Genomic DNA, 57,671 nt, shown 5'->3' with positions numbered 1-57,671 from the left:
ACTTTACAGAGTTTTTTAAATCGTGCTGTATTTGGAATGAGAGCTCAACAAGCAACAGCCGCCACAAGATTTCATCACCAGTGGCTTCCGGATGTACTTATGCCTGGCCAGTATGGACTCAGTCCTGATACCAAAGCCTTACTCGAAGCCAAAGGACATCGCATTTTTGAAATTCCCGGAGTCGGCCGTGCCCATAATATCTTTATAGAACAAAATGGAGACTTAAGCGCCGGAGTAGATCCTCGTGGCGATGGCTATGCTTCCGGTTACTAAATAATTCTTGAGTCCAACCGATAACATCTTTACTCTTTGTAAACGTACAAATCCCCTTAAATTCGCGTTCAATACTTATGGAACAAGCTTACGAATCGATATCCTGGCAAGAAGATCACTTAGTAATTTTAGATCAGACTCAACTCCCGCTGCGAGAAATTTATTCTGATGTAAACACAATCGGACAGGTTTGGGATGCCATCAAAAAGCTTAAAGTCCGCGGAGCACCGGCCATTGGTATTGCAGGAGCTTATGGTTTATATCTTGGAGTACAGGATCTGGAATCCAAGAACTTCACGAGTTTTAATGTAGAACTGAACCGCTGGATTGAATACCTGAAGTCATCACGCCCTACCGCCGTAAATCTTAGCTGGGCTTTGGAACGCATCAATCAGACGGTTTATGCCAATAAGGATAAAGACCTTGAAGAAATTAAGGACATCATTCTTGCGACCGCTAAAACCATACACGATGAAGACAAGCGGGTTTGTAAACAGATTGGTGAAAATGGAGCAAAACTTGTAAAGAAAGGCTGGAATATCTTAACCCACTGCAATACAGGTGGACTGGCAACCGGTGCATATGGAACCGCATTGTCTGTGATTCTACATGCTGATGCTGATGACAAAGACATTCATGTTTGGGTTGATGAAACACGTCCCCTTTTGCAGGGAGCAAGGCTAACAACCTGGGAGCTCAAACAAGCTGAGGTTCCTTTTCATATGATCACCGACTCCGCTGCAGGCTCGCTCATGAAGCAGGGCAAAGTTGACATGATTGTTGTTGGAGCTGACCGTGTAACCGCAAATGGCGATACAGCCAATAAAATCGGGACCTACCCACTTGCTGTTTTGGCGAAAGAGAATGAAATCCCTTTTTACGTTGCTCTCCCCCTCTCTACCTTCGATTTAGAGACAGAAACCGGTAACGAGATTGAGATTGAAGAACGGGATGAAGAGGAAGTAACGCACGTTGCTAAAACCCCCATCACACCTAAAAAGACTCCGGCTTATAATCCAGCTTTTGATGTAACTCCTCACCGATATATCACCGGGTTTATTACTGAAAAAGGAATTGTAGAACCGGATTTTGAAAAGAATATCAAGAAGTTGTTTGCCGATTAGCAGAATCACGGTTTATTGTATTCTCTTCTGGTTCTGTAGCATCTTCTGACTCAAGATCATCAAACAGATCGTCATCTTCCCGATGGATGTTATATGTCACGGCTATGCTGCTACCCAGTATAATTCCCACAGCCAGCCATAGGTAAGGATTGGAAGTTTGGAGCACTCCAATTCCATAACCTGACAGACCTCCGATAAGTATTCCACACAACCACGTGATGGTATTCTTCATTTTTTTTGTCCTTCCTTAAAAAACCGCCTAAATAGCGATAACCTAAACTGACTAACCTTAGAGCAACTCAGAAATCACGTTCGATTTAACCTGATGATGAGAACCATTCCAGATAACTTCTCCTTCTTTTATAACAAACATTTGTGGAGACTCATGACGAATCGCCAATTTTTCAGAAATGTGATTTGAGAGAGAACGTTGCCCGACCACATCAATTATGTGGTACTCTGCCTTTTTTCTGTAGTCATCCGAAATGCCTTCAAGGTTTTTAAGAGCCAGGTAACTGATTGCACACGTTGGGCTATGCTTGTAGATTACCTGTGGCTTTTCGTTAGATGCAGCCAAAACATCAGTCACCTCTTCCGGGGTAGAAATGTTATGCCAGCCAAAGTTTTCTTCAACTTCCATCTTGGTGCTAAACATATTACCTAAAGTCTTAAAGATGCTCATTTAACCTTTTATTAATTACCCTTTAAATATATCATGATTTTAGTTTCTTTATATAACTATTGAGTTAGAAGTTTTATGCTCAACGATTTTTAAAAAAACAACGAATCATTTTCCTTTCGTTTCCATTTACATAAGTAGATATTGAAAGAGACTTAACTAAACCAACAAATTAAAGAGATTATGGATACACAAGTTAAAGCACATTGGCTGGGACACTCAGCTTTTAAACTGGAAAGTCAAAGTGGAAAGATTATTTATATCGATCCCTTTCTCAAAGACAACCCGACTACGCCAGATGAATTTAAAGAAGTCAAAGAAGCTGATTATGTATTATTAACTCACGGCCATGAAGATCATGTTGGGGATACCGTTGAAATCGCTAAGAACACAGGCTGTAAGGTCGTTGCTAACCTAGAATTGGTTGGACTTCTGCAGGAAGAAGGATTATCTGAAGACCAAGCTGTTGGATTTAACAAAGGCGGAACCGTTCATTTTGATGACTTTTCTGTGACCCTTGTTTCAGCCAACCACAGCTCTTCGTTCAAAGGCAAATACGCTGGTGATCCCGGAGGTCTTATACTCTCATTTGAAGATGACATATGCGTTTACCATATGGGTGATACCAATATTTTTGCTGACCTTGAAATTTATGGCGAACTCTATCGCCCTCATGTAGTATTAGCCCCAATTGGAGACCACTTCACCATGGGACATGAAGAAGCTGCTTATGCCGTGGAAATGATCGGTGCAAAAATAGCAGTGCCAATACACTATGGAACATGGCCACCATTGGTTGGAGATCCTGAAGAATTTAAAGCTATTCTGGAAGATCTTACCGATACAGAAGTATTAATACCGGAATTAGGATCTAATTTCCTGGGATAACTTTTTTGATTTCCCTCCCTAGCCACAAATCTGAAATATGATTTGTGGCTTTTTTTTGTTTTGAACTTAATGATCATTGGACTAGTGCCGATAAGGAAAACCTAAGTGGTCTATCGAAAGGTTTTTGTTTAAATTTAGTCTAGGAATCAATGGTATTATATATGATGGAAGGGCAAAACGACCTCTTCAAAATTGAGAATATTGAAGAGGCAGAAATAAGACAGCGTTTACTGTATCAAATTGTATCTCAGACAGATACTAATTTGGATATCCAGCTCGATAATGCTCTTAAACTTTCTACCCAACTTTTGGGAATGGAAATAGGGATTATCAGTAAAGTTGTTGATCAGACGTATATAATACAGCATCATTATGCTAAACATAATGGGTTGGAAAATGGCCAAAAATTTAAACTAGGCCATACTTTCTGTGCCATCACGTTAGAAAGCAACCGGGCAATCGCCATTGATTACATGAAAGAAAGCCCGTGGAGTCGCCATCCTTGTTACGAATTCTTTGAGCTAGAATCTTACATCGGTATTCCCATTATTGTTGACGATGACATTTATGGCACGCTTAACTTTTCGAGTTCTAAGCCCAAAAAAGATGGTTTTATTGCGGCAGACAGAAATTTAATCAAACTGCTTTCGCAATGGATTAGTGGTATCATAAAACGTAAACAAGTAGAAAAGCAACTTCAGGACCAAAAAGAGCTTTACAGGCTGATCTCAAAGAATTCCGCCGATATGATCTGTTTACATGATCCAGACGGCACTTATAAATTTGTCTCCCCCTCTGTCGAAAACCTTCTGGGATATACACCTAAAGAGCTTGTAGGTAAAAACCCTTATGAATTCTTTCACCCAAAAGACCAAGAAAGAATCAAATCAGAATCTCACCAAAAGGCACTCGAAAAAGATCCATCCAGAAATTTCCATTATCGAATTCGAAAAAAAGATGGCTCTTATGTCTGGTTTGATACCGCAACTGAAATTATTACAGATGAAGAGGGTGAAGTAGTCAGCCTCCAAACTACTTCCAGAGACATATCAAAACAAAAGAATCTTGAGATATTATTTGCTCAAGCACAGAAAATGGCAAATGTAGGAGGATGGGAAATTAATCTGGAATCCGGGAAATTATTTTGGACCGATGAAGTTTACCGTATCCATGAGAAAGAAATTGGATCAGAAGTTTTCTTAGATGAAGGTCTTAGTTACTTTCCAAAAGAAGCACAAGAAACCCTTCAGGAATCCCTTAAAGTAACCCTTGAAACCGGAGAGCCCTACGATTTAGTGTTACCCTTCACAAGTGCTAAAGGAACAAAAAAATGGGTGCGTGCTATTGGAAAAGCATTATTTGCGGAAGGTAAAGCTTACAAACTCCATGGGACTTTTCAGGATATAACGAAACAAAAAGAATATCAGCAAAAAATTAATCTTCAGAATAAAGAGCTCCAAAACCTGACTGAAACTCAGGACAAACTCTACTCAATTATCGGGCATGATTTGAAAGGAGCCTTTTTTGGAATTACCGGCATGCTCGAGCTGCTTATGTATGAGGCAGAAGATTATTCCGAACTGGATGATGATTTTACTCACAAGCTAGAAATGGTTCAACAATCATCTCGTCAAGCGCATCAGCTTTTTGAGAATCTACTAGGTTGGACACGCCTGAAAAGAGATACGCTTGAACCAAATTACTCGAAATTTGAACTAACCTCTGAGATCAATAAAGTCCTCTCATTGTTCAAATCTACTGCAGAAAGTAAACAAATAACTATAAACACAGATTACAGGACGTCTGCAGAAATAAATGCTGATTCCTCAATGGTTTCTACCATTTTCCGGAATTTAATTTCAAATGCTTTGAAGTTTTCTGAACCTGAAAGTGAGATCGATATTACCATTTCTGAAACAGAAACTGATACGGTCATCTCTATTAAAGATTATGGAATTGGAATGCCTGAAAAGGTAAGAGCTCGTTTATTTGACCCCTCATCCCGGCCAAAAAGAAAGGGTACCAATCAGGAAAAAGGAACAGGACTTGGAATGCTTTTATGTAAGGAGATGATCGATCTCCATCAAGGCACTATCAAAGTAAACACCAAAGAAGGTGAAGGAACCGAGTTTATTGTCAAATTGCCTAAAAAGATGATTGAATAAACAGACTATCTATATATTTTAAGTGACTTAAATCTCTAAAATATAACTCAATGAAAGTCCTCTTCATCGGCGGTACCGGCAACATAAGCAGATCAGTTAGTAAATTAGCTTTATCTAAAGGCATTGATTTATACTTATTGAACCGGGGTAAGACAGATGCAGATATTCCCGGTGCTAAAACCATCGCAGCAGATATTTATAATCTGGAAGAGACCAAGAAAGCTTTACAAGAACATACATGGGATGTAGTTGTAAACTGGATTGCTTTCATCCCCGAACATATTCAAAACGATCTGCAGCTATTCAGAGGAAAGACGAAGCAATATATCTTTATCAGTTCAGCTTCTATCTATCAAAAGCCTCCAAGCATGCCGGTTATTGATGAATCAACACCCCTTTCAAATCCTTTTTGGGAATATTCCAGAGATAAAATTGCTTGCGAAGAACTTTTGATGGAAGCCTACCGGGAAGATCAATTCCCAGTTACTGTCGTACGACCTTCACATACTTATGATACTAGAATTCCGGTAGCTATTGGGGGGTGGACTGAGTACACCATCATTGACCGTATGAAGAAAGGCAAGAAAGTGATTATCCACGGCGACGGCACTTCTCTCTGGACGATTACGCATGCCCGGGATTTCGCAAAAGGATTTACAGGATTGTTGGGTAATCAGCGTTCATTGGGTCAAGCCATCAATATTACTTCCGATGAAGTCCTCACCTGGAATCAAATTTACGAAGCGGTTGCCAACGCTGCCGGAGTAGAGCTAAATGCTGTCCATATTTCTTCCGATTTCATTTCAAGAATAGCTCCCGGAGAAGCTGACGGCCTACTTGGCGACAAAGCTCATTGTGCCATCTTCGATAATTCCAAAATCAAACAGTTGGTCCCTAACTATACAGCTACTATTCCTTTCAGCGAAGGTATTAAAGAGACACTGGCTTGGTTTGAAGAAAAAGAAGAACGGATGATTGTGAATCCCGACACCAACACCATGATGGACAAAATAATCGCTGCTCACGAAAGGTAATCGAAAAAATTTCTTAAGAAATACTTCCTTCCTTTTTCTTGATGTATGTAACCTTTTCAACTGGGTTTAGTGTAGTTAATAGCATCCAACCCTGCCAATTACTTCACTTCTATCGAAACAAAGAATTAGTCATGTCGTAGTGTGCCGTGTTGGAAATAACAAAATAGGTTTTAACACACTCCCATGAAAAAATTTAGCTACCCCCTTTCTGCCTTACTACTTATTGCACTGTTAATTGGCACTTCTGCCTGCAGCAATGGAGATAATCAAGATCAAAATAATGAAGACGAAAAACTGGTTATTCCAGTTGAAGTCAGCAATGTAAGCCGTGGTAATATTTCAGCTTACTATGCCAATACCGCTACCCTCGAAGCTGAACAAGAGGCCACTGTTGTTGCCAGAGTTCGTGGTATTGTCCGTGAAATTTATGTAGAAGAAGGAGATCAGGTTAAGGCAGGTCAGGTCATCGCAAAAATTGAAGATGACCAATATCGAATTGAGGCCGCCCGCGCAAAAGCTACTCTCGACCGTCTTCAAAACGACTTTCAGAGAAATAAAGAACTGTATGAGAAAAACCTGATCGCTGCAGAAGCATACCAAAACTCTCAATATGAGTTTGAGTCTCAAAAAGCAGCCTATGAACTGGCTCAGCTCAACTTAGAGCATACTTCTATTAAGTCTCCTATCAGCGGCGTGATTTCAGAACGATATGTGAAGGTTGGAAATATGATTGGTACTGATCAGCAGGTATATCGGGTAACTGACTTTAGTCCGCTACAGGCTATTCTTCATATTCCAGAACATGAAATGGCTAAGATCAGAAAAGATCAAAGAACTGAACTCAGAGTTGATGCCCTTCCAAATCAAACATTTTTGGGCCACGTAGAGCGAATCAGTCCTGTCGTTGATTCAGAAACCGGGACGTTTAAAGTCACCATCTTTGTAGATGAAACCAAAGACATGTTGAGACCCGGAATGTTTGGCCGCGTTAAAATTGTATATGACACCCGCGAAAATACCCGAATGATTCCCAAGTCTGCGGTAATGTCTCAAGATTTAGCCCAAAGCGTATATGTGATAAAAGACTCGCTGGCCTTCAAAAAACAAATTCGCACCGGATATGTGAATGGAATGAATATCGAGGTTATCGATGGACTTGAGGACGGTGAAATGGTGGTCACCATTGGGCAGGGAAGCCTGCAAGACAGCTCAAAAGTAAATGTAATTACCAATCTGTAAGCGGGTACTCCCATGAAAATAATAGACCTTTCTATACGCCGGAAAGTTACCATCGCTATGTTTACAGTTGGCATATTGCTGTTCGGCATGGTCTCTCTTTCCAGATTAAACGTAAATCTATTACCTGAACTCAGCTATCCAACGCTCACCATTCGCACTGAATTTGAAGGAGCAGCACCGGTTGAGGTCGAAAACCTGATAACCAAGCCTGTTGAAGAAGCAGTTGGTGTAGTAAAAGGAGTTCAGCAAGTTCGTTCAATTTCAAGAGCCAGTCAGTCTGACGTTGTGCTTGAGTTTGCCTGGGGTACCGATATGAATATCGCCAACCTTGACGTAATGGCTAAGCTTGATGCCGTCCAACTTCCTTTAGATGCAGACAAACCGGTTACGTTGCGTTTCGACCCTACGCTTGATCCAATCATGCGATATGCACTTTACTACAGTGAAGAAGAGCCTGAATCAACTAGTAATGAAGCGGATGTTGATTATGCGTCATATCAGGATTTAGAAAGTCCGGATGCTATTTCACGGTTAAAAGGTCTGCGTGTATTAGCTGATGAACAGCTTAAAAAGAACTTAGAATCAGCCCTGGGAGTAGCTTCGGTAAAAATCAGTGGTGGTCTTGAAGAAGAAATTCAGGTCAATATTGACCAGCAGCGACTTTCCTACTTGAACATCCCTATCGAATCCGTTACTCAAATATTAGGCGCCGAAAATGTAAACCTTTCCGGTGGACGTTTGGAGGAAGGAGCACAGCAGTACCTGGTACGCACACTCAATGAATTTAAGACGGTAGATCAAATCAGGAATGTAGTAGTGTCTGCTACTCCTGAAAATACGATCTATCTCAAAGATGTAGCTGAAGTTGTACAGGCTTATAAAGAACGTGAAGCTATTACCCGCCTCAATGGTTCTGAAGCGGTTGAAATTGCAATCTACAAGGAAGGTGATGCCAATACTGTAGCAACTGCTGACGCTATAAATGCCCGGGTTTCTCAAATAAAAGGTGCCCTTCCCAATGAAATGAAGCTGGAGAAAGTATATGACCAATCAGTTTTTATAGCTTCTGCTGTAGATGAGGTGAAAAATGCGGGAATCATTGGCGGTATCTTAGCTGTGATTGTGCTTTATCTCTTCCTTCGAAATTTCTGGACTACCGTTATCATTTCGGTCTCTATTCCGGTTTCAATTATTGCCACTTTCAACCTCATGTACGGCAATGACATTTCCTTAAACATTATGTCTTTGGGAGGGATTGCCCTAGGTATTGGTATGCTGGTGGATAACTCCATTGTTGTACTCGAAAATATCGCCCGACATCGGGAGATGGGGAAAGGAATTGTAGAATCGGCCCGTGAAGGAGCCGGTGAAGTTGGTATGGCTGTTATCGCTTCTACCCTTACGACTATTGCTGTGTTCTTTCCATTGGTTTTCGTTCAGGGAATTGCCGGACAATTATTCCGTGACCAGGCCCTCACGGTAACTTTTTCATTACTTGCTTCTCTGATTGTAGCCATCACTTTAATTCCGATGTTGTCTTCTATTGGTGGTAAAAAATCAGAGGCTCAGCCTTTGGATCTTAAAGAACCTAAAACTAAAGCGGGGCGTGGTTTGCGCGCCGTTCGCATGTTTTTATTCTACACCATCCCAACTTTAATTACACGTGGGTTAAGATTCCTTTTTAGATGGATTGGTAAAATCACCAAAGCACTATTCTCCCCGTTTGTATGGGTTTTTGATAAGTCCTATCAGGCTATTGAGAAAATGTATTCAGGCATGCTTCGATGGTCATTAAATAATAGATTTATCGTGCTTACTACTGCTTTATTGATGTTCGCAGGTTCCATTGCATTGGTTCCACAGATTGGTATAGAATTAATCCCTCAACTATCTCAAGGCGAATTTGCGGTGGAATTCAAACTTCCTCCAGGTACTCCTATCGAAGAAACAGATAAGGCTTTGCGCTCTGTTCAGAATAATTCCAAAAGCTTGCAAAATGTACAAACTACTTTTGCAGTTGCCGGAACCGGTAACCAAATGGATGCCAACCCTGAACAAGGTGGTGAAAATTGGGGTGAATTAAGTGTTACGCTTGCTTCAGGTTCATCCTCACTCGAAGAGGAAAGAGCCATGGATCAGATGAGATCATCCCTGCAACAGGTACCGGGATTACAATACAAGTTTTCCAGACCTTCCCTCTTTTCCTTCAAAACACCTGTTGAAATTGAAATCAGTGGCTTTGATCTGGACAAATTGAAATTAGCTGGTGATGCTGTCGCCCGAAAACTTTCCGAAAACAACCGTTTTGCAGATGTGAAAAGCACTATGGAAAACGGGAGCCCGGAAATTCAAATTCTGTTTGATCGCGACCGTGCAGCTGCATTAGGACTTCAGGTCCATGAAGTGGCCGACCGAATTGTCAGCAATGTCCGTGGAGATGTAGCTACCCGATATTCATGGAGAGATCGCAAAATTGATGTGCTTGTACGAGCCCGTGAAACCGACCGCGCCTCTATTGATGAGATTCAGCGATTGATTGTTAATCCCAACAGCGAACGACCTATTCCGTTGAGCGCTATTGCAGATGTCCAAATCGCTAACGGTCCCGGTGAAATTCGCAGAGTTGCACAACAGCGTGTAGCCATTGTATCCGCAAACCTAAATTATGGTGATTTAGGGGAAGCCGCTGAAGACGTGAATGTCGCTTTATCTGAAGTCACTCTGCCAACAGGTATTTTTGCTGAAATTGGCGGACAGAATGAGGAAATGTCTGAATCATTTCAGTCCCTCATTTTTGCACTTTCATTAGCCGTATTTCTTGTTTACTTGGTGATGGCCTCACAGTTTGAGTCGCTGCTTCACCCTTTTATTATCCTATTTACTATACCGCTTGCATTGGTTGGTGCAATCCTCGCGCTATATATAACCAGTACTACCATCAGTGTAGTCGTATTTATTGGGCTGATTTTACTGGCTGGTATTGTAGTAAACAACGCTATCGTCTTAATTGACCTGATTAACCAAATGCGCATGAAAGGCACCGAGAAACTTGAAGCCATTAAGGAAGGCGGAAAATCACGTTTGCGACCAATCTTGATGACAACCATGACGACCACGCTTGGCCTCCTCCCTCTTGCCATTGGCTTTGGTGATGGAGCCGAATTACGTGCCCCAATGGGTATTACAGTTATTGGCGGTCTGTTATTCTCAACCCTCCTCACATTAGTTGTTATTCCGGTGATGTACGATCTCCTTGATCGTAAGAACTATACTGTGACAACCGAAACTGAAACGGCTTAAGCTATGTCCATGCACATTACCGATATCTCCATTCGTCGCCCGGTAACAACCATTATGGTCTTTGTAAGCCTTTTGGTTGTTGGGTTGATTGCCACACGACTGGTTCCCTTAGAGTTTATGCCAAACATCACCTTTCCGGGTGCTTTTGTGCAGCTCCCTTATCCAAATTCTACCCCTACTGAAGTTAATGAAAACATAGCCCGACCCATAGAGGAAGTATTGGCGACGATCAGTGGAGTGGAAAGAATTAACTCCAACTCCGGTGAAGATAACGCTGGTGTTGTGGTCATCTTCAAACAGGGAAATGATATTGACCTGAAGGCTATCGAGATAAAGGAAAAGATTGAGAGTATTCGAAATCAACTTCCTGATGACTTCGAATATTATACCATCAATAAATTTCAGGATGGGGATGCTCCTACCCTACAGCTTCGGATATCCAGTGAGCGGGATTTGTCGGATGCCTTTGACCTCCTCAATAGAAACTTAAAAAAACGTATTGAACGCATTCCCGGGGTGGGACAAGTAACGTTGTATGGTGTTGAGAAGAAAGAAATTCGTATTGAATTAGATCCTGACCGACTTACCCAATACAACATTGATCTAAACAGATTGAGCACTACCCTTCGTCAGGCAAACTTCTCTATTTCAGCGGGTAAGATTACTGACTCAGGGCTTAGATACATGGTTCGGCCGGTAGGTAATCTTAACGGTTCTGATGATATCGGAAACATTATTATTGCTGAAAATAATATCCGGGTTAAAGACATTGCACAAGTTAAATACACCTCTCCGGAACGAAATTATGCCCGGCATTTGGATCGCAAATATGCCATTGGCCTTGATATCACCAAAGAATCAACCGCGAACACCGTTCAGGTTGTTGATGAAGTTTTAGCAGAGATTGACGAAATCAACAAGTTACCCGAAATGCGGGGTATCGAAATTTATGAGATGTTTAATCAGGCTGATGGGATCTTAAGTTCCCTTAAAGAGTTGTTTAACTCCGGCATGATTGGTGCTCTTTTCTCTATTCTTGTCCTATACATTTTCTTGCGCCAGTTGGGCACTACTCTGATTGTTGCTACTGCCGTTCCGTTTTCACTCATTGTAACACTGGGTTTTTTCTACTTCCTCGATATCTCCTTGAATATCCTTTCAATGATGGGACTTATGTTAGCCATCGGTATGCTTGTAGATAATGCTGTTGTTGTGACAGAGAATATCCACCGTTTTCAAAGGAATGGAAAAAGTGCTAAAGACTCAGCCATATTAGGTACTAAAGAGGTATCGATTGCGGTTACAGCCGGTACGCTTACATCAATCATTGTATTTCTTCCCAATGTGGTGAATGAAAGCTTTATTTCTCAGCATATGTACTATATCGGAATGGCAATTATCATAGCACTGATTGCTTCCTTGGTAATTTCGTTGACTGTAATACCCCTTTTAGCTACCAAAATTAACCCGCCCAAGAAATCGAAGAAAAAAACGATTATTGATAAATTATCCGTGAAATATTCTGCTCTTCTTGGCTGGCTGCTGGAGCGCAGAAAGATATCTGTGGCTTTTATAGTGCTACTATTTTTAAGCGGAATAATTCCTATGTCTTTCATGAGCGTGGATATGTTTCCACGGGTTGAGGAGCGCCAACTAAACCTTCAGTACAACCTGAATGCCAATTATACTCTTGAGCGCGTTAAAGAATCCGTAGATCGTATTGAAGACTATCTGTACGAGAATCAGGATAAGTTTGAAATCGAATCTGTCTACACTTATTACCAGCCGGAATATGCCCAATCCACCATTAACCTGATTGATGAAGACGATGCTAAAAAAGCAGTTACTCTGATTAAGGAAGAGATCGAAAAAGATCTCCCCAAGATAGCTATTGGTCAGCCGGGCTTTGAGTTCGTAAGCCGAAACAGCGCTGAGCAGGTTCGGGTGTTTGTTCAGGGTGAATCCATGGATGTACTGGAAGAATTAGCCGAACAAGTTGAATGGAGACTCGGACAAATTGATGGATTTGCTGATGTCCGTTCTGAAGCTGAAAGTGGCAGTGAAGAAATTCGCCTTACCGTAAATCATGACCGGGCCCGAAATTTTGGGCTTACTTCATCCGCCGTGGCCAGTATGGTTTCAGGTGCTATGCGTGGACAAACGATTCAGCGTATTCGGGGTGAAGAAAGTGAAATTGATGTGGTACTTGCTTTCCAGGATGTGAACCGACAGTCTCTGGATGATCTCAAAAACTTACCAATCTCCATTGGGGATGAACAAACAGTTAAACTCGCTTCTCTAGCTGACTTTGAGCAAAGTTCGGGTGCCGGACGCATTTTCCGCGAGAACCGCCGGACCTCATTAGGCATTGGTATTAACCTAGCCGATATTACCTCCGAAGAAGCCCGTGAGCAAATTTCCAAGGTGATGGATCAAATCGTTTATCCCGCAGGCTATGGATGGAGCTACGGACGTAGTTTTGGAAATGATATGGATGCTATGAACACCATGTTATTTAACATTGGTATCGCATTCTTCCTCATATACCTGATTATGGCTTCTCTATTTGAATCCCTAATCTACCCAACAAGTGTAATCACTTGTATTTTCTATGGAGTGATTGGAATCTTTTGGTTCTTCTTTATCACCGGAACCAATTTCGACCTGATGGCTTTCATTGGAATCCTCATCTTGATGGGAATCGTAGTGAATAACGGAATTGTGCTTATCGATCACATCAACCATTTAAGAAGCGAAGGACTTTCCCGTAGAGATGCTGTTATCCAAGGCGGTCGCGATCGTATGCGCCCTATCTTGATGACCGCTGCAACAACCGTATTGGGCTTAGTTCCACTTTGTTTTGGAACTACTCAGATTGGTGGCGAAGGTCCTCCCTACTTCCCTATGGCTCGTGCTATTGTGGGTGGACTAACCTTCTCCACCGTAGTAACACTGCTGGTACTTCCTTCTATCTATGTGATTCTGGATGACATCAAGATTTGGAGCAACCGGATTTTACACGCTGCGAAGTAATCGCTCTTACATCAATGCAATATTTAGGTTATGTTTTAGGTGAATTGAAACCTATACTTATCCATGTCAGAAGACATTACAAAGCATTCTGAGAACTTTACTATCCGTGCCAGCGAAGTAGGAGCAGGTGGACAAATTACACTGCAGGCTGTTTGCGGACTTTTTCAGGAAGTAGCAGGAAATCACGCCCTTAAACTAGACTTTGATATCACCCAACTTCAGGAAAAAGACCTTACCTGGGTCTTGCACCGAATGGATATCAAAATGGAGCGCTATCCAAACTGGCGGGAAAAGATTACCATAGAAACCTGGCCGGCTGCCGGTGATGCTTTACGAGCTTATCGTGATTACCGTATACTGGATGAAGAGGAAAACCAAATCGGGGCATGTCTCAGCTACTGGATGATGATCAACATGAAAACCCGACGCCCCACCCGAATGCCGCAGGAAGTTTTGGATCTGAGGCTTACAGATCTCGAGCATGTAATGCCCATCAAGTCAGACAAAATTGAGTCTTTTGATGAACCGGACATGGAGAAGAAGTTTGTGGTTCGTAAGTCCGATTTAGATATGAATAATCATGTCAATAATGCCCGGTTTGTAGAATGGGTGATGGAAAGTTATGACGAAGAAAAAGCCTACCTCATAAAGAATATGGACATCATATTTATGCGAGAAAGTAAAGTCGGGGATATCATCACATCCCAACGCATGGAACACGAGCCTCGTAAATTTACCCATCAACTAAAAAACCAGGATGGTAACATCCTGGCTTTAGCTAAATGTAGCTAATGGTAAACTTTGTTAGCAACACACAAAATTTCTATTTATCATTTTATCTATACACAACGATTTAAATAAATAAAACCATTGGCCCCGGATTCCTATTCAGAGAAAATTGACTTTGTAGAAGACTTCAGCATGAAAATTGAAGAGCTGGGTCATCCAAGAATATATGGACAAATTCTTGGCTGGTTGCTCATCTGTGATCCTCCCCACCAATCATTCCCGGATCTGATGGATAATCTGGATATCAGTAAAGCCTCGGTAAGCAATACTACGCGGATGCTGCTGGAGCGAGGGCTCATCGAAAAAATACGGGTTAAAGGAGAACGCCAAATCTACTTTAAACTCAAAGAAGGTTCACTGGTCGACTTTATGGAGAAGCAGCTTCAGCTTTCTCTCGATCTGGAAAAAATAACTGCAAAGGGTTTAAAGCTGGTTCAGGAAGAGAAAGAAACTGATACGCAACGACTGAAACGCGCTAATCACTTTCACCAATTTATCAGCCGACAGACCAAAGATTTGATTCAGAAATACAAGTCTGAAAATAAACTCTGATATTCGTTCGCACAAAAAGTGACTGTACGTTCATTAAAAAAATGTTAACTGAACTTTTGGCGAGCTTCTCTCCCTTCCCTTCTGTGATACACTAAACTGCTTTCATTCCCTTTAAATAGCATTTCCAGGGATTAATGAACTTTTATAACCCGCCTTGAGCACCTCAAATCTAAATTAAAATTCACTATGTTTATTTAGTTTACTAATTAGTAAACTTACTGAACAATAAATAACAAGTGTCAGTCACCTTATGACTAAGAGTTAGTGAAATGGGAACCAAAGAGCGTAAACAGCGCGAACGCAAACGCAGGAAAGATCAGATTTTGACAGCTGCTATTGAGCTGATCAACCGTCAGGGGTTTGAAAAAACCACGATGGAAGAAATCGCTGAACTGGCTGAGCTAAGCAAAGGAACCCTCTATCTATACTTCAAAGATAAATCGACGCTGCATCAGGCCATTAAGAAAAGAGGATTAAGCAGACTTCACACCCAATTTCTGGAAATTATCCAGGAGGACAAGAAAGGCGCAGATCTTGTTAAAAAGATGATGCTGACTTTTCTGGAATTTCTTACGGAGCATCGCACCTTTACCCGTGCCATGATGATATATGAGCAAACCAGAATGAACGACCTGGATGAAGAACATGAAGTGGTTGAGGAGTGCCGGCTCCTGCAGAATGAGTTACTTATGATCATTGTACGGTCTATACAAATTGGAATACAGGATGGAAGTATTAAAACCGATACCCCGCCCAAAGTTATTGCGCTGATGCTTGGAGCCCAAATGAATGGAATGCTTCAATTTTACCTGTCTGACCCAAATCAAAAAGTTCAACAAATCCTGGATGAATACAGTTTAACCATTCCCAAACTGATGGAACAGTATCTGGATATACAGTTCAGTATACCTTCAAGTAATTAATGTTTTTAATAAACAAGAATACCCAATCAAATTTTGAACTCACTCATGAAACGAACTTTACCCCACTCCTTTAACACACTGGGAGTGTTCATAATGATCATAACTTTTGGATTCACATCCGCTTCTTTTTCCCAACCTGTAGAAAATATAGCTGACTCACTAAGCCAAACGCTGAATTTAGAACAAGCCATTCAAATTTCTCTGGCCAATAATACCCAGATGAAACGGTCACTGCTTTCTGTTCGGGATGCTGACCAGCAAATACGTACAGCATGGAGTAATGTAATGCCGGATATCGCTGCTTCAGCAAATTACACCCGAAATCTCGAAGTGCCTGTAAACTTTATTCCCGCTGTCATTTTTGATCCCAATGCGGATCCCAATGAACTGGTTCCCGTTGCATTCGGAACGGATAACAATTGGCAAGGAGGCTTTACGGTTTCCCAAACTATTTTTAGCGGACAGGCTTTTGTAGGCATTAGCAGTTCGGAATTATATAAGGCAGCTCAATCTGAAAGTATGCGTGCTACTGCCCAGGGCATTGTTACGCAAACCAGGATTGCATATTACCAGGCTTTGGTGGCTAAAGAACAGCTTCGATTGTCTGAATCCCAAATTGAGCGGATTGAAAAAAATCTGTCAGATGCCCGAAAATTGTATGAACAAGGATTTACAGATGAATATGCCGTCCTGCAGCTGGAAGTTCAGCTTAGTAACCTGAAGCCTCAGCTTACAAGAGCTCAATTCGGTGTTCAGAATGCGCTTCAAGAGCTACTGGATGTGATGGGGCTTCCGGTACAGCTTTCTATCAGTATTAAAGGTGATTTGAGTACCTATGACATTTACACCAATACAGTCGAAACAAGTGATAATGAAGAACTGAAGCATATTGACAGCTTAACCCCACTGGTTTTAGAAAGTGATTCTGTGGCTTTAAGACAGGCCATGGATCTTCGCGGAGATCTCAGAATACTTGATATTCAGAAAAAACTGCAAGGCAAACAGCTGGATGCTCAGCGGAGTACATATCTACCCAATATTGTAGCAAATTATGGGTTGAACTGGACTGCTTCTCAGCCCGGAACTCCTCAATTTTTTGGAACAGATGATTCCCGGGCCCGTTCACAAACGTTATCACTCGGAATTCAGCTTCCTATTTTTCAGGGCTTTCAAAGAGATGCTGCCATTCAGCAGGCTAAAATTCAGATTAAAGATACACAGCTTCAACTTTATCAAGCTAAACAAAAAGCCAACAAAGAAATTTTTACTGCCAAGCAGGGCGTCCGCGAGGCTTTACAAACAAGTGATGCGCTAAAAAAAGCATTACAGCAAGCTGAACGTGGATATGAACGAGCTTTAGTACGCTATCAAAACGGACTGGGCTCACAGCAGGAAGTGACGGATGCCAACTTACAACTGCGTCAGGCTGAAATTAATTACGCCCAAATGGTTTCCGGCTATTTGTCGGCCAAAGCCCAATACGATCAGGCCGTTGGACAAGTGCCTTTTGTGGGGCAAGACATTCAAGACATCAAAGAAAATATTGAACTCAAATAACATGAAACTCACTCAAATGAAATCTCAAATATCGATACTCGCCTTAGTTCTACTGATTACCGGCTGTGGAAACGGCGGAGACACTGAAACCGGCGAAAGTGAAGTCCCGAAGAATACAACTCCGGTTTATGTTCAGGAAATTCAACCTTCCGTATTCCACCATTATATAAGCATTCAGGGAGATGTGGAGTCGGATAAAACCATCATGATTACTCCCAAAACCACAGCTACCGTTGAAGAAATTCGGGTACGTGCAGGTCAGGATGTTAAAAAAGGCGATATCCTTGCAAAGCTGGATGGCGAAATTACACGAAGTCAACTTCAGGAAGTGAAAACACAGTTGGAACTGGCAAAAACAGTGTATGAGCGTCAACAAAATTTGCGCGACCAAAATGTAGGTTCCGAAATTGAACTCCTTCAATCCAAAACCCAGTATGAATCAGCCAAAAACCAGCTGGCAACGTTAAATGAGCAATATGAAAATTATACCATCCGGGCTACGATTTCAGGAACCGTAAATCAGGTTGACTTGAAAGTTGGGGAAACGGTGGGACCAGGAACTCCGGTCTTTCAGTTAACTAATTCTGAGGCTTTAAAAGTTACAGCTTCTGTTTCTGAAGCATATATCACCCGGGTTGACCAGACAGATAGTGTGCAAGTTTCTTTCCCAAGCCTAGATATCTCCCCTATCAACAAAAGGTTGGATGTGGTGAGTAAAGTAATTAATCCTTCAAACCGAACATTTGGAGTGGAAATATATCTGCCAGACAATATGGAACAAATTCGTCCCAACATGATGGCGAAAATCAGGATTAATGACGTGACGCTGACCGATCAAATCGTGATTCCCTTAAACACCGTCCAGAAAGCAAATAATAAAAATCATGTGTTTGTAGCGGAAGAAACCAACGAAGGCTGGATTGCTACACGAAGAGAGGTAACCACCGCCCAGAGCTATAAAAACGACATGGTTATTAGCGAAGGATTGCAGGCTGGGGAGCTTCTGATCACCTCCGGCTATGCCAACCTGTCTAACGGGCAGCCGATCTCCATTCAGGAAGAAAATTAATTATAGAGCGAGCATAAGCAATGAATTTCAAAGAGTTTAAAATTTCGAGTCTTTCGATCAATAACCGTACTACCGTGTATTTGCTTACGGTATTGATTACGATTATTGGTATTTATTCGTACATCACGCTTCCTAAAGAGAGCTTTCCCGAAGTAGAAATCCCTATTTTTAACGTTGTAACGGTGTATGCAGGTGCTTCACCCGCTGATATCGAAAACGTAATCACACGCCCCATTGAGCAGGAATTAAAGGGTATTGATGGCATTGATGTGATAAGCAGTGTGTCTAAGCAGGCCACTTCAATCATAACCGTGGAATTTCAAACCAGCAAAGACAAACTGGTTGCACAGCAGGAAGTTAACGATGCCGTTGATAAAGCCCGGGCTGAACTTCCGGCACAACTTACGCAGGAACCGCAGGTAAGTGATTTCAACCTTGATGATCAGCCAATCCTGAACATCAACCTTTCCGGTAACTTTGATTTGGTGGAACTGAAGGAGTTTGCGGATGAAATTCAGGACCGAATTGAAAGCCTGACCGATGTAAACGAAGCAGAAATTGTGGGCGCACTGGAACGTGAAATCCAGATTAATGTAGACTTACAAAAAATGCAGGCTGCTGGAATTACCTTCAATAGCATCAGTACTGCGGTTACTAACAAAAACATGACCGTTTCTGCGGGTCAGCTTGACCTCGGCACTATGGAGCGTTCGGTTCGGGTTGATGGTGAAATTGAAGAAGCCAGCGACCTGGAAAACCTCATCATCAAAAATAACCTTGGGGATGAAGTTTACCTGAAAGACATCGCCCAGATTCAAGATGATTTTGCTGACCGTGAAAGTTATGCAAGTCTATATGGTGAGCCGGTTATTACCATCAACGTAAAGAAAAAAAGTGGTGGAAATCTGATTGAAACTTCTGAAGCCAGTATGGCTATTCTTAAGGATTTGCAGGAAAATCAATTTCCGGATGAACTGAATATCACTGTAACAGGCGATCGTTCTCAAGACACCAAAGACAGCGTTTCCAACTTATTCAACACCGTAATCCTTGGCTTCTTTTTTGTGGTCTTGGTGCTGATGTTCATCATGGGGGTTCAAAATGCGGTTTTTGTAGGACTCGCTATTCCACTTTCTACCCTTATCGCTTTTTCAGTAATGCCGGTAATCGATTTTTCAATCAACACCGTCGTACTTTTTGCCCTCATTCTTGGTCTGGGTATTGTGGTAGATAACGCCATTGTAATCGTAGAAAACATCTATCGACATGTAACCAAAGGCGAGCTAAGTAAAATGGATGCTGCCAAAAAAGCAGCGGGAGAAATTGCTCTTCCTGTAATTACTGGAACACTAACGACCATTGCCCCCTTCTTCCCTTTGTTATTCTGGGGTGGAATTATCGGTCAGTTTATGTTCTATCTGCCGGTCACGCTGATCTTAACATTGGTGGCCTCATTACTCGTGGCGCTCATCATGAATCCCGTTTTTGCGGTTTCTTTTATTAGTGAAGATGAAGAACACATAAACGGAGACGACAGCCATAACAACACGTTCTTGTGGATCGCATCAGCAGTAGTTGGTGCACTTGCTGTGATATTCTATCTGACTGGCGGAATGTTTGTGGCCAATATCCTCATCTTCCTTTACCTACTATGGTTATTAGAGCGTTTTATACTGAAGCCTTTGATAAGAAAATTCAACGAATCTGCATTACCAAAACTACAGCAAGCTTACCACGATGCTATCAAATGGATTTTGGTTGGATTTCGGCCTTGGTACACGTTGGTCTCTGCCGTAATATTTCTTGTATTCAGTTTCTTCTTATTGGGAATTGTGTCTCCGAAAGTAGTCTTTTTCCCCAGCGGAGAACCTAATTTTGTATACGTTTACAACGAGATGCCTGCCGGTACCGATTTAGATGAAACCAACCGGATCAATCAAAAGATCGAAGAACGGGTATATGAAGTTATTGGTCGAGATAATCCCATCGTTAAGTCCGTAATTTCAAATGTAGCTATTGGAGCGAATCCTCCCAGTAGCAGTGACCCAACTCCTTCCGCCACCAAAAGTAAAGTAAGCGTAGAATTTGTTGATTATCAAAACCGCAATGGCGTTTCCACTCAGGAGTTATTGAATGAAATCAGGGAAAACGTACAAGGTATTCCCGGAACTACGATTACGGTGGATAAAGAACAATCAGGTCCACCTACGGGTAAACCCATCAATATTGAAATTACAGGAGATGAATTTGAACAGCTCATTAGCCTCACTGAAAACTTCAAAAACTACATTCAGGATCAGGACATTGCCGGTATCGAAGAATTGAGGTCTGATCTTCAGGTCAACAATCCCGAACTCATCATTGATATCGATAATGAAAAAGCGAACAGCTATGGGATCAGTAATGTGCAGATTGGGACGGCTATCCGAACTGCGTTGTTAGGATCTCCCATTTCAACATTTCGAGAAGATGAGGATGAATATGATGTTCGGTTGCGGTTACAGCAAAAAGACCGCAGCAACATAACCGATCTCATGAACATGACCGTTGCTACCCCAACCGGTAATATTCCGATATCTGCAGTGGCAATTCCTCGCTTTGAATCCAGCTATGGGGCCATTAACCGAATCGACCTTGAGCGAGTGGTTACCCTCTCCTCAAACGTATTGTCAGGATATAACGCTAATGAGATTAATACGCAGATCAGAGAATCGCTACAGGATTTCGAAATTCCCCAAGGCTATGAAATTTCACTCACCGGTGAACAAGAAGAACAGGCTGAAACCGGACAGTTCTTGATGGTTGCCCTGCTTGCAGCTGTTGGATTAATATTCCTGATTCTGGTCGCCCAGTTCAATTCTATTGGAAAATCCCTGATCATTATGTCTCAGGTAATTTTCAGTTTGATTGGAGTGTTTATTGGTTTTGCTACTTTCGGAATGGATATCTCGGTAGTACTTACAGGGATGGGTATCATCGCTGTAGCGGGAATCGTAGTTAAGAATGGAATTATCCTAATTGACTACATCGACATTTTAAGAAATGAAGGGTCCAGTCTGAAAGACGCTGTGATTGAAGGAGGAGCTACTCGTTTAAATCCTGTACTCCTAACAGCAGCTTCTACCATCCTCGGGCTTATCCCATTGGCTATCGGCCTAAACATCGACTTTTATGGCCTCTTTGCCAGCTTTGAACCCAACTTATACTTCGGTGGTGATAATGCTTCGTTCTGGGGTCCACTTGCCTGGACTATTATCTACGGTCTTGGTTTTGCAACTTTTCTCACTCTCTTTCTTGTTCCTTCTATGTATTATATCGGTGTAAATACCAAGATTTGGTTCAAAAGAAAATTCAACAAAGTAGAAGCTTCATAAATGAGTATTAATCTCACAAATATTCCGTATTCCGTTTTGGATCTTGCTGTAGTTACAAAGGGAAGTTCTACAGCTCAGGCCATTCAGCAAAGCCGTGATTTAGCACAACATGCTGAAGAACAGGGTTACCATCGCTTTTGGATGGCTGAACACCACAATATGAAACATATTGCCAGTTCAGCAACCACTGTTTTACTGGGCCATGTAGCAGAAGCAACAACCTCTATAAGGGTAGGTTCAGGTGGCATTATGCTTCCCAATCACTCCCCGCTGGTTATAGCTGAACAGTTTGGAACACTGGCAACTATGTACCCCAACCGTATTGATCTGGGATTAGGTCGTGCGCCGGGAACCGACCAGGCTACGGCTCATGCTATTCGCCCCGATCGCATACAGCAAGTACATAATTTCCCTGAAAATGTGAAACAGCTTCGAAAATACCTATCAGCAGAAAATGACAGTAACGTCAGGGCATTCCCCGGAGAAGGCACCGAAGTTCCCTTGTGGATTCTAGGTTCCAGTACCGATAGTGCTCATTTAGCAGCTGAATTAGGATTACCTTACGCTTTTGCAAGTCATTTTGCTCCCCAACAGCTACATGAGGCTATCCGCATATATCGCGAAAACTTCAAGCCCTCAAAACAACTTGACGAACCTTATATTATGGCTGGTATTAATATGATAGCTGCCAACAGCAACGAAAAAGCGGAGTATCTTTCTACGTCTATGAAGCAGATGTTTTTAGGCATCATAACCGGTGAACGAGAACCACTTCCTCCCCCGGTCGATGATCTCTCAACTATTATGGGAATTCAATACAAAATGGCTCTCAACCAGATGCTGGCTTATTCTTTCATTGGTGATCCAATTAAAATTGAAAATGAGCTTCAAGCTTTTATCAAACAAACGGAAGTTAACGAAGTGCTTATTGCTTCCTATATATTTGATTATGAGGAGCGACTAAAATCACATCAGCTTTTTGCTGAAATGATGAAAGGGTTAATCAGTAAAGAAGCATCACCCTTACATTCATAAACTATTTTTGTACCCCGAAAACCCAAGCCTTGCTAAGTGAAATTAGCAGGGCTTTTTTGTTCCCAAAATTAAAGCCTTCAATTATCCCACTCGGGGGCAAAATCAGGATCTACCAAACGCGTTGACTTGTCAATGTCGTCGATGGCATAAAAGTCATCATCTTCCAAAGCAAAATCGTACACGTCAATATTCTCTTTCAGGTGCTGCTCTGTAGAAGCTTTTGGTATTGCAACCACTTGCTCCTGCTCAATCAACCAACGAAGAGCAATTTGAGCCGGTGACTTACCATACTTCTCTCCTAGCTCTTGAAGTAATGGATGATCCATTACTTTTGAATCTGCAAGCGGTGAGTGAGAAGTAAACAAAAGATCTTTTTCGGCAGCATAATCCAGCAGATCAAACTGACTCAGGAATGGGTGGTACTCAACCTGATTACAAAAAATCGGGGCCGCTAATTCTTCATTCACTTCTTTCAGTAATTTCATAGGAAAGTTAGCGACACCAATATTCAATGCTTTTCCCTGATCTCGAAGCGACAGAAAGGCCTCCATTGTCTTCTCAATATCAATGTCAGGATTGGGCCAGTGAACCAACAGAAGATCCACATAGGGAGTATCAAGTTCCCGGAGGGAGTCTTCGGCTATTTTAAGAACATCCTCTTTCTCCAGATGAGTATGCCAGATTTTAGTGGTAAGGAAAATCTCTTCCCGATCAACATGTGATCTTTTTATAGCCCCCCCCACTTCTCTTTCATTCTTATAACTTTGAGCGGTATCAATGTGTCGATAGCCGAGGTTAAGCGCCAACTTAATGGTATTTTCGCCTTCTCTGCCAATTAATCGGTGTGTTCCGAGTCCTATTTCGGGCACTTCCACCCCTTGAATTGTTTTAAACTGCATGATAGGTAAAGAGTAATCTCCTTATTTATTATTGATTCTTGTTAGAAATAACTGATATCACACGAAATCTGTTCACTATTTTACTAATGTCATTTTTCGGGTCATAACATTTTTTCCGACTTCTAGTTGATAAATATACATTCCACTTGGTCGGTCAGTAGCATTCCACTCAAATTGATGCTCCCCTGCCGACATAGTTCCTTCAGCAATAACCGCTACCGGCTGTCCCACAATATTAAAAACAGAAAGCCGAACCTCTTCGGATTCAGGCAGGTAAAATGAAATTGTAGTTGCCGGATTAAATGGGTTTGGGAAGTTTTGATGAAGTTCTACTTCTCTTGGCCGGGTATCTGTACCTTCATCATTCTCAGCTTCAGAACCTTTGGGCCTGATATGTATAACAAATTTGTCTTTGGTAGTATAGGGTTCAAGTGAGGGATCGTCAACATCAGAATCTGAATCATTTTCAGTCTCTGTATTGCTGACCGGGAGTGTGTGCTCAAAATTGATTGAGAAATCTTTCCTCAAGCTATACTCTTTCTCGTTACTGATATCTTCTATAAATACTTCCCAGTCAGCGGGAATTTCATCCCAAGCCGAAACTGATAGCGTATATTTTCCACCCGAAGTTGTACTAAAAGTAACGGGCAGTTCTAAAGACTGTTCCATTCCTGAGGAAAGAGTTAGCTCACTGAAATAATCATCACCTTGACTAAAAGCAATATTCAAAAAATCTGATTGGTCTAAAAATACTGCAGAGTATGAGTTTAAATCCTTCGTACTTTTTATAGTGCCTCCATCAGTAAAATGAATTTTTAAAGACTCCTCCTTCTCCTCTGTAGATAAAGTTATTTCAAGCAGTCCTCGAGTTTCTTCAGCGGATTCGTCTGTAACTTCTTCGGAAGGCTGCAGCAGTCGGTCTTGATCTAAGGTGATCTCCGTAGCCTGTTGATGGCTTTGTAATAAAATCCAAAACGGAGCACCCGGGGCTACTTCATCCTTCTCATTTAGTGGTTTGAAGTTAACCTCACCCTTAGAGTTTTGGTGGATGCTATATACATTTTGATCCAAAGAAAGATCAGGAAATTCAGTTGCCATAAGCTCTAAAAGCCGATCTACTTTGAAGGCTTCGCTTAGGTTATTGTACACTAAGTTTAGTCCTTCAAGACCATCAAATACTTCATTTCCATTTTCGTCCGTTCCGGAAACTGTGAAAGAAAGACTCGTTGACTCAGGCATTACCTTCTGAGCTGATTCTGTCTGCTGCCACTCCGATAACTTTTCAAGTTCTTCAGCCTCAAAATATCCGAACAGAATTTCACTTTCGGCTTCTTGCGCTAAGCTTTCTTCGGCTTTGATAAATTTTTGCTGTTCCTCGCTCCAGCTAAATAATTCCTTTTCAGGAAAAGCTTCGCTAAATCCTTCAGGGTTAACCATTACTTTCCAGCCCTGAGAATTCCCCTTTAATAAAGAAATTTGTTGCGCTGTGGCGTCTTGCTGAAATCCTTGTTCTGATATCACATCCTCAGCCTTACTTTCTGGTATTGAATCTTCTTGCTTTAGGCTAGTTGGTTTGGCGTTTTGAACCCTGCTATACTGAGAAGTAAAAATTTCATTTCCTTCAAAATCTCTAAGAGTAATATTCCCTCCAATTCTTCGGAGCAGTGGATCTTTTAAACCTGATACAATTACAGATTGCGAGGTATCACCCTCTGCAGGTTTTGAGGAATCCCTAAATCTGATTGTTTCAAGAGGGTATAAAACTGCTCTCTCATCAAAAACATATTTCTGATTTCCTGATTCCAACGACCATCCACTTAGTGAAACAACCCCATCCTCTGTATTCTTCATATCAACATATCCTTCCCCATCAGAAGAATTCAAAACCTCTGCAATAAGTACCTCAGGGATCTCATCATCTAACACGATGAGACTATGCGAAAGGAAGTCACCAAAATTGCCCTTGGAAAGATTATCTAAGGTAAAAATCCCGGTCTCTCTACCCTCATAAACATCATCGTCTTTTAAGGGCACATTAACTTCATAAACGCCATCTCCAATCAAACCGGTAAAGTTCAATCTTCTGGTTTTATAATTACTGAAGTCTGAGGAACTGGTAATACTTCGAAGTGAGTCAAAAACCACATCCACTGAAAGTCTGGAGCCATCATGTTCGAATATGGCAACACTAAATGTGGCAACAGAATCAGATTCCTCAACAGTAGAAACACTTTGATCAAATAGCACTACGGGAGGAGTCAATAGGTTAAAAGAAGTACCAAAATTAGCGAACGGAGATGTCTCATTGCTTCTCCAGTTGGAAGGCTCTGATACAAATTTAAGCAGTAGTTTCCGGGTTCCACTAGCCCCATTACGGATAAAATATTGGTGATTTGCAGCGTCACCCAACGTTAAATAAGAATGCTCATTTTCTTTTAAGCTTACTGGTATATCAGATCCACCATTTGCTTCACTCTCATTATTCCAGATATGTCCTTTACCCCAGCCCAAAGCAAAAATAAAGCGATGAATACTTTCCTCTTTTTGATAGGCAAATAATCGAAAGGTTCCCCCTTCTAATTGCAGCTCACCCGATACCGTAAACCGTGGGTCATCTGTACTATTAACATGCAGATTTGTACCTGCCTGAATATTTTCATTAAACCGAACTTGCAGCTCCTGCCCAGATAAGACCCTGGCAGAGTCATCCCACGTACCATTTGAGAAGTAAACGGTTGTACCTCTATCAATATCGATCAGTGGAATAAAATCGACTGCTTGTGTATCTGCATTTGCTGATACAATAACCACATCTCCCGGCAACAGAACAGTTTGCGCCGTTGCCTTGAAACCTAAAGAGGCAACGATGAGAAAGAGGGCGATATGTATAGATTGCTGAAGTTTTTTAGATAGTAACTTTTTGGCCATAGGCACCTTGTTACCTCAGATTGATGTTCTTACAATTAACATATTTTCAGGCATAAAGGCATATAAATTTTCGCCTTTTTTTAAATTCTAATCATCCAAATTAGGAGACCCTAAGCGCCCCTCTGAAGAGGCAACAGCCACAGATACTGCCGCATCCCCCGTTATATTAACCGTTGTACGACACATATCTAAAATACGATCAACTCCTAAAATAAGAGCAATACCTGCTGTTGGCACCTGTATAGCTTCCAGAACAATAACTAACATCACAATACCGGCTCCAGGCACTCCTGCAGCTCCAATAGATGCAGCTGTTGCTGTTAATACAATCATAAGCTGCTGGGCGATTGTTAAGTCCATTCCCAATGCCTGAGCTATGAATACTGCTGCCACTGCCTGATATAAACTGGTTCCGTCCATATTTACTGTAGCACCAATCGGTAGCACAAAACTTGCAACTTCGTCTTCTACTCCAAGGTTCTTCTCTACCCTTTCCATAGTAACAGGTAATGTTGCAGAACTAGAGCTGGTACTAAAGCCAAGCAACATAGCCGGTTGTATAGCTCTGAAAAACGTAGATAATTTCATATCGCTGGTGAATTTGAAGAGACTGGCATACACCACAAATACATGGACAATTAGCGCCAAAATAACGGTCAGACAATACCACCCAAGGGCGTATAAAAGCTCGAAAGCCTGAGATAAATCATCCCCCGCTAAATCGATAATCAGTGAAGCCATCAGAGCAAACACCCCATAAGGTGCTGTAAGCATGATGAGTTCTACAATTCGGATGATTACATCATTGAATGCATCAAAAACATCGACTAATGTTTTCGCCTTACTTCCTCCAATCTGGATAATACCAATTCCCAATAAAATGGCTACAAATACAACCTGTAGCATGCTGGAGTTATTAGAAGCAGCTTCAAAAAAGTTCTCGGGCACGATATCTACAAGTACATCAAGCGGGCCTCTGTTTTGGACCAACTCAGCAGTGGCGCTTCTGTCATCTACTGATGCGCTATAACTTTCCTGAAGTTTTTGAGTGGTTTCGGCAGGAAGGGTCTTTCCGGGCTGAAGTACATTAACAGCTACAAGCCCAATGGTTATTGCAAAAACGGTAGTAACAGCATAAATAGAAACCGTTTTCAGCCCCATTCTTGAAAGCTTAGTCGTATCGTTAAGGCTGGTAACCCCCACGACCAATGACACTAGTACGAGCGGCATTGCAATTAACTTCAGCATGGCTATAAAAATAGTCCCAAATGGTTTGATATAATCCGTGGTGAACTCATTCAAACCTGTAACGCTGGCTAAAAGGCCCCAAATCAGACCTAAAATCAAACCAATAATAATTTGCCAGTGTAGTTTCTTATACCATTTCATACGCCAATAATTAAAATTAAAATCAATGTGATTAAGGAAGCTATTCCTGCAGAAATCCAGTTCACAAAATTGTTGCTAACATACAGATTCTCTTCACCAATTAAATAAAGTCCGGGTATTGTGTATTCCGAATTTTGGAACCGGGCACCAATGTAAGAATCAATCATGCTACCAAGGAAACCTGCTATGGCAATTATTGTAATTGCCACTAAACTTATACTCGAGTCAAAAAGAAAAAGCACTAATGAAATAAAAACAGCACCGGTAAATGCGGCAAGTGTCCCATAAATACTTATTCCACCATCTGTTCCTGGTTGTACTTTTTTCCAATCCAGAAACAACCATGTCTTTCCCTTTACCCTGTTACCACCTACTTCGGTAGCCCAGGTATCCGCCGCCGCAGCCGCTATAGCCGTAACCGCTGCGAACAGGAAAGCGTGGACACCTGACAGAAACCAAATCAATATCCAAAGAGCAAACCAAAATCCGTTTGACCATACCTGTTTGGCATTCCTTCTGAATTTTTTTTCTAAAAAGCCTTCTTTTGAGATAAGGTCTTTCGATAGAAATGAGCCGGAAATAAAAAACCCCAGAACAACCGCTGCCCCAGGCATTCCTCCAAGACCATAGGCAAAACTTCCAAATATGCTTGCAGAGATAGCTCCATCAATAGTGAGCCAGTTTAAGATGAAGGCCGTTCCGGACAATAGTATAGCGAGGAAAATCCCTACTAAAATTTGGTTATGATCCTGAGTATCCCCAAAGAGAATAAATACAAAGACCAGTGCAAGCGAAAAAAAGATATTTACCCAGCGGTCAAACACCTCTTAACTTGAAGCGGCTTCAGGTTCTTCGTCACGGTCATGTTTCATGATGGCGAAGATGACTAAAATGTACCCCGCCATAACCACGATGGGAGATATGAACAAAGAAATAAAGCCTTTGACTTCATTCTCAAGGTACATAGCTGTAAAACCTACAACGATCAGCAGGATTGCGATCCCGATCATTTTATAATTATATGCAGAAAAAAACATCGGTTCATGATCTGACGTTTTACGTCCTCGTTTTGCCATGTCGTTTTATTACCTTTGTAAATAGAATTTTTGATTGAACGGTTCGCTAAGTTATTTAATTATCTGCTAAACCCAAAAGTACAAAATACCATATGCCACGAATTATTCTGGCCTCCCAAAGCCCCAGAAGGAAAAGACTGCTCGAACAAATAGGTCTCGACTTTGAGGTTCACCCCAGCAATGTAGATGAAGTAAGTTCCGAACAAGAGCCTTCCTTGTTGGTAGAAGATTTAGCACTTCAGAAGGCAAATGATGTCGCTCACTCATTTCCGGATTCATTGATTATAGGCTCAGATACCCTTGTTGTGTTAAATAATGAAGTTATCGGGAAGCCCCGGGATGAAGATGAAGCTGCTGAATTTTTGCTAAACCTTAGTGATACCACACATCTTGTACTTACCGGAGTGGCTTTTGTTAAAACTAATAAAAATGGCCAAATTGAGGGTTCAAAGACTTTTCATGAGCAAACAAAAGTTACTTTTAGTACGTTAGCTGAAGAGGAAATACGGGCGTACGCTAAAAGCGGAAACCCTCTCGATAAAGCCGGTGCTTACGGAATTCAAGATGATCTGGGCGCGTTGTTTGTAGAAAAAATAGAAGGCGACTATTACAATGTGGTAGGTTTCCCCCTCAACAGGTTTTATAGAGAAATGAAGACTTTCATGCCGGAATTAAATATCATGGATACATGAGAAATATAGTTAGATACCTTGCTTTGGGCGTACTTTTCAGTTTATTGGGGAGTTCGCTTATGGCTCAGAATAATAGCGAGTTTCAGTTAGCTACTCGGCTTATGCAGCAACAGAAGTATGGGGATGCCCTTCCTCTCCTTCAGGAATTGTATAAGGAAAATCCAGAAACTTATGTATATGCAGACCGGCTTATTGATTGCCTTATCCAGCTAAAGCAGTATGATGAAGGACTTCAGGTTGCCCGGCGTTATGAAGGTCAGCCCGAATTTGATAGCCAGGTACAAGTTCGTTTGGGTGAACTCTATCACTTCAAGGAAGAAATAGAAACAGCAAGGGAAATCTGGTATTCCAATTTGGAAGAGCATTCTCTGCAACATCAGCTTTATATTTCTACAGCACGAACCATGATCAGTCGAAGGGAATACATGGATGCTGTTGATGTCTATAAAATGGGGCGAAAAGTTTTCCAAAATGAACGATTGTTTTTTGGAGATATAGCCAATGCGTACATGCGGGCAGGAGAATATGAATTTGCTATTCGGGAATGGTTGGACCTGCTTGAAGCTTCGCCAAATCAGATCTCTTTTATACAACGAAGTCTTCTTAGGTATAATGATCCCATTCTGAATGACATTACTATTATTGAGCTTGATGAGCGTTTAGAAAATATTTCCGTATCCAGTCCAAGTTACCAGACCTTTTATCAGCTTCAGATCTGGTTGCTTCAGGAAAACAAACTTTACCGGCGGGCCCTGGCTTCAGCAACTGAATATGAAAGTCGTTCCGAATCTTATAATTACGCTCTTTTCAATCTGGGTAGGCAGTTAGTCGATAACAATGAGTTTGAGCTTGCTCGTGATGCATTCACCTATTATACAGACAAAAGCTTTGGCGAAATAAAATGGAGGGGTTTAGAAGAACTGGCTAATACGTATTCTAAATGGGCCAAATATATTGATGATTATAATCTTGACTTTACCAATCAGCGAGACAGCCTCTATCAGCTTGCAACAGCTATGCTTGATTCTATTGAAAATGAAACCAATAGTTATAGCGGGATGGGTAGCGTGCAGCTAAAGCGGGCCGAACTTTCGCTCGATCATATTTTTGATTTAGAAAAAGCTCGGGCAGCTTTGAAGAAATTGAAAAGTCTGCCTGGAACCCGTGATTCTCCGGAGATACCTTACCTGGAAGGTCGCATTCATCTTGCAAACAGAGAATTCACTCAGGCTCGTATCAATTTCACAAGAGCAAATAAACAAGCTGAAATTGGAGAGTTAGCTGAAAAAACACGCTATTTCCTTGCTTTAACGGACTTTTATGGCGGGGATTATGAATTTGCGGGAATACAGCTAAAATCACTGGGAAGGCAAAATACGTCCTATTATGCAAACGATGCCCTCGAACTCCGCCTCTGGCTGCAACAAGGAACAGCAGTTGATACCACGGGTGAAAAACTCTCCATTTTTGCGGATGCGGTTTTCAATGAGAATAATGGTGGGACTAAAGAAAGTGCAGACCAATTTTTGGCTATCATAGAAGAATCCGGTTTCTCACCCCTTAAAGATGATGCGTTGTTATTTTTTGTTGAATCTTCCCATATTGATAAGGCTTTGAAATTCGCTCAGCTTAGTTCTTTTTTAACAGGGGTTAGTCAAACTCCAATTAAAGAAAAATTGCTTTGGGAACAGGCAAAATTAGCCGAGCAAGTAACTGGGGATAATTGTGAATCCGCAGAAGATTGTTTCTTTGATGGCTCTAACGCTTCTGCTTCGGATATTTATGAATTGCTTATTCTGCAGTACCCACAAGGTTTTTATGCGCCATATGCAAGAGAGCGTCTAACTGATATAACCAATCAAAATTCCTGATATGATCAAGAGAACATTGACCATTTTTATATTTGTGTTGAGTCCAATCTTCGCGGTTGTAGCCCAACAGCATGTACTCATTTCGATGGATGCTTCTCAAACCAACCACCTGAAAGCATACGGTGTGATGTTCAATCACATTACGGATGGTTACACTGCACAATGGCTACTCAATCATCGAGGAGGAAGCTTCCTTGCAAAGGCTGAAAATGATATCATCAGAAAAAGCCGGCTTCGTAACGTATCCCTGCAAACAATTTCTGCATCTGAAGCCCAAAGGTTGATCGCCGAAGTAGAGAGCAATAGCAGCAACACGGCTGTTGTTAATTTAGAGAAATCCCCGAAAATTGCCGTTTACACACCCGACCAAGCCCTTCCGTGGGATGATGCCGTAACACTGGCTCTTACTTATGCTGAAGTTGAATATGACAAGATTTGGGATGTTGAGGTTTTGGAAGGCAAGCTTGATGAATATGACTGGCTTCACCTTCACCATGAAGATTTTACCGGACAATATGGGAAATTTTGGGCCAGCTATCGCAATATGCCATGGTATATTGCTCAGGTTAAGCAGATGGAGGCAATGGCACAAAATCTAGGGTATTCTTCCGTGAGTGAACAGAAGAAAGAAGTTGCCAGAACCATTAAAAGATATGTGGGGAATGGTGGATTCCTTTTTGCAATGTGCTCGGGAACCGACACCTTTGATATCGCCCTTGCAGCTGAAGGTATTGATATAGCGCCCGAACAATTTGACGGAGATCCGACCGACCCAAACGCTCAGCAGAAACTGGATTTTAGCAAATCACTGGCTTTCGAAAACTTCAGCATCGTTCTCAATCCAAGTGAGTATGAGCATGCAAATATTGATGTGCCCGTCAGTATTAATCGGGTGGATCAATCGCTGGACTTTTTTACGCTTTTTGAATTTTCAGCAAAATGGGATCCGGTTCCAACCATGCTTACTCAGAATCATGTGAGTAGTGTTCGAGGTTTCTACGGTCAGACCACAGCCTTCCGAAAAGAAAAAGTAAAATCTTCGGTCGTTATTTTGGGAGAGTCTCCGGGACGTGAGCAGGTAAAATATATTCATGGAAATTATGGCAGAGGCACCTTCACCTTTTACGCCGGGCACGATCCTGAAGATTATACTCACCGTGTCAATGACCCCCCCACAGATTTAGCCCTGCACCCCAACAGTCCGGGCTATAGACTTATCCTGAACAACATCCTCTTCCCCGCAGCCAAAAAGAAGAAGAAGAAAACGTAATTAATGTTAAATGCTCAATGTTAAGTGTTAAATTTGAACGCATTTAACATTCAAAATTTAACACTTAACATTTCTGTATGAAGCCAAGCCGGAAGTTTGAGGATCTTGTAGAACTCGTCGCTATTCTGAGAAAAGAATGTCCATGGGATCGTAAACAGACACACGAGTCTATTAAAGACAATTTGATTGAAGAAGCGTATGAAGCTATTGATGCCTTGGATAATCAGGATTTCGATGAGTTTAAAAAGGAGCTGGGCGACTTATTGCTCCATGTAGTGTTTCACTCAAAAATGGCCACTGAAACCGAGACCTTTGATATTGGTGATGTAATCTACACGCTGATGGAAAAGCTTATCCGTAGGCACCCGCATGTTTTTGGAGATACAGAAGTTGATGGAGAAGGTCAGGTTTCCGAGAATTGGGAAAACATCAAACTGAAAGAAGGCAAGAAATCTACGCTTGATGGATTACCGGCACAACTCCCTGCTTTAATCCGCGCACAACGGATGCAGGAAAAAGCAGCTAATGTCGGTTTTGACTGGCCCGAATGGAAATTAGCCTGGGAAAAGCTGGATGAAGAACTTCATGAATTTCGGGATGCTCTTGAACGAAACGACCCGGATGAGCTAGCGGACGAGTTTGGGGATGTACTCTTCTCTATGGTGAATGTGAGTAGATATTTTGAATTAAACGCCGAAGATAGTCTTCGCAAAACCAACTCTAAATTCGAATACCGCTTCAGATATATTGAGGAGAAGTTAAAAGAACAAAACAAGGCCCTCAAAGATGCTTCCCTGGAAGAGATGGATGTGTTATGGAACGAGGCTAAAGACCTGCCTTCTTAATCTGTTTCCTTAATTCTCTTTCTTGATTACTCTGGAACTAAATTTATCTATAAAATAGCCCTTCTTCTTTTTAATGAAATATCCTCCAATGGCTACGGTTAATGCTGTAGCTACTCCTACTAAAATCCAGAAGCCGAGCCATTCTCCGAAATTAAAGAAGCGGGTAAAGGTCTCTGACCAAAAAGCGGCATACAATCCTACCACTGACCAATTCATAAATTCGTAGTGATATTCCAACCATGTATCCTTTGGTTTTTTTAGATACGCCGGAATAAATCCCCCAAAGATACTTCCCAAACTTATGAGCGCAAACACGTGGAAGGGTCCAAAATATCCAAAGAGTTTGTAGATCATCAGGGCCGTCACATTTAAGCCAATCATACACAGCACGTAGAAATAGCCAATTACTTTATGAACAAAAGTGCCTTTTCTCATAAAGATAATCAGAGCGCCTAAAAACATGGAAAGGATAGCAAAGCCAAAGTGGAAAAAACCTAAGAGATCAAATTGATAAGATTCCATAGCTAGTCTTTTTTTTTATTCATTCCGAGTTACGGTTCACCTACTTCAATGTTACGATTTGGTGAAGTAACGTAATCCCCCTTTAACAGAAACATGGCTATTAGTACAGCTGGAAGGAGGTTTTTAAAAACGATATGAAGTTATCTCCCAAAAAATAGACTGTATCTTCTGGAAAAGCGGTTACAATAGAAACCCTATCTTCATGAATTCTTCAAATAACTTTAGTTTCTTAAAATAGATTTAACTTTTTTGACTTAAAATTGTGCAGTCATTTTACTATATTCAATGCTCTTCTCACACGAGAAATGGAACTTTTTACCAACTCAAAACGCTTAGCATATTAAATTGCAGACAGCGTTAAGTTGGCTCTTTTCGAGCATATTATTCTTTAACCAAATATTGGAGTACTAAATGTCAGAAGGCATTCACACAGGCTTTGACGAGCAACAATACCCTTATATCAATAAAGGACTTGAAGGCATAATCGCGTTCTCAACCACTAAAAGCTTTATTGACGGACAGAAAGGCGAACTTATTTACTCAGGTTATCTTATTGATATCCTTGCAGAAAATGCGACTTTTGAAGAGGTCTGCTTTTTATTGTGGAATGACCGGCTTCCAAATTCAGAAGAACTGGAAAGCTTAAAGAAATTATTAGTTGAACATCGTTCTCTTCCGCAGCCGGTTTTGGATTACATTCAGGCAACGGATAAAAGTGCAGAGCCCATGGCCGTTCTTAGAACTGCTGTATCCATGCTTGCTGATTTTGATGATACCCACGGTAAGTTTGATGACACACTTTTTGAAGGTCAGGCTATTGATATTACAGCCAAGATACCTACCATTATCGCCGCTTTTGATCGTGCCCGAAAAGGAAAAGATTTTGTAGCCCCTCTTGAAGAGGGAAGCACAGCTTTCAACTTCTTATATATGTTGAATGGCGAGAAGCCCGGAACACAAGCAGAGAAAACCATGGATCTTTGCCTGATTCTTCATGCAGAACATGGGATGAATGCTTCAACGTTTACCGCCCGCACCATTTGTGCTACTCAGTCTGATATGTATTCTGCCATCACCGGTGCTATCGGTGCTCTTAAAGGACCACTTCACGGTGGAGCAAATACAGCCGTTATGAATACCCTTCTTGAGTTGGATAAAGATCCCGATACTGCGGACGCCGTTGAATTCACTAAAAGAAAGTTAGCTAATAAAGAGAAGCTTTCAGGATTTGGTCACCGTGTTTACAAAACCTTTGACCCACGTGCCCGATTGCTACAAACAATGTCTAAAGATCTTTCCGAAGAAACCGGACATGAGCAGCTTTATGAATGGTCAATGGATATGTTGAATACTATGAAGGAAGAAAAAGATATTGATCCTAATGTGGATTTCTTCTCAGCTACCGTGTATTACTCTATCGGAATTGAGCCGGATTTATACACCTGTATTTTCACGATGAGTCGTGTTTCAGGATGGACCGGTCACTTCATGGAGCAAGCGGCTAATAACCGCCTAATACGTCCACGTGCCCTTTACGTTGGTGAAAAAGGCCTGGAATGGACATCCGTTGAAGAGCGGTAGTAACTGATTATAGATTTGTAGGGTTTAAAATCCCACTGAATTAAGAAACTGGCTCCGATGCTCTGCGTCGGAGCCTTTTTTATGAAGTTTACTTCACCACCAAATTCACTATTCTACCCGGCACAAAGATTTCTTTCACTAAATTACCTTCTTCGAGATATTTAGCTACGTTTTCCTCTTCTTTAGCTAAGCCCAACACATAGTCTTTGTCTTTGGCTTTATCGGCGTCCACTTCAATATCTGCACGCACTTTTCCATTTATCTGTACGGGGTAAGTGATGGAATCTGCTTTCAGATATTCTTCATTGAATTGAGGCCAGTCTTCGTAGGCAAGCGTATCTTCATTACCCAGCATTCGCCACAGTTCTTCCGTGATATGGGGCGCAAAAGGATTCAAAATCTGAACAAATTCTTTTGCTACTGACAACGGGACTTCATCCCAGCCATTCGCTTCGTTCACAAAAATCATGAGGGCGGAAATACCCGTATTGAATCGAAGGTTTTCAATGTCTTCACTCACTTTTTTAATGGCTTCATGCAAAGGCTTCAGGTGCTTTTTCTCAGCTTCGATGTCCTTCACCTTATCGGAAATCTCGCCTGAATCTTCGTCAACTAATAATCGCCATACGCGGTTCAGGAATCGGTTTACCCCTTCCACACCTTTGGTACTCCAGGGTTTGACCTGCTCCAGTGGGCCCATAAACATTTCATACAACCGAAGAGAATCAGCTCCATATTGCGCAATGATATTATCCGGGTTGATCACATTGCCACGGCTTTTAGACATTTTATGAGCTCGGGCTTCTAACTTTGTATCCGTTCCTTTTAAAACAAAATCATCGCCTTTCTTCTCTACCTTGCTATCATCTACTTTTTTTCCATCGGGACCGGTGAACTCCATTTCACCGAGTATCATCCCCTGATTTACCAGTTTCTGAAATGGTTCTTTTGTAGATACTACTCCAATATCATGCAGCACTTTATGCCAGAATCGGGCATAGAGTAAATGAAGTACGGCGTGTTCTGCTCCTCCGACATACAGATCGACCGGCATCCAATAATTTTCGTAATCCGGATCTACGGGACCTCCGTCAAATTCAGGACTAATGTATCTGAGATAATACCAGCATGAGCCCGCCCACTGAGGCATGGTGTTGGTTTCCCGAATGGCTGTTTTGCCGGTTTTAGGATCGGTAGTTTCAATCCATTCCTTGGCATTTGCTAGTGGGGGTTCTCCATCTCCTGTTGGCTGATATTTGTCAACTTCAGGAAGGGTAACAGGCAGTTCTGATTCCGGCAGTGCTTTATGTTCGCCATCCACATGAATGATTGGGAAAGGCTCTCCCCAATAGCGCTGGCGTGAAAACAACCAGTCACGAAGTTTGTAATTCACAGATTTTGTACCTGCTCCTTTTCCTTCCAGCCAAAGAATAATTTTTTTCTTGGCATCCTCAATATTCAATCCATTCAAGAATTCACTATTGATCGCTGGTCCTTCACCAGTGTAGGCTTTTCCATCAAAATCTTCAGGAGGCTCAACAGTACGAACGATTTCAAGATCAAATTTTTCAGCAAATTCCCAGTCACGTTCATCCTGCCCGGGAACAGCCATAATGGCTCCGGTTCCATAGCTTGCCAACACGTAGTCAGCAATCCAAATCGGAATCTCTTTCCCATTGGCTGGATTGATAGCATAGGCCCCGGTAAAAGCGCCGGTTTTATCTTTGCTGAGTTCCTGTCGCTCCAGATCAGATTTCTTAGCTGCTTCTTCCTGATAATCAGCAATGGCCTGCTTTTGTTCTTCAGTAGTTATTTTCTTGACCAGATTATGCTCAGGAGCCAATACCATATATGTAGCCCCAAAGATAGTGTCAGGGCGAGTTGTAAATACTTTTATTCTCTCTTCATGACCGGCAATCTTGAAATCAACTTCAGCTCCAATTGATTTCCCAATCCAGTTACGCTGCATTTCCTTGAGCGATTCCGGCCAGTCCAGATCTTCTAAATCCTGCAATAGTTCTTCAGCATACTCCGTGATCTTCAACACCCACTGCCGCATCGGTTTGCGGACAACGGGATAACCACCGACTTCGCTTTTCCCGTCAATTACTTCCTCATTGGCAAGTACGGTTCCCAACTCTGGACACCAGTTTACGGCTACTTCATCTTCGTAAGCCAATCCCTTTTTATAGAGCTGAAGGAAAATCCACTGCGTCCATTTGTAGTAATCCGGATCGGTGGTATTCACTTCACGATCCCAATCATAACTAAAGCCGATAGCCTGTAGTTGCTCCCGAAATTTATTGACGTTTTTCTCTGTGGTGATGCGCGGGTGCGTGCCGGTTTTAACCGCATACTGTTCCGCAGGCAATCCAAATGCATCCCAGCCAATCGGGTGCAACACATTAAAGCCTTTCATACGCTTGTAACGGGCAATAATATCCGTAGCCGTATAACCTTCGGGGTGACCAACATGCAGCCCCGCTCCACTTGGATATGGGAACATATCCAGCACATAATACTTAGGCTTCGACTTGTCGGTAGGTGTTTCAAAGGTCTTATTCTCGAGCCAGTACTTTTGCCATTTGGTCTCGATGTTTTCCGGTTTGTAGGAGTGCATTTAAGCGTTTTTGAATTTCAAAATTTTAGGAGCCTGAAAGATAAGACAATCCTACCTAACCTTTGAAATGGATTTTGTGGATAATTGCAGGTTGTAAATGATATAACCATGGATATCCTATAATCCAATAAATCATGGTTCAACAACTGATACAATTCTTACACACGGTATTTGAACTTGATTGGTAGGATTAAATGATTACCTCAATTTCTTTTCTTTGAAAAAAATCATTTTACACCCATCCATAGCAGTTCTGCTATATTTTTCTTTATATAGATCAGTCAATTTTCAAGCTATCATTTATCTATGCAGAATTTAATTCTATTCTCAGTCGCCGCCGTTCTGGCATTCACTCCTCAAAAAGAGCTATCAGCTCAGGTATCGTCTTCAGTGGAAGACTTAATTACCATCTATCGTGAAGATGCCGGAGCTCTTTCAAGAAAGTATGCCGTTGAACATTCAGAGCAGTATATATCCCGCTTTTCTGATTTATATAGTGATTGGCTGAACCGCTTAGGTGAAATCAATTTTCGCGAATTGGATCGATCTTCTCAAGTTGACTACCTCCTTTTAAAAAACGACCTCGAACGTTCTCAGTATTTCCTTCAGGCAGATCAAAAGAGATTTAATGAACTCAAAAAATATATCCCTGCCCCCCAATCCGTTATGGATTTCATTACCCAAAGAAGATCCGGCGTTTCTATGGAAGGCAAACAAGTAGCGAACTGGTTCAATGCGTGGAATACTGAAACCGAAGCTCTACATGCCGCTTTGAAAAACACCACCGTCTTCTCAAAAAAAGATGCGGGCTTTCTAGCCAATATCATTGAAGAACGAAGAGAAGCCATCGAAGAGGCTTATGAATTCTATTATGGCTACGATCCTGACTTTACCTGGTGGGTAGAAGAACCTTTCAATGCCTTAGAAACATCACTCGAAGAATATGAAGAGGCTGTTCAGAATCACTTTGATCAGGAGAAAGAGCAGACCGATGAAAGCGGAATCGTGGGAAGCCCGATTGGGGAAGAAGAAATTATCAGACGATTAGGTTTTGAGATGATTTCCTACAATCCTCAGCAACTGATTGATATCGCCAATGAGCAATATGCCTGGACGTACAATGAAATGCTTAAAGCATCTCGCGAAATTGGGTATGGCGATGACTGGAAGGCAGCTTTGGAGCACGTCAAAAAAACGTATGTGCCGGCCGGAGAGCAACCGCCTCTTGTTAAGGATCTTGCCGAGGAAGCCGTTACTTTTTTGGAAGAAAGAGACCTGTTAACCATCCCTCCTGTTGCAAAAGAAAGCTGGAGAATGGTGATGTTAAGTCCGGAATGGCAGAAAATAGCCCCCTTCTTTTTAGGCGGTGAAGTTGTGCGTATTGCTTACCCTACAAATACTATGACTCATGATGAAAAAATGATGAGTATGCGTGGCAATAACCCTCACTTTTCGAAAGCCGTTGTTCATCATGAATTGATTCCCGGACACCACCTGCAACAGTTTATGAACCGCCGATACGAAACCCATCGCCAAAATTTTCGCACCCCTTTCTGGACCGAAGGCTGGGCTTTGTATTGGGAATTTGTTCTTTGGGAAAAAGATTTCCCCAATAATCCGGAAGACAAAATTGGCATGTTGTACTGGAGAATGCACCGGGCTGCCCGAATTGTTTTTTCTCTGAACTATCATTTAGGAAATTGGTCCCCACAGGAATGTATTGACTACCTCGTGGATAAAGTCGGCCATGAATATGCCAATGCGGAGGCTGAAGTCCGCCGATCTTTTGAAGGTAACTACGGACCGCTGTATCAAATCGCCTATATGGTTGGTGCCATGCAGTTTTATTCTTTGCGACTGGAATTGGTAGAATCAGGAGAAATGAGTGAAAAAGAATTCCATGATTTTATCCTGCAAAATGGAAGTATTCCTGTTGCCATGGTGAAAGCATTAATGACGGATCAGGGACTCACTAACGACTTCAAATCGAACTGGAAGTTTGGGGATTATATTGAGGGGATGTAAAAACCAATCATGGCAATCCAAAAATCCTTCTAATCAAGGTTCCACTTTTTTTTTGAACCTTGATTTATGGGATGGGTAAGATTTACTTGACTAGCTCTTTGATAACATCCACCCCATCCGGCTTCCAGAAAATAGGCGGGCGTTGAGCTTTTGAAAGCTCCTCGATTTCTGAAACGTCACTATCTTCTCCAGTTATATAAACCGACTGTAGTTTCTTACCAAAAGAAGCCTTTAACTCTTTGACTTTATCCTCTCCTCCCTTCACCCAGTTCACCGTAAAATCAATCTCAGGTAGTTCTTCAGATTCTTGTATTAAAAAGTCTTCAAGCCAAAGTTGATTTCTCTGAACTGCCTCGTTATAAGCATATTGGTATTTTATATCGGGAGCCGGTTTTTGATGCTGAGGGTTTTCTTTCCAGAATTCCTGGATTGCATGGCCCAACTCCTCTTTAACCTCTTTCAAACCAAATTTAGATACTACTACTGCCACTGATCGGCAGCCTTTGCCACAGTATCTCAGCATGGCTTCAACCAGCTTTGCTTTTATTTCTTCATTCCATTCATCCAGATAAGCAATGGAAAATTTAGCTGTGCGGATGATGTATTCAGCATTCTCTTTAGCTGCTTTTAGAGCCCGAACTTTTTCTTTTACCTCAGAGACCGATTCTTCAGATCCGGCAAAAATGACTTTATCAGCTTTCAGGTTTGCAAATTCTTCCAGATCTGTTGAATAGTGAATCTTTTGCTCAGGCAAGATATTTTCCATTTCATCCAGAAACGATGCTAATAAGTATGGGTCTTTTCGGGAAAGCTTTCCATAATATTCAGCGCCGGAGAGGATGGTTCCTAACGCGGTTTGAAATCCAACCAAGGGCAAATTTCCGGCATGAAGGCAGAGTACTTTTTGTCCTTTCGCATTTTGCTCATCACTCAACTCTGACCGATTCACCCATTCCCGTATATCTCCATTTGCGATATTTTCTCTCAGAACAGATAACTGGAATTCAATATCGTGCTGACTGAACAATCCATCATCAACAGTTTGCTGTACGGCTTTCCAGAGAACCTGATTCTCCTGACTCAGCCATTCCTCTACAGCCTTCTGTATTTTGGAAATATGTTTGTTCAGATTTACTTCTGTCATTGCTAATTATCAAACCGCATCAGATGCTGAATCAAGTTCAGCATGACAACGAGTTTTAGAAATTTCATTTTTGCTATATAAAACATCAGCTCAATCCTGATCGATTAAGAAATTACAGCCGCGAAGATTTTCAGGATTCCATCTTCCAAGCACCTGGAATTTTCCATCTTCTCTTTGAATTCCCTTGTCGCCTGTGAGTATAAATGAACAGGAATAAAGGTTGGCTAAATCCATCACGCCTATCAAGCCTTCTTCTCCAACCTCTACCTCTTCCATTGGATTTTTGGGATTTCTGATACTCACCTTCATCCACGGCACACATTTAAACCATTGCCCTTCCTGACTGTAAGCCTGACTCAGCAATTCCGCCATTCCGTACTCAGAATGAACCCGTGTTTTTGGAAGACCAAATCCTTCAGCTAATTTCTGATGCAGAGCTTCTTTAGTAATTTCTCTGCGATGTGTTTTCATCCCTCCCGTTTCCAAAATTATAGAATCTTCGGGTAGCTGAATTTCCTGTCGTGCTAAGATATCCAGCAGGCCAAAAGCTGCGCCAAAAAGCATGAGTTTTTTTCCAGACTTTTGAACCAAATCTAACTCTTGTTTATCCAAATGTTGATCAAGTTTTAGAAACCGACTCATACCGGAATTTTCTCGTTCAATCAAAGTATTCAACATCCAGATTAATGAGGAATTTGGGTTTTCAATATACCCGGGTGTGTAAGCCCAAATCACGTATTCATCCAGATCATAAAACTGGTTCATACCCTTGATGATTGACTGCCGATATAGCTCTGGATCTGAAACGATGTGTGTGCTTCGGCTCATCCCTGAGGTCCCGCTGCTTTGAAATTTTAAATTCTGGATTTTGGATTTTGAATTAGCAGTGGCAGTTATCACCTCAGCATCTTTAAAGGCTTGGATCGGTAGTAACGGGATTTTTGAGATAGAACTTACTTCACCCATCTCTAAAGCATTACAGAAACGTTTATAAACGGGATTATTGGATCGTTGAAACTCAAAGACATGAAGTGCTTTTTCCTCAAAAGAATGACTTTCGTTAAAGATTTCTTCCGACCTGATCATACCTACTGAATTGAAATTCGGAATAACTCTTTCTCCGTAAGAAGGTAGACAAAGTTGTCGGTGACCTTTAGGTCTCTGGCCATCACTTCTGAATCTAATTGGATTTTCTTTATCTGCTTTGAAGAATTTTCGACTTCTACATACCCGGAATATGCTTTCCATGTTACCTGTGAACGAGCGTAAAAAGCTTGTACACCTTCAGCTAAATAGAACCCTTGGTAACTTCCGTTCAAAGCTAAACGATGAATAGTGGCGGACTTCTTATCTAAGATCAATATTTCTCTTGAAGTCACATTCATTTCATCTACCGATTCTATCTCAGACGGAATCTTAAATTCATCCAATAGATTAGAATCCAGGTCAAACCTGCGAATATAGTTTTCGGATTCATCTACAAAAAAGACTTCTCCTAGTCCATTGACTGAAACCTGAGTTGGATTATATCTGCGGGTATTTCCAAAGGTGTCTTTGCCGGCTATGCTGCTCAAATACTGCCCGCGTTTATCAAAAACCTGTACTCTTCGATTATTGTAATCCGTCACAAATACCTTTAACCCATTGGTAGCATCTACATCAATGGGCTTGCTGAACTGGTAATTTCCGGAACCTTTGCCACCGATGGTCTCAAGTAACTTTCCGGTATGATCAAGCTTTAGTAATCGATTCTTCCCTTGTTCAACTACATAAATCTCATTCTGGGTCACATACAAAGATGTGGCGTTTTCAAGGCCCGAGTAAATCTCCTGTAAGGACTGCGCTTGCAAGGAATAGCTTTGCAGAAAAAGAATTGCAGTAAAGACTGTAAGAGTGATAAAACAGTTAATTCCGACGCAGAACGGTCGGAACGAGTGGAAGTCGAGTAGAAGCTGAGGACCCTTTAATGGAAATGCTTTAGACCAACGAACACTTTTTCGTAGAGAATAACATTCAATGTTCAGTGTTCGTGGTTCAATATTCAATATTCTAATGTTTGAGGCCTTTTGCCCCAATATCGCTTCGGTAGTAGGCTTTGTCAAAGGTTATTTTTTTGACTTCAGCGTAGGTGTTATCAATGGCTGTTTGAAGATCTTTTCCTGAGCCAACTACGTTCAGTACTCGTCCACCGTTCGTTAGTATCTGCTCCTCTTCTGCTCTGGTTCCTGCGTGAAAGATCATTGCTCCTTTAACATCATCTAAACCGGTGATGACTTTTCCTTTTTCATAGGATTCAGGATATCCACCGGAAGCTAATACCACACAGCACTTCACTTCTTCATCAAACTCAATCGGGACTTCTTCAAGGGAAGCTTGTGTACAAGCAACAATGACCCGCAGCATATCGCCTTTAAGTCTCGGAAGAATTACCTGACATTCGGGATCACCAAATCGACAGTTATATTCTACCACTTTGGGACCGTCTTCGGTGATCATCAATCCACAATATAAAATTCCAGCATACGGATTGTCTTCCGCCTTCATCCCCGAGATGGTAGGTTCAATAATTTCTTTTTCTACACGATCAAGAATATCATCTGTCACAATAGGCGCCGGCGAATAAGCTCCCATTCCACCGGTGTTGAGTCCAGTATCGCCTTCACCGATTCTCTTATGATCTTGGGCATTTCCAATTATTCTATAGGAATCACCATCTGAAATTGCAAAAACGGACGCTTCCTCTCCTACCATAAATTCTTCAATGACAAGACGGCTGGCAGCCTCTTTCAGTGAATTACTGGTCTTGAGTTCTTCCAGAACTTCCATAGCCTCAGCTTCTGATTCCGGAATAAAAACCCCTTTACCGCCCGCAAGTCCATCCGCTTTTAATACTACCGGATACTTATTCTGTTTTTTGATATAGGCAGCTGCTTCATCAAAATCATCTTGATCAAAAACTTTGTATGCAGCGGTGGGAATGTTGTGACGCTCCATGAATTCTTTAGCGAATTCCTTACTCCCTTCCAGCATAGCTGCCTGGAGCTTGGGTCCAAAAACGGGGTGATCCTTCGTTTCCAGAAAGTTGACTATTCCGTCAACTAAAGGTTGCTCGGGCCCAACAACGGTGAGGTTGATATCATTAGCTTCTATGAACTCCCAAACCTGATCAAAGTCTGATGCAGATAACTGTACATTATCTCCAATGGAAGCTGTGCCGGGATTTCCGGGAGCGATAAATAGTTTATTTAGCTGGGCAGATTGAGAAATGGACCACGCAAGCGCATGCTCTCGTCCGCCACTTCCCAGTAACAATACATTGTATTTCATGGCTTAGGCCAGTTCTTCAGCAATTGTGATGATTTCAGAAAAGCTGTCAGCATCTAAACTTGCACCACCAATTAGTCCGCCATCTACATCAGGCTGACTTAGGAGCTCATGAGCGTTAGCAGGTTTCATACTCCCGCCATACAGAATGTTAACTTGATCGGCTGCATCCTGACTATATAGTTCAGCAATAATCTTACGGATATGCTCATGCATTTCCTGTGCCTGTTCCGGAGAAGCTGTTTCGCCTGTTCCGATGGCCCAAATTGGCTCATACGCTATCACAACATCCAACAAGTCTTCTTCAGAAATATTGAAAAGAGCAGCAGTTACCTGATTTTTAACCAACTCATAATGTTTATCTGATTTACGCTGATCAAGGCTTTCCCCTACACAAACGATAGGAGCCAATTTATGCTCTAGTGCTTTATGGGTTCTCTTGTTTACCGTGGTATCGGTCTCGCCAAAATACTGTCGGCGTTCAGAGTGACCAATAATTACATAGTTACAGCCACTTTCAGCGATCATACTTCCACTAATTTCTCCTGTGAAAGCGCCATTTTCTTCAAAGTGAAGGTTCTGAGCACCCACCTGAATGTCGGTATCGTGCAGATAGTTAACGGCCATCCCAATGGAGACAAAGGGAGGACAAACCAGGACATCAACATTTTCGTTGACTTCAGCTTTTTTAGCCTTCAGTCCTTCGAGTAGTTCAGCCGCATCATATGGGCCACAATTCATTTTCCAATTACCGGCTATTAAAAATCTTCGCATAATGAGTGAGTTTTTAGCTTGGTGAGTTATTGTCTTTAAAGGCTTGATTGAGTCCCTGAATTACTTCTTCGAATTCTCCACGCTCATACTTTCGAATCAGAGTTCCGTTTTTATCTATCAGAAAACGGGTGGGAATCTGAACTACATTAAATTTTTGAATGATATTCTGTACATCAAAAGATCCTAATTTTGCCACTGACCATACTTTACGCCGTGCTTCAAAAAATCCTTCTACGGTAAATTCGCTTTGGTCTAGAGGAATAGTGAAGATTTTTAATCCGTAGTTCTTGTAAATCTCGTGAATAACCATGGTCCGGTCATAGTCATTTTGATACTCAGAATTAGCTAATGGTGAGATTTCAAGTATAAACACTTCACCTTTTAGCGACTCATTGGAAATGGTGTCACCTTCCATGGTAATAAAGGAAAAGTCGGGAGCTGTTACTCCGGGCGCCAGATAATTCAGGTCGTAGCGAATTCTACGTGCCCATTTTTTTGAGGAAGGTGAAGAATAATCGGCTTCATAGTTTTCTAAAAGTCCCTTCGCTTCCTTAACCCGAGAGCTATCAAAATACATCATGATTTTATCACGCTTCACGACTTCAGACGCTATCTCGCTATTGCTAATTCTGGCTAAGGAATCTAAATACTTAGAAGTAGCATCAAAACCTTTTGTTTCGGCGATATATGGCTTAGCCAAATTCAAGGCAACCGAAATCATGTATTCTGCAGGAAGGGCTTCGTCAATACGTTTAAGCATCTCATCCTTATTCCATTGATTTAACAGATCCGCCGATTTCTCAGCAGCAAGGTAAGAAGCAATAGTACCTTCGTGATTATTATAAACTTCCCAGTACAAATCTGTCCACTTCTTCACTTCATCCAATATTTGGGAATCCGCAAGAGCTCCACTGCGCGCAAAAGCACTGACTCTGTTGAAACCTCTATCAACCCGGGCCAGTGTTTTCATCGCATCATGCTCGTTAGAACTTAGCGTAAGTGTTTCGTTTAAGTTCGGAAGTTCTCCACTGATGAAAAGACTATCATTGTCAGCAAGAATTACCCCAATGTTTCCTAAATCAATATCATTACGACTTATAAAAAGCGCATAGTATTTATTCTCTGGAAATTGAACCGTGCCTTCAAACTTACCGGACTTATCCGTGACTTCATTGAAAAGAGTGTCTAAGATGGCATTTGAAGAATCGCGAGTTACAATAGTGAACCCGACACCGGAATAATCTCCGTCTTCATCAAGGGAATCAGCAACTGTAAAAGAACCGCTCACCACAGTTTCGAGGGGTTCTGGTTCGTTAGAACAAGCTACTGTCATTAAACAAGCAGCAGTTAAAAGTAGAATGTATTGTTTCATTATGAACCTAAAGACTGTTTTTTCAGTCGTTTAATTTTTTAGAAATTAAATCTTTCACCAACTTTGGATTTGCTTTGCCTTTTGAGGCTTTCATAGCCTGACCAACGAAGAATACAATCAATTGTTTCTTACCGTCTTTATACCGTGAAACCTCATCGGGATTATTCGCAATAATTTCATCTACAATCGGCTCAAGGAAACCGGAATCTGAAACCTGAATCAGGTTCATTTCTTTGGCAAGCTCTTCCGGCTCTTTATCTTCATTCAGCATCGCATTGAAAATTTCCTGCATAGCTGAAGAATTAATTTTATCACCTTCTTTGAGTTTAACCAACTCAGAAACTCTTTTTGCAGAGATACTAAACTCACGAATATCGATGCTTTTTTCATTCAGTACTCTAAGTACTTCACTCAACACAATGTTGGATGCAGACTTCGGGTTTCCGAGATATTCAACTACTTCCTCATAGTAATCAGCGAGATAACGGCTGTCTGTAATGGTGACCGCATCATCTTCACTCATTCCATAATCTTCGATAAATCGGGTTCTACGCACATCTGCCAACTCAGGAAGCTCTTCCTTTATTTCAGCGAGCATCTCATCAGTCACAATAATAGGAGGTAGATCAGGCTCAGGGAAGTACCGATAATCATGAGCCTCTTCTTTGGAACGCATTGCACGGGTCTGCTCTTTGGAAGTATCCCACAAACGGGTTTGCTGAACAACTTCCCCGCCCTCTTCAATCAGCTCAATCTGACGATAAATTTCATAATGAATGGCTCGCTCAACATTACGGAACGAGTTCATGTTTTTGAGCTCCGTTCGGGTACCTAATTTTTCTTGTCCACGTGGACGTACCGATACGTTGGCATCACAACGCAAACTTCCCTCTTCCATATTTCCGTCACAGATTTCCAGATACTGAACAATCTGCTTGATCTTGGAAAGGTAGGCATAAGCTTCCTGTGGAGTGCGTAAATCAGGTTCCGATACTATTTCAATCAATGGAGTTCCGGCACGGTTTAAGTCAACCAGTGTATTATAGGGATCCTGATCGTGAATGGACTTCCCGGCATCTTCTTCCATATGGATGCGGGTCAACCCAATTCGCTTATCATATTCTTCCAGGCTGATATCCACAAAACCATCAAAGCAGATCGGTGTATCGAATTGAGAAATCTGGTAGCCTTTAGGGAGATCAGGATAGAAATAATTCTTGCGGGCAAAAATAGATTTTTTAGCTACATCACAACCGGTGGCTAGTCCCATCTTAATGATGTAACGAACCAGGTTTTCGTTCACAACCGGAAGCGTTCCGGGGTGACCTAAGCAAAGCGGGGTAACCTGTGTATTTGGAGATCCGCCATACTCGATTGTAACCGGTGCAAAAGCCTTGCTTTGCGTTAATAACTGGGCGTGGACTTCGAGGCCAATCACCGCCTCGTACTTCTCGTGGGCAATAGTGCTCATTAAAAATTTTGTCTATCAGGATTTTTCAGAGCTTGAAAGATATTAAAGTTGACGGTTAGTTTTGAAAGTTTATTCTAAAATGGATTAACCTCTCCCCTTTAAATTTTAGATGCATATTTAGCTGAGTTCCATTACATTAAATGAAGTTAAGACTATTACTTATGAAGAAGTTGCTACTAATCTTTTCACTATGCTTTTTGTGAACATCATTCCCCCTCGCCCAAACCACGATTCTAGAGCAGTATTTCCATGAGCTTAAAGGAATGGAAGATTCGAGTGGGGTTACACATTTATTTTTTAAAAAAAATATTTCAGAACCATCTGAATGTGCATCTGATCCTGATTCTGAGTTGATAACTAAAAGTTTTATCCATTATTCTAATAAGGTCTTTAATGAATCATTTATCGGACTTGAAGGAACAGTTGCGGTATGTGAACGGGTCAACGACAAAATTCTTGATTACATATTCATAAACTCAAACCCGGATAGCATTATCTATTTGGGATATGGTTTTGGAATGGGTAGCAGTTATTATTCTTTATCTGATCAAGATTATAATAAGGTAGACCTATACTCACATTCAGGTTATGTGGAAAATAATTATAGCTACCAAAAAATTATATTCGATCAAATCAATCAATCCGTAGTTGTAAGATTGATACATGAACTATATCCAGACTTGAATTCATCTATTTTTGTCTCTCTCTCGGACTCAGCATGGGAAGATCGAGATGGGCGTATTACTTCAAACACAATCAATAATTCTAAAATCCTTCCTTTTATTATCTATGATGTTAATTCTTACACAGGATCTTATATAGCCCATCGTAATGACTCTCTATTCATTACTTCAGGCAATTCAGATGAAGATTCTTTAGTTGGTGTAAATTTTAGCACTTCTCAATCTTGGACCTTTCAATTTAATAATGAAATCCCATCAGCTTTTTTGGGCTTAAGTTTCAACGATTCCTCAAACGTTGACCAACTTTTATTGAAATTGCATGAAACTGACGATGAGATTTTAATAGATACCCTTTGGTCAGGAAATTATATGAATTTTAGCTTAGACCCTTTTTCACCAAATAGAATATTCTTATCCACACTTGATACCATTTTGATAAGCCAAAATTTTGGAGATTCTTTTTCAGAGTTTATAACTACTGAACATGAAATTACCGGTCTCTACAAAAAACCTGAATCTGATCTGCTTTATGTTCTTACCCGAAAAGAGCTCTTAGAGGTAAATACAGAATCTAAAGAGACTACTTCTTTGAAACGTCTTTCGCCCCTCAATCGGCCTCAACCTATTTACCCTACGCCGACAGCACTTCATCAGAACTACCCTAATCCCTTCAACCCAACTACCACAATCTCCTACCAGTTAAACGAAACTAGCTTGGTACAACTGGAAGTATTTGATACCACCGGAAGAGAAGTAGCAGTTTTGGTGAATGGGGAACGGAAATCAGCTGGAAGTTACCAAGCTACATTTGATGCTGGAAACTTAGCTTCCGGGGTTTATTTCTATCGTTTAGAGACGGCGGGACAAGTTATGACCAAAAAGATGTTGCTGTTGAAATGATCAGCAACTAATCCCATAAAATCGACACTCATACTGTAGTTTAGATTTATTCTAACACTAAATTTACCAGCAATTTTGGTTTTAATTGTCAAATGTGGTGATTTCTGATTAAGTAAAACCTTATTTGATTTGCTTAACTGCCGGGCTTAGATTATCTCAATCTTAAAGTAGCGATTAGTATTTGTTTAAACATTTTACAGGGTCGTGAAATGGTAAAATTGATTCTTACAGAAATTCAGTTAGGATTAGATGAAGCTTCAAGTTTTGATTTTAGAGGATGACCTAATCACATCAAGGGATCTAACAGAGGTGTTAACTCAGAATGGAATGGAAGTTTTGGGAGTTGCACAAAGTGCAGAAAAGGCACGTTCACTCTTCCTTTCCCAAAAGCCGGATGTAATTTTAGTTGACATAAAACTAAAAGGTGAGGAAGATGGAATTTCATTTGTAAAAGACTTCAACTCTCACCACATCCCGGTTGTATACCTTTCGGCCAACTCAGATGCCGAAACACTCAAAAAGGCTTACGCGACCACCCCATCTTCTTTTTTGACTAAACCTTTTGACGAGAAAGATTTGATTATTGCCATTGAACTAGCCTTTAATAAACACCTTGCACAGACTTACCAAGAAAAAAAGTCTGTTCCTTCCTCGTCTGGCGGTTTCATTTTTTTAAAAACCGGGAATAAATTTGAAAAAATTGAACTGGAAAAGATCCTGTATCTGGAAGCTGATGGTAGTTATACCAAGGTATACACAAAGGAAAAATTTCATCTTTCAGCAAAAAACCTAAGCTATTTTTCAGAACACCTGGGAGAAGATAAATTTATTCGGGTACATCGTTCCTATGCAGTAAATCTGAATTGCATTTCAAAAATTGATTCGAAGCATGTCTTTATCGATTCTAAAGCCATTCCGATTGGCAGGGCCTATAAAGAAAATTTAAATGATCTAAGCGACTATTTTATATAGTCAGCATAACCGATAAATCAAACTATTTTGGGGAATATTCGGGCTCTTTTTTTTCTGATACTTATACCTTGTGTTGCTGTTGGTCAGTCCAGTAGTCAGGAAGTCATTACCATATCAGATCCGGGCAAACTAATAAATATTGGCCGTGATGTGTCCTTTCTTATCGACTCAAGTGCATCACTACCAATCTCTGAGATTTTAAAATCAGAAAATCAGAAAAAATTCAAACCCCATGATAAACAAGTATTCACACTTCCATCAAATGATTATGCTATCTGGTTTAAGTTTACTATCCAGAACGAAACTACAGAACCAATTTGGATAGAGGCTGGTGCAAATGCCAGTTATCAACTTGATTTCTTTCGGCCGGACAGCGCCGGAAATCATGTCGACTCTGTTCTAACGGGGTCTATGCGGCCAAAAACAACTAAAGAGTTTCCTGTTAACTTTTACTGGCTCAGGCTTGCTGATGAACAAACCAGTAAAGCTCAAACCTACTACCTTCGCTTTGCTTCCGGGTTAAGCGTAGAGCTGCCATTCTATGCAGGCACATTAGCTGCCCTTGTTAAGAAAAAAGAAAAACATGATTTTTTGACAGCCGGTTACATAGGTTTAATGATCATCATGATCTTGTATAATCTTTTCCTTGGCCTGGCCACACAAGATCGCATTTATGTTTACTACATTGCCTACCTGATTACGATGACAATCACGATTACTTTTTCCAATCATTATCCTTTTTCGAACAACCCGTTTTGGTTAGAAAACTACTTTTTGTGGGGAAGTATCTTCCATTTCTTTGCCAGCCTGTTTTCCACAAAATACCTGGATTTGCAAAATCAGGCACCTTACTTAAATATTTCAGTGTGGGTGATCACAGTATTTTTGAGTTTTGTAATCCCCATTTTGACATTGCTTGGAGTGCCTTCCCATGTAATAGCTGTTCCTTACTATCAAATTGGGGTTGTTTCGCTATATCTGTCGCTGCTTTGGTCCGGAATCTATTTGCTTTTCAAAGGGCATAAAAATGCCCGCTTTTATGTGCTGGGCTGGACGTTTGCTAACCTAAGTTTCCTCTTATTCTTCATGACTCTGGATGGCTGGCTTCCCTACAATATTGTAACCCGAAATGCGATTTATTTTGGTACCGCGATTGAAGTATTTATGTTTTCTCTCGCCCTTGCCGACCGGTTCAATACCCTGAAAAGAGAGAAAGAAGAAATACAGGCTGAAAAACTTTCGATTATCCAAAACCAAAATAGAGTACTGGAAAAAAAGGTGTCGGAGCGTACCGCCGAAATTCATCATCGGGTGAAAAACACCCTTCAAATCATTTCCAGCATTTTAAACATGCATCATAGGAGAATTGAAGATAATGCCGCTCAGGAGGTATTGGTTCAAACCAGAAACCGGGTTAAATCAATTGGTTTGATTCACGAACATTTGTACAAACAGGAGTATTTATCCAAAATAGATTTGGAGGACTATGTAAAAGAATTGATCGATATACTGCTGCAAACTCTTCATAAAGGGAAAGAAGTGCACACCATCATGGAAGTGCCCTCTCTGAAAATGGATATTGAAAAAATCATTCCTATCGGGTTAATACTCAACGAGCTTGTAACCAACTGTATCAAGTATGCTTTTCTCGGCAACCAAAATCCGCAAATGAAACTCAATATTGAAAAGCGTAAGAACCAGCTCATTTTGTTGTTAAGTGATAACGGAACCGGCGCCATAGAAGAATCTTCTGGTGAAGGATTTGGGCAAACAATCATTCGAACTCTGCTGGGCGAATCGGGCAGCATGGACACAAAAAAAGATGAAGCCGGCTATCACGTAACAGTAACTATATCTCTCCTGCCTCAATTTTAGGGTATCAAAGTGTTGTTCACGAATATTAGAACCATGTTCATGCCCTGAACCTGGTCGTTTGCAAAAATCAGGCTTTTCAAGCCTCCTTCTTCTCTAAAACAAACATATAATACGCCTATCAATCTTACTGTTTAAAGAAGGTTTACCAAGAAGTAAAGCAATTATTGATAATCTATTAGGAATACCTGCCAAAAATATTGCAAGGTTCGTTTTATAACGCTCTTAGTATATCAACATAATTGGCAACCGAAAAGGGTTTGGGTTTTCGGGGTACAATCTTTTTGGGACTTTCTAAATTTCCAATTCATCCTGATTATTTGGGTTATTGATAGACAGGCGTTGGGATCACAATCTGGTTAGACGGATATAAATGTCATCTTAAGACAGCCTTCATTTTCTATAGTGGAGCTCGTGCTTGCTACTTACTAACACTTCTCTTCAAGATGCATTTGGCATTCTTTTTTCAAGTTACATAATACCTATACCATGTCTGCATATAAAACATTTGCTACTATCATTATCACCCAACTTTTACTGCTGTTTGGAACCAACCTAAAAGCACAAAACGCTTTTGTTACTACCTGGAAGACTGATAATCCTGGAAATACCAGTAACACACAGATCTTTATTAACACCAATGGCCAGTTTTATAATTACGATATCTACTGGGAGGAAGTTGGTAATAGCAGTAATAAAGATTCACTTTCATCACTTACAGGAGATGTGACCATAACGTTTCCCTCAGCTGGTACATATAGCGTAGAAATAACGGGTGCCTTTCCGAACATCGATTATTTTTCCAATACAAATCCTGAGAAACTCATAACCATTGAACAATGGGGTGATTATTCATGGAGCTCATTAGAATATGCGTTCAGGGATGCCAAAAACCTAACCATTAATGCTACTGATGCCCCTGATTTATCTGGGGTTCAGTCACTAGCGTCAATGTTTTATGGGGCTGAATCTATGAATGCTGATATTAGTAATTGGGATGTATCAACTATTACCAATATGTCGCAAATGTTCTATGGAGCCAAATCCTTTAACCAGGATATTTCTGGGTGGGATGTCTCTTCCGTAACCAACATGAGATATATGTTTACAGATGCAATTGCTTTTAATCAAGATATAAGTAGCTGGGATGTCTCTTCAGTCACCTTTATGAGCTATATGTTTCAGAATGCAGATTCATTTAATCAGGATATCAGTTCCTGGGATGTTTCAAGTGTCTCTGACTTCATTGGGATGTTTAAGGATAATGATTCATTCAATATGAATTTAAATAGCTGGATTGTTTCATCTGCTAATAGCATGAGTCAAATGTTTGAGAATGCCGGTGCATTTAATGGCAATATTAGTAGTTGGGATGTCAGTAACGTTATAAATATGAGTAAAATGTTTTATGGAGCTCATACTTTCAACCAAGACATAAGTAGCTGGAATGTTTCTTCAGTAAAAAGCATGAGCTATATGTTTAGTAATGCCAGTAACTATAATCAAGACATTAGTAGTTGGGATGTATCCTCCGTAGCCAACATGGCAAACATGTTCGCAGATGCCACTATTTTTAATCAAGATATAGGAGCCTGGAATGTCTCTTCGGTTACGGATATGACTAGATTGTTTTATTCTGCTGATACTTTTAATCAAGATATTAGCAGTTGGGATGTATCTTCTGTAACTAATATGAGTTACACATTTCATGGGGCCGGTGTCTTTAACCAGAACATTGGAGGTTGGGATGTCTCTTCGGTTACGGATATGACTGCAATGTTTTATTTTGCAGATGCCTTTAATCAAGATATTAGCAGCTGGAATGTGTCAGAGGTAACAAGCATGGCTTTGATGTTCAGGGGGGCCGATGTTTTTGATCAAAATTTAGGAAATTGGGATGTCTCTTCTGTAAATGATATGTATTTGATGCTTGAAAACATGGGTATGTCTCAGGCAAATTATGATTCAACATTAATAGGTTGGAATAGCTTACCCTCTCTTCAAAGTAATGTCTCCCTTGGATCAGCTTCCGGTGGTACCGGAAGCTCCGGTGTTTGGTACTGTGAAAGTGAATCCGCAAGGCAGTCTTTAATTGACAACTACAACTGGACCATTTCCGGAGATAAAAAGGTTTGTCCTGAACCTTTCATCACAACATGGGAGATTCCTGCTTCTAATCTTTATCTGGAAATGGAAACTGATGAAAACTTCGATTATGAATTTACCATCGACTGGGGGGATGGCACGGTAGAAAAGTATCAAACTGTTTCCGGTGTGAACCCTATTATTAGCAACACTTATTCTTCAGCTGGTACATATACTGTGAAAATTTCAGGGATCTTTCCTAAACATGTACTACTCAATTCCCAATCGGCTCAGCTCAAGTCAATTGAGCAATGGGGTGGGGTTCCCTGGGAGAGTTTCGAAAAAGCATTCCAAGGAGCTGAAAACATGGTTTATAATGCTACGGATGCTCCTAACTTAACATTGGTTACAAGTCTTGATAATATGTTTAGAGGGGCAACACTTTTTGACGGTGATTTAAGCAACTGGAATGTGTCAACCATCACAAATATGTCTGGGATGTTCCATAGTGCAGAATCTTTTAACGGAGATATTACAACTTGGAATATGAGTAATTTAGAATTCGCTAGCTCTATGTTTTCTGGTGCTTCCTCTTTCAACCAAGACATAAGTAGCTGGAATGTTTCTTCAGTAAAAAGCATGAGTGGAATGTTCGCCGGAGCTTCATTATTTAACCAGGATATCGGTTCTTGGGATGTTTCAAATGTTACCAACATGTCTTCAATGTTTCAGAATGCTGACTCATTCAACCAGGATATCAGTAGTTGGGATGTATCTTCCGTTACAAAGTTCTGGTACATGTTCGCTAATAATGATGCTTTTAACCAGAACATAGGAAGCTGGAATGTAGCCAGTGCGGAGGATATGGACCATATGTTCTACAGCACCTCAGCTTTCAATCAGGATATTAGTTCCTGGAATATTTCTTCCGTCACGGATATGAGTTATATGTTTCAGAAAGCTCAGGTTTTTAATCAAGACATCAGCAGCTGGGATGTATCGTCAGTAACTAATATGAAAGGCATGTTCCGGGAATCCGAGGCTTTTAATCAGGATATCAGTAGCTGGAATGTATCAGTTGTGACAAATATGTCTGAGATGTTTTGGGGCACGGTCGCTTTTAACCAGGATATCAGCAGCTGGAACGTTTCCTCTGTAACCAATATGGATTACATGTTTGCTTACAATGACATATTCAATCAAAGCCTGAATGGTTGGAATATTGGCCCTGCAAGTATGGTGGGGATGTTTAGAGATAATACAGCCTTTAACAGTCCCATCGATCAATGGGATATGAGTAATGTCACCGATATAAAATGGATGTTTCTAAATGCGACTGCATTTAATCAGGATATACCAAACTGGACACTTAATACCATTACCACTCTAAATTCTATGTTTAACGGAGCAACGAGTTTCAACGGCGATATCAGTAACTGGTCGTTTCCGAATGTAACCTCCATGAATTCACTATTTAAAGGAGCTGATCTGTTCAATGTAGACATCAGCGCATGGGATGTTTCCGGAGTAACAAATATGTTTGAGATGTTCTTTGGCGCAGGGGCTTTCAATCAGAATATCGGTAGCTGGGATGTTTCTTCAGTCGAAAATTTTAACACCATGTTTGCCGGCGCCGCTTCATTTAATCAAGACCTAAGCAGTTGGAATGTAAGTTCTGCTCAAACCATGGCTAACATGTTTGATCAGGCGGAATCTTTCAACCAGAATTTGGGAAGCTGGGATGTTTCGAATGTAACGGTATTCGGATATTTCATTTCTGAATCCAACATTTCAACAGCAAATTATGATTCTTTGCTCATTGGTTGGTCCGCATTAGACTTACAGGATAATATAGATTTCAGGGCAACCGGGATTCAACATACATTGGCCGGATATGACGAAAAAGTTGATATCATCAATAATGACGACTGGGATTTTTATGATGGAAGACTGATCAGTTATGAACCTCAGCTATCCAATAAAATAGACACCATAACAGTCGATGAAGACTCTCCTCAATTTGTAGCTGTTCAACTGGATACAATCTTTTCCGATTATAATGTTGATCAGGTTGTTCCTTCAGATGCTTCGTTTACTCCTGATGAATTAACTTACACGGCAGGAACGGTTGAAGATACTCTAAGCACCAGTATTCAGACGAATTCAAATGATGAGACTGAGCTAAAAATAACTGTTTTCACTAATTACTTTGGAAACTTTCTTATTCCTGTTACAGCTACAGATACTTCAGGAGCATCTGTTACAGATACTCTTTTCCTTAAGGTGAATAATATTAATGATGATATCATACTCCTTGGTGAT

Annotated in this window: 41 protein-coding genes (2 of these 41 only partly in view); 25 read left to right on the top strand and 16 right to left on the bottom strand. The window is 41.1% G+C overall.

What is annotated here, in order from left to right:
* Both ggt and mtnA read left to right on the top strand, forming a co-directional pair.
* Positions 1 to 273, top strand: the final stretch of a protein-coding gene (ggt, locus tag CL667_07810) for a gamma-glutamyltransferase (protein ID MAL17602.1). 1,422 nt of this gene lie to the left of the window's left edge; only the last 273 of its 1,695 coding nucleotides appear in the window; the start codon falls outside the window, past its left edge; it ends in the stop codon at positions 271 to 273.
* A 77-nt stretch (positions 274 to 350) separates the two neighbouring features.
* On the top strand, positions 351 to 1,397 hold the full coding sequence (gene mtnA, locus CL667_07805; protein MAL17601.1) for an S-methyl-5-thioribose-1-phosphate isomerase: 1,047 nt from the start codon (positions 351 to 353) through the stop codon (positions 1,395 to 1,397).
* Here mtnA and CL667_07800 read toward each other — a convergent pair.
* Both CL667_07800 and ytxJ read right to left on the bottom strand, forming a co-directional pair.
* A complete protein-coding gene (locus CL667_07800) occupies positions 1,375 to 1,629 on the bottom strand; it encodes a hypothetical protein (GenBank protein ID MAL17600.1) in 255 nt (84 codons plus the stop codon). The two genes, mtnA and CL667_07800, sit on opposite strands and share 23 nt — an antisense overlap.
* Before the next feature lie 57 nt (positions 1,630 to 1,686).
* Positions 1,687 to 2,079, bottom strand: a complete 393-nt coding sequence (gene ytxJ / locus CL667_07795; protein ID MAL17599.1) for a bacillithiol system redox-active protein YtxJ — start codon at positions 2,077 to 2,079, stop codon at positions 1,687 to 1,689.
* Between the two features lie 180 nt (positions 2,080 to 2,259).
* Between ytxJ and CL667_07790 the strand changes: the two genes are divergently transcribed.
* The 13 genes from CL667_07790 (at position 2,260) to CL667_07730 (ending at position 23,034) form a co-directional block, all read left to right on the top strand.
* The gene (locus tag CL667_07790; GenBank protein MAL17598.1) at positions 2,260 to 2,964 is read left to right on the top strand and encodes a metal-dependent hydrolase; all 705 of its coding nucleotides are present in this window, start codon (positions 2,260 to 2,262) and stop codon (positions 2,962 to 2,964) included.
* Positions 2,965 to 3,113: 149 nt separating this feature from the next.
* The gene (locus CL667_07785) at positions 3,114 to 5,129 is read left to right on the top strand and encodes a hypothetical protein (protein MAL17597.1); all 2,016 of its coding nucleotides are present in this window, start codon (positions 3,114 to 3,116) and stop codon (positions 5,127 to 5,129) included.
* A gap of 50 nt (positions 5,130 to 5,179) precedes the next feature.
* Complete coding sequence (locus tag CL667_07780) at positions 5,180 to 6,163, top strand: NAD-dependent dehydratase (GenBank protein ID MAL17596.1); 984 nt, start codon at positions 5,180 to 5,182, stop codon at positions 6,161 to 6,163.
* A 183-nt stretch (positions 6,164 to 6,346) separates the two neighbouring features.
* Positions 6,347 to 7,402 (top strand): efflux transporter periplasmic adaptor subunit, encoded by a 1,056-nt coding sequence (locus CL667_07775; GenBank protein MAL17595.1) that lies wholly within the window; start codon positions 6,347 to 6,349, stop codon positions 7,400 to 7,402.
* Between the two features lie 12 nt (positions 7,403 to 7,414).
* Complete coding sequence (locus CL667_07770; GenBank protein ID MAL17594.1) at positions 7,415 to 10,702, top strand: acriflavin resistance protein; 3,288 nt, start codon at positions 7,415 to 7,417, stop codon at positions 10,700 to 10,702.
* Positions 10,703 to 10,711: 9 nt separating this feature from the next.
* Complete coding sequence (locus tag CL667_07765; protein MAL17593.1) at positions 10,712 to 13,735, top strand: hypothetical protein; 3,024 nt, start codon at positions 10,712 to 10,714, stop codon at positions 13,733 to 13,735.
* Between the two features lie 63 nt (positions 13,736 to 13,798).
* Positions 13,799 to 14,527, top strand: coding sequence for an acyl-[acyl-carrier-protein] thioesterase (locus CL667_07760; protein MAL17592.1), 729 nt, complete (start codon positions 13,799 to 13,801; stop codon positions 14,525 to 14,527).
* Between the two features lie 78 nt (positions 14,528 to 14,605).
* Positions 14,606 to 15,076 (top strand): hypothetical protein, encoded by a 471-nt coding sequence (locus tag CL667_07755; GenBank protein MAL17591.1) that lies wholly within the window; start codon positions 14,606 to 14,608, stop codon positions 15,074 to 15,076.
* Between the two features lie 269 nt (positions 15,077 to 15,345).
* On the top strand, positions 15,346 to 15,999 hold the full coding sequence (locus CL667_07750) for a hypothetical protein (GenBank protein MAL17590.1): 654 nt from the start codon (positions 15,346 to 15,348) through the stop codon (positions 15,997 to 15,999).
* Between the two features lie 45 nt (positions 16,000 to 16,044).
* Entirely contained in the window at positions 16,045 to 17,556 is a 1,512-nt protein-coding gene (locus tag CL667_07745) for a hypothetical protein (GenBank protein ID MAL17589.1), read from the top strand.
* Positions 17,402 to 18,625, top strand: coding sequence for an efflux transporter periplasmic adaptor subunit (locus CL667_07740; GenBank protein MAL17588.1), 1,224 nt, complete (start codon positions 17,402 to 17,404; stop codon positions 18,623 to 18,625). The genes CL667_07745 and CL667_07740 overlap by 155 nt, the downstream gene beginning before the upstream one ends.
* Positions 18,626 to 18,645: 20 nt before the next feature.
* Positions 18,646 to 21,999: a copper transporter gene (locus CL667_07735; protein MAL17587.1), complete on the top strand. Its 3,354-nt coding sequence runs from the start codon at positions 18,646 to 18,648 to the stop codon at positions 21,997 to 21,999.
* Positions 22,000 to 23,034 carry an LLM class flavin-dependent oxidoreductase gene (locus tag CL667_07730; protein MAL17586.1) on the top strand — a complete coding sequence of 345 codons (1,035 nt, stop codon included), beginning with the start codon at positions 22,000 to 22,002 and terminating at the stop codon, positions 23,032 to 23,034.
* A gap of 77 nt (positions 23,035 to 23,111) precedes the next feature.
* On the opposite strand, the gene CL667_07725 is transcribed toward CL667_07730, so the two are convergent.
* The 5 genes from CL667_07725 to CL667_07705 form a co-directional block, all read right to left on the bottom strand.
* Positions 23,112 to 23,933, bottom strand: a complete 822-nt coding sequence (locus CL667_07725) for a 2,5-didehydrogluconate reductase (GenBank protein MAL17585.1) — start codon at positions 23,931 to 23,933, stop codon at positions 23,112 to 23,114.
* A gap of 75 nt (positions 23,934 to 24,008) precedes the next feature.
* Positions 24,009 to 26,861, bottom strand: a complete 2,853-nt coding sequence (locus CL667_07720) for a hypothetical protein (GenBank protein MAL17584.1) — start codon at positions 26,859 to 26,861, stop codon at positions 24,009 to 24,011.
* Between the two features lie 87 nt (positions 26,862 to 26,948).
* Complete coding sequence (locus CL667_07715) at positions 26,949 to 28,250, bottom strand: dicarboxylate/amino acid:cation symporter (protein ID MAL17583.1); 1,302 nt, start codon at positions 28,248 to 28,250, stop codon at positions 26,949 to 26,951.
* A complete protein-coding gene (locus CL667_07710) occupies positions 28,247 to 29,074 on the bottom strand; it encodes a hypothetical protein (protein MAL17582.1) in 828 nt (275 codons plus the stop codon). The genes CL667_07715 and CL667_07710 overlap by 4 nt, the downstream gene beginning before the upstream one ends.
* 3 nt (positions 29,075 to 29,077) lie before the next feature.
* Positions 29,078 to 29,326 carry a hypothetical protein gene (locus CL667_07705; protein MAL17581.1) on the bottom strand — a complete coding sequence of 83 codons (249 nt, stop codon included), beginning with the start codon at positions 29,324 to 29,326 and terminating at the stop codon, positions 29,078 to 29,080.
* A 92-nt stretch (positions 29,327 to 29,418) separates the two neighbouring features.
* On the opposite strand from CL667_07705, the gene CL667_07700 reads away from it, so the two are divergent.
* From CL667_07700 to CL667_07685, 4 genes are all read left to right on the top strand, one after another.
* Entirely contained in the window at positions 29,419 to 30,018 is a 600-nt protein-coding gene (locus tag CL667_07700; GenBank protein ID MAL17580.1) for a septum formation inhibitor Maf, read from the top strand.
* Positions 30,015 to 31,889, top strand: a complete 1,875-nt coding sequence (locus tag CL667_07695; protein MAL17579.1) for a hypothetical protein — start codon at positions 30,015 to 30,017, stop codon at positions 31,887 to 31,889. The genes CL667_07700 and CL667_07695 overlap by 4 nt, the downstream gene beginning before the upstream one ends.
* 4 nt (positions 31,890 to 31,893) lie before the next feature.
* Entirely contained in the window at positions 31,894 to 33,159 is a 1,266-nt protein-coding gene (locus CL667_07690; GenBank protein ID MAL17578.1) for an asparagine synthetase B, read from the top strand.
* Between the two features lie 77 nt (positions 33,160 to 33,236).
* Positions 33,237 to 34,004, top strand: coding sequence for a nucleoside triphosphate pyrophosphohydrolase (locus CL667_07685; GenBank protein MAL17577.1), 768 nt, complete (start codon positions 33,237 to 33,239; stop codon positions 34,002 to 34,004).
* Positions 34,005 to 34,013: 9 nt separating this feature from the next.
* Here CL667_07685 and CL667_07680 read toward each other — a convergent pair whose 3' ends face one another.
* A complete protein-coding gene (locus CL667_07680; protein ID MAL17576.1) occupies positions 34,014 to 34,526 on the bottom strand; it encodes a hypothetical protein in 513 nt (170 codons plus the stop codon).
* A gap of 411 nt (positions 34,527 to 34,937) precedes the next feature.
* Between CL667_07680 and CL667_07675 the strand changes: the two genes are divergently transcribed.
* Positions 34,938 to 36,107 (top strand): citrate synthase, encoded by a 1,170-nt coding sequence (locus tag CL667_07675; GenBank protein ID MAL17575.1) that lies wholly within the window; start codon positions 34,938 to 34,940, stop codon positions 36,105 to 36,107.
* 88 nt (positions 36,108 to 36,195) lie between these two features.
* Here the strand turns inward: CL667_07675 and CL667_07670 are convergent, their stop codons facing one another.
* Positions 36,196 to 38,727: a leucine--tRNA ligase gene (locus CL667_07670; GenBank protein MAL17574.1), complete on the bottom strand. Its 2,532-nt coding sequence runs from the start codon at positions 38,725 to 38,727 to the stop codon at positions 36,196 to 36,198.
* A 306-nt stretch (positions 38,728 to 39,033) separates the two neighbouring features.
* Between CL667_07670 and CL667_07665 the strand changes: the two genes are divergently transcribed.
* Positions 39,034 to 40,752 (top strand): DUF885 domain-containing protein, encoded by a 1,719-nt coding sequence (locus CL667_07665; GenBank protein ID MAL17573.1) that lies wholly within the window; start codon positions 39,034 to 39,036, stop codon positions 40,750 to 40,752.
* 82 nt (positions 40,753 to 40,834) lie between these two features.
* On the opposite strand, the gene CL667_07660 is transcribed toward CL667_07665, so the two are convergent.
* The 7 genes from CL667_07660 to CL667_07630 all read right to left on the bottom strand — a co-directional run bounded on the left by CL667_07660 (position 40,835) and on the right by CL667_07630 (position 48,828).
* A complete protein-coding gene (locus CL667_07660; GenBank protein ID MAL17572.1) occupies positions 40,835 to 41,896 on the bottom strand; it encodes a hypothetical protein in 1,062 nt (353 codons plus the stop codon).
* A gap of 90 nt (positions 41,897 to 41,986) precedes the next feature.
* Positions 41,987 to 42,982, bottom strand: a complete 996-nt coding sequence (locus tag CL667_07655; GenBank protein MAL17571.1) for a hypothetical protein — start codon at positions 42,980 to 42,982, stop codon at positions 41,987 to 41,989.
* A 2-nt stretch (positions 42,983 to 42,984) separates the two neighbouring features.
* Positions 42,985 to 43,746 (bottom strand): hypothetical protein, encoded by a 762-nt coding sequence (locus tag CL667_07650; protein ID MAL17570.1) that lies wholly within the window; start codon positions 43,744 to 43,746, stop codon positions 42,985 to 42,987.
* 199 nt (positions 43,747 to 43,945) lie between these two features.
* A complete protein-coding gene (locus CL667_07645) occupies positions 43,946 to 45,223 on the bottom strand; it encodes a phosphoribosylamine--glycine ligase (GenBank protein ID MAL17569.1) in 1,278 nt (425 codons plus the stop codon).
* Positions 45,224 to 45,226: 3 nt separating this feature from the next.
* Positions 45,227 to 45,994: a triose-phosphate isomerase gene (locus CL667_07640; GenBank protein ID MAL17568.1), complete on the bottom strand. Its 768-nt coding sequence runs from the start codon at positions 45,992 to 45,994 to the stop codon at positions 45,227 to 45,229.
* Between the two features lie 13 nt (positions 45,995 to 46,007).
* Positions 46,008 to 47,327, bottom strand: a complete 1,320-nt coding sequence (locus tag CL667_07635; GenBank protein MAL17567.1) for a hypothetical protein — start codon at positions 47,325 to 47,327, stop codon at positions 46,008 to 46,010.
* Between the two features lie 61 nt (positions 47,328 to 47,388).
* Positions 47,389 to 48,828, bottom strand: coding sequence for an Asp-tRNA(Asn)/Glu-tRNA(Gln) amidotransferase GatCAB subunit B (locus CL667_07630; GenBank protein MAL17566.1), 1,440 nt, complete (start codon positions 48,826 to 48,828; stop codon positions 47,389 to 47,391).
* A gap of 1,061 nt (positions 48,829 to 49,889) precedes the next feature.
* Between CL667_07630 and CL667_07625 the strand changes: the two genes are divergently transcribed.
* The 4 genes from CL667_07625 to CL667_07610 form a co-directional block, all read left to right on the top strand.
* Entirely contained in the window at positions 49,890 to 50,420 is a 531-nt protein-coding gene (locus CL667_07625) for a hypothetical protein (protein ID MAL17565.1), read from the top strand.
* A 249-nt stretch (positions 50,421 to 50,669) separates the two neighbouring features.
* Entirely contained in the window at positions 50,670 to 51,392 is a 723-nt protein-coding gene (locus tag CL667_07620; protein MAL17564.1) for a hypothetical protein, read from the top strand.
* Between the two features lie 27 nt (positions 51,393 to 51,419).
* A complete protein-coding gene (locus CL667_07615) occupies positions 51,420 to 53,267 on the top strand; it encodes a hypothetical protein (GenBank protein MAL17563.1) in 1,848 nt (615 codons plus the stop codon).
* A 486-nt stretch (positions 53,268 to 53,753) separates the two neighbouring features.
* Positions 53,754 to 57,671, top strand: partial view of a hypothetical protein gene (locus CL667_07610; GenBank protein MAL17562.1) — the 5' portion only. The gene runs 2,184 nt beyond the window's last position; only the first 3,918 of its 6,102 coding nucleotides appear in the window; the start codon lies at positions 53,754 to 53,756; its stop codon lies beyond the right edge, outside the window.

Origin of the sequence: Balneola sp. (genome assembly GCA_002694685.1) — a bacterium.
GTDB lineage: Bacteria > Bacteroidota > Rhodothermia > Balneolales > Balneolaceae > Gracilimonas.
This window is presented reverse-complemented; position numbering and strand designations above follow the sequence as displayed.

What these genes read in the sequence shown, in the direction of transcription:
- ytxJ (MAL17599.1), bottom strand. Translation starts at nt 2,079, where the DNA reads ATGAGCATCTTTAAGACTTTAGGTAATATGTTTAGCACCAAGATGGAA.
- CL667_07620 (MAL17564.1), top strand. Translation starts at nt 50,670, where the DNA reads ATGAAGCTTCAAGTTTTGATTTTAGAGGATGACCTAATCACATCAAGG.
- CL667_07775 (MAL17595.1), top strand. Translation starts at nt 6,347, where the DNA reads ATGAAAAAATTTAGCTACCCCCTTTCTGCCTTACTACTTATTGCACTG.
- CL667_07705 (MAL17581.1), bottom strand. Translation starts at nt 29,326, where the DNA reads ATGGCAAAACGAGGACGTAAAACGTCAGATCATGAACCGATGTTTTTT.
- CL667_07725 (MAL17585.1), bottom strand. Translation starts at nt 23,933, where the DNA reads ATGCAGTTTAAAACAATTCAAGGGGTGGAAGTGCCCGAAATAGGACTC.
- CL667_07735 (MAL17587.1), top strand. Translation starts at nt 18,646, where the DNA reads ATGAATTTCAAAGAGTTTAAAATTTCGAGTCTTTCGATCAATAACCGT.
- CL667_07770 (MAL17594.1), top strand. Translation starts at nt 7,415, where the DNA reads ATGAAAATAATAGACCTTTCTATACGCCGGAAAGTTACCATCGCTATG.
- CL667_07685 (MAL17577.1), top strand. Translation starts at nt 33,237, where the DNA reads ATGAAGCCAAGCCGGAAGTTTGAGGATCTTGTAGAACTCGTCGCTATT.
- CL667_07675 (MAL17575.1), top strand. Translation starts at nt 34,938, where the DNA reads ATGTCAGAAGGCATTCACACAGGCTTTGACGAGCAACAATACCCTTAT.
- CL667_07790 (MAL17598.1), top strand. Translation starts at nt 2,260, where the DNA reads ATGGATACACAAGTTAAAGCACATTGGCTGGGACACTCAGCTTTTAAA.
- CL667_07740 (MAL17588.1), top strand. Translation starts at nt 17,402, where the DNA reads ATGCCAACTTACAACTGCGTCAGGCTGAAATTAATTACGCCCAAATGG.
- CL667_07720 (MAL17584.1), bottom strand. Translation starts at nt 26,861, where the DNA reads ATGGCCAAAAAGTTACTATCTAAAAAACTTCAGCAATCTATACATATC.
- CL667_07760 (MAL17592.1), top strand. Translation starts at nt 13,799, where the DNA reads ATGTCAGAAGACATTACAAAGCATTCTGAGAACTTTACTATCCGTGCC.
- CL667_07800 (MAL17600.1), bottom strand. Translation starts at nt 1,629, where the DNA reads ATGAAGAATACCATCACGTGGTTGTGTGGAATACTTATCGGAGGTCTG.
- CL667_07645 (MAL17569.1), bottom strand. Translation starts at nt 45,223, where the DNA reads ATGAAATACAATGTATTGTTACTGGGAAGTGGCGGACGAGAGCATGCG.
- CL667_07715 (MAL17583.1), bottom strand. Translation starts at nt 28,250, where the DNA reads ATGAAATGGTATAAGAAACTACACTGGCAAATTATTATTGGTTTGATT.
- CL667_07635 (MAL17567.1), bottom strand. Translation starts at nt 47,327, where the DNA reads ATGACAGTAGCTTGTTCTAACGAACCAGAACCCCTCGAAACTGTGGTG.
- CL667_07730 (MAL17586.1), top strand. Translation starts at nt 22,000, where the DNA reads ATGAGTATTAATCTCACAAATATTCCGTATTCCGTTTTGGATCTTGCT.
- CL667_07765 (MAL17593.1), top strand. Translation starts at nt 10,712, where the DNA reads ATGCACATTACCGATATCTCCATTCGTCGCCCGGTAACAACCATTATG.
- CL667_07780 (MAL17596.1), top strand. Translation starts at nt 5,180, where the DNA reads ATGAAAGTCCTCTTCATCGGCGGTACCGGCAACATAAGCAGATCAGTT.
- CL667_07745 (MAL17589.1), top strand. Translation starts at nt 16,045, where the DNA reads ATGAAACGAACTTTACCCCACTCCTTTAACACACTGGGAGTGTTCATA.
- mtnA (MAL17601.1), top strand. Translation starts at nt 351, where the DNA reads ATGGAACAAGCTTACGAATCGATATCCTGGCAAGAAGATCACTTAGTA.
- CL667_07625 (MAL17565.1), top strand. Translation starts at nt 49,890, where the DNA reads ATGAATTTTAGCTTAGACCCTTTTTCACCAAATAGAATATTCTTATCC.
- CL667_07640 (MAL17568.1), bottom strand. Translation starts at nt 45,994, where the DNA reads ATGCGAAGATTTTTAATAGCCGGTAATTGGAAAATGAATTGTGGCCCA.
- CL667_07660 (MAL17572.1), bottom strand. Translation starts at nt 41,896, where the DNA reads ATGACAGAAGTAAATCTGAACAAACATATTTCCAAAATACAGAAGGCT.
- CL667_07665 (MAL17573.1), top strand. Translation starts at nt 39,034, where the DNA reads ATGCAGAATTTAATTCTATTCTCAGTCGCCGCCGTTCTGGCATTCACT.
- CL667_07680 (MAL17576.1), bottom strand. Translation starts at nt 34,526, where the DNA reads ATGGAATCTTATCAATTTGATCTCTTAGGTTTTTTCCACTTTGGCTTT.
- CL667_07700 (MAL17580.1), top strand. Translation starts at nt 29,419, where the DNA reads ATGCCACGAATTATTCTGGCCTCCCAAAGCCCCAGAAGGAAAAGACTG.
- CL667_07785 (MAL17597.1), top strand. Translation starts at nt 3,114, where the DNA reads ATGGTATTATATATGATGGAAGGGCAAAACGACCTCTTCAAAATTGAG.
- CL667_07750 (MAL17590.1), top strand. Translation starts at nt 15,346, where the DNA reads ATGGGAACCAAAGAGCGTAAACAGCGCGAACGCAAACGCAGGAAAGAT.
- CL667_07655 (MAL17571.1), bottom strand. Translation starts at nt 42,982, where the DNA reads ATGATCAGGTCGGAAGAAATCTTTAACGAAAGTCATTCTTTTGAGGAA.
- CL667_07695 (MAL17579.1), top strand. Translation starts at nt 30,015, where the DNA reads ATGAGAAATATAGTTAGATACCTTGCTTTGGGCGTACTTTTCAGTTTA.
- CL667_07670 (MAL17574.1), bottom strand. Translation starts at nt 38,727, where the DNA reads ATGCACTCCTACAAACCGGAAAACATCGAGACCAAATGGCAAAAGTAC.